The 57671-nt window shown below is 27.5% G+C and carries 56 protein-coding genes, 1 tRNA gene and 1 other RNA gene (2 of these 58 only partly in view); 23 read left to right on the top strand and 35 right to left on the bottom strand.

The annotated features are described in order from the left end of the window. On the top strand, window positions 1-813 hold the 3' portion of the coding sequence (locus HNP68_RS04070) for a protein-glutamate O-methyltransferase (RefSeq protein WP_183220727.1). It extends 39 nt beyond the left edge of the window; only the last 813 of its 852 coding nucleotides appear in the window; its start codon lies beyond the left edge, outside the window; its stop codon occupies window positions 811-813. A gap of 83 nt (window positions 814-896) precedes the next feature. Here HNP68_RS04070 and phoU read toward each other — a convergent pair whose 3' ends face one another. From phoU to HNP68_RS04050, 4 genes are read right to left on the bottom strand one after another with little or no spacing between them, the layout of a single operon-like run. Beyond that, a complete protein-coding gene (gene phoU / locus HNP68_RS04065) occupies window positions 897-1568 on the bottom strand; it encodes a phosphate signaling complex protein PhoU (protein ID WP_183220724.1) in 672 nt (223 codons plus the stop codon). 10 nt (window positions 1569-1578) lie between these two features. After that, on the bottom strand, window positions 1579-2601 hold the full coding sequence (locus HNP68_RS04060) for a hypothetical protein (protein ID WP_183220722.1): 1023 nt from the start codon (window positions 2599-2601) through the stop codon (window positions 1579-1581). Continuing rightward, entirely contained in the window at window positions 2598-2999 is a 402-nt protein-coding gene (locus tag HNP68_RS04055) for a hypothetical protein (protein ID WP_183220720.1), read from the bottom strand. Before HNP68_RS04055 ends, HNP68_RS04060 begins: the two co-directional genes overlap by 4 nt. 34 nt (window positions 3000-3033) lie before the next feature. Further along, window positions 3034-5481, bottom strand: coding sequence for an AAA family ATPase (locus HNP68_RS04050; protein WP_183220718.1), 2448 nt, complete (start codon window positions 5479-5481; stop codon window positions 3034-3036). A gap of 87 nt (window positions 5482-5568) precedes the next feature. Between HNP68_RS04050 and HNP68_RS04045 the strand changes: the two genes are divergently transcribed. Continuing rightward, window positions 5569-6114, top strand: coding sequence for a ribonuclease HII (locus HNP68_RS04045; RefSeq protein ID WP_183220715.1), 546 nt, complete (start codon window positions 5569-5571; stop codon window positions 6112-6114). Between the two features lie 21 nt (window positions 6115-6135). On the opposite strand, the gene HNP68_RS04040 is transcribed toward HNP68_RS04045, so the two are convergent. Further along, a complete protein-coding gene (locus HNP68_RS04040) occupies window positions 6136-6504 on the bottom strand; it encodes a DUF3276 family protein (protein WP_183220713.1) in 369 nt (122 codons plus the stop codon). 163 nt (window positions 6505-6667) lie between these two features. Here HNP68_RS04040 and HNP68_RS04035 point away from each other — a divergent pair. Further along, window positions 6668-6739: transfer RNA gene (locus HNP68_RS04035), tRNA-Gly, on the top strand. Window positions 6740-6814: 75 nt separating this feature from the next. Here the strand turns inward: HNP68_RS04035 and ssrA are convergent. After that, window positions 6815-7176, bottom strand: a transfer-messenger RNA (tmRNA) gene (gene ssrA / locus HNP68_RS04030). A gap of 120 nt (window positions 7177-7296) precedes the next feature. On the opposite strand from ssrA, the gene HNP68_RS04025 reads away from it, so the two are divergent. After that, window positions 7297-7971 (top strand): queuosine precursor transporter, encoded by a 675-nt coding sequence (locus HNP68_RS04025; RefSeq protein WP_183220711.1) that lies wholly within the window; start codon window positions 7297-7299, stop codon window positions 7969-7971. 69 nt (window positions 7972-8040) lie between these two features. Continuing rightward, window positions 8041-8742: a queuosine precursor transporter gene (locus HNP68_RS04020; protein WP_183220709.1), complete on the top strand. Its 702-nt coding sequence runs from the start codon at window positions 8041-8043 to the stop codon at window positions 8740-8742. Here the strand turns inward: HNP68_RS04020 and HNP68_RS04015 are convergent. Beyond that, entirely contained in the window at window positions 8739-9395 is a 657-nt protein-coding gene (locus HNP68_RS04015; RefSeq protein ID WP_183220707.1) for a TrmH family RNA methyltransferase, read from the bottom strand. The genes HNP68_RS04020 and HNP68_RS04015 overlap by 4 nt on opposite strands. A gap of 81 nt (window positions 9396-9476) precedes the next feature. Between HNP68_RS04015 and ung the strand changes: the two genes are divergently transcribed. Further along, a complete protein-coding gene (ung, locus tag HNP68_RS04010; RefSeq protein WP_183220705.1) occupies window positions 9477-10148 on the top strand; it encodes a uracil-DNA glycosylase in 672 nt (223 codons plus the stop codon). A 104-nt stretch (window positions 10149-10252) separates the two neighbouring features. On the opposite strand, the gene secG is transcribed toward ung, so the two are convergent. The 8 genes from secG to trxA form a co-directional block, all read right to left on the bottom strand. After that, window positions 10253-10615, bottom strand: a complete 363-nt coding sequence (gene secG / locus HNP68_RS04005; protein ID WP_183220703.1) for a preprotein translocase subunit SecG — start codon at window positions 10613-10615, stop codon at window positions 10253-10255. A 16-nt stretch (window positions 10616-10631) separates the two neighbouring features. Further along, complete coding sequence (tpiA, locus tag HNP68_RS04000; RefSeq protein WP_183220701.1) at window positions 10632-11393, bottom strand: triose-phosphate isomerase; 762 nt, start codon at window positions 11391-11393, stop codon at window positions 10632-10634. Between the two features lies 1 nt (window position 11394). Then, entirely contained in the window at window positions 11395-12576 is a 1182-nt protein-coding gene (locus tag HNP68_RS03995; protein ID WP_183220698.1) for a phosphoglycerate kinase, read from the bottom strand. Window positions 12577-12601: 25 nt separating this feature from the next. Continuing rightward, window positions 12602-13609 (bottom strand): type I glyceraldehyde-3-phosphate dehydrogenase, encoded by a 1008-nt coding sequence (gene gap, locus HNP68_RS03990; RefSeq protein WP_183220696.1) that lies wholly within the window; start codon window positions 13607-13609, stop codon window positions 12602-12604. A gap of 74 nt (window positions 13610-13683) precedes the next feature. Continuing rightward, entirely contained in the window at window positions 13684-15654 is a 1971-nt protein-coding gene (locus HNP68_RS03985; RefSeq protein WP_183220686.1) for a tetratricopeptide repeat protein, read from the bottom strand. Then, window positions 15651-16430, bottom strand: coding sequence for a hemolysin family protein (locus HNP68_RS03980; RefSeq protein WP_183220684.1), 780 nt, complete (start codon window positions 16428-16430; stop codon window positions 15651-15653). The genes HNP68_RS03985 and HNP68_RS03980 overlap by 4 nt, the downstream gene beginning before the upstream one ends. Continuing rightward, a complete protein-coding gene (ybeY, locus tag HNP68_RS03975) occupies window positions 16431-16889 on the bottom strand; it encodes an rRNA maturation RNase YbeY (RefSeq protein WP_183220682.1) in 459 nt (152 codons plus the stop codon). A gap of 84 nt (window positions 16890-16973) precedes the next feature. Continuing rightward, window positions 16974-17327 carry a thioredoxin gene (gene trxA, locus HNP68_RS03970; protein WP_183220680.1) on the bottom strand — a complete coding sequence of 118 codons (354 nt, stop codon included), beginning with the start codon at window positions 17325-17327 and terminating at the stop codon, window positions 16974-16976. 71 nt (window positions 17328-17398) lie between these two features. Here trxA and HNP68_RS03965 point away from each other — a divergent pair, with 71 nt between their 5' ends. Then, complete coding sequence (locus HNP68_RS03965; protein WP_183220679.1) at window positions 17399-18115, top strand: 16S rRNA (uracil(1498)-N(3))-methyltransferase; 717 nt, start codon at window positions 17399-17401, stop codon at window positions 18113-18115. A gap of 64 nt (window positions 18116-18179) precedes the next feature. Here the strand turns inward: HNP68_RS03965 and HNP68_RS03960 are convergent, their stop codons facing one another. From HNP68_RS03960 to HNP68_RS03940, 5 genes are all read right to left on the bottom strand, one after another. Beyond that, window positions 18180-19133 carry a PASTA domain-containing protein gene (locus HNP68_RS03960; RefSeq protein WP_183220832.1) on the bottom strand — a complete coding sequence of 318 codons (954 nt, stop codon included), beginning with the start codon at window positions 19131-19133 and terminating at the stop codon, window positions 18180-18182. 103 nt (window positions 19134-19236) lie between these two features. Then, window positions 19237-20184, bottom strand: a complete 948-nt coding sequence (gene fmt, locus HNP68_RS03955) for a methionyl-tRNA formyltransferase (RefSeq protein ID WP_183220677.1) — start codon at window positions 20182-20184, stop codon at window positions 19237-19239. Next, window positions 20181-20678: a peptide deformylase gene (def, locus tag HNP68_RS03950; protein WP_183220675.1), complete on the bottom strand. Its 498-nt coding sequence runs from the start codon at window positions 20676-20678 to the stop codon at window positions 20181-20183. Before def ends, fmt begins: the two co-directional genes overlap by 4 nt. 36 nt (window positions 20679-20714) lie before the next feature. Beyond that, window positions 20715-21401, bottom strand: coding sequence for a hypothetical protein (locus tag HNP68_RS03945; protein ID WP_183220673.1), 687 nt, complete (start codon window positions 21399-21401; stop codon window positions 20715-20717). After that, on the bottom strand, window positions 21398-23176 hold the full coding sequence (locus HNP68_RS03940) for an aminopeptidase P family protein (protein WP_183220671.1): 1779 nt from the start codon (window positions 23174-23176) through the stop codon (window positions 21398-21400). The genes HNP68_RS03945 and HNP68_RS03940 overlap by 4 nt, the downstream gene beginning before the upstream one ends. A gap of 113 nt (window positions 23177-23289) precedes the next feature. On the opposite strand from HNP68_RS03940, the gene HNP68_RS03935 reads away from it, so the two are divergent. The 13 genes from HNP68_RS03935 (at window position 23290) to HNP68_RS03875 (ending at window position 37841) form a co-directional block, all read left to right on the top strand. Further along, on the top strand, window positions 23290-24171 hold the full coding sequence (locus HNP68_RS03935; RefSeq protein ID WP_183220669.1) for an HAD family hydrolase: 882 nt from the start codon (window positions 23290-23292) through the stop codon (window positions 24169-24171). A 9-nt stretch (window positions 24172-24180) separates the two neighbouring features. Beyond that, window positions 24181-25419, top strand: coding sequence for an aminopeptidase (locus HNP68_RS03930; RefSeq protein WP_183220667.1), 1239 nt, complete (start codon window positions 24181-24183; stop codon window positions 25417-25419). A 16-nt stretch (window positions 25420-25435) separates the two neighbouring features. Continuing rightward, a complete protein-coding gene (locus HNP68_RS03925; protein ID WP_183220665.1) occupies window positions 25436-25897 on the top strand; it encodes a divergent PAP2 family protein in 462 nt (153 codons plus the stop codon). Between the two features lie 15 nt (window positions 25898-25912). Continuing rightward, on the top strand, window positions 25913-27385 hold the full coding sequence (locus HNP68_RS03920; RefSeq protein WP_183220830.1) for a hypothetical protein: 1473 nt from the start codon (window positions 25913-25915) through the stop codon (window positions 27383-27385). Window positions 27386-27392: 7 nt separating this feature from the next. Continuing rightward, window positions 27393-29711: an RnfABCDGE type electron transport complex subunit D gene (locus HNP68_RS03915; protein ID WP_183220663.1), complete on the top strand. Its 2319-nt coding sequence runs from the start codon at window positions 27393-27395 to the stop codon at window positions 29709-29711. After that, the gene (locus tag HNP68_RS03910) at window positions 29708-30268 is read left to right on the top strand and encodes a hypothetical protein (protein ID WP_183220661.1); all 561 of its coding nucleotides are present in this window, start codon (window positions 29708-29710) and stop codon (window positions 30266-30268) included. The genes HNP68_RS03915 and HNP68_RS03910 overlap by 4 nt, the downstream gene beginning before the upstream one ends. Before the next feature lie 15 nt (window positions 30269-30283). Next, window positions 30284-31361, top strand: a protein-coding gene (gene prfB, locus HNP68_RS03905; protein ID WP_235684931.1) for a peptide chain release factor 2 whose coding sequence is annotated in 2 segments (ribosomal slippage) — window positions 30284-30340 and window positions 30342-31361 — 1077 coding nt in all. Because the reading frame shifts where the segments join, the coding sequence is not laid out codon by codon here. Continuing rightward, window positions 31343-32752 (top strand): hypothetical protein, encoded by a 1410-nt coding sequence (locus HNP68_RS03900; protein WP_183220657.1) that lies wholly within the window; start codon window positions 31343-31345, stop codon window positions 32750-32752. The genes prfB and HNP68_RS03900 overlap by 19 nt, the downstream gene beginning before the upstream one ends. 32 nt (window positions 32753-32784) lie before the next feature. After that, on the top strand, window positions 32785-33630 hold the full coding sequence (gene ftsY / locus HNP68_RS03895) for a signal recognition particle-docking protein FtsY (protein WP_183220655.1): 846 nt from the start codon (window positions 32785-32787) through the stop codon (window positions 33628-33630). Beyond that, window positions 33627-34655: a hypothetical protein gene (locus HNP68_RS03890; RefSeq protein WP_183220653.1), complete on the top strand. Its 1029-nt coding sequence runs from the start codon at window positions 33627-33629 to the stop codon at window positions 34653-34655. The genes ftsY and HNP68_RS03890 overlap by 4 nt, the downstream gene beginning before the upstream one ends. Continuing rightward, the gene (locus tag HNP68_RS03885; protein WP_183220651.1) at window positions 34656-35909 is read left to right on the top strand and encodes an ABC transporter permease; all 1254 of its coding nucleotides are present in this window, start codon (window positions 34656-34658) and stop codon (window positions 35907-35909) included. It begins immediately after the preceding gene. Between the two features lies 1 nt (window position 35910). Continuing rightward, a complete protein-coding gene (locus tag HNP68_RS03880) occupies window positions 35911-36591 on the top strand; it encodes an ABC transporter ATP-binding protein (RefSeq protein ID WP_183220649.1) in 681 nt (226 codons plus the stop codon). Next, window positions 36588-37841 carry an ABC transporter permease gene (locus HNP68_RS03875; RefSeq protein ID WP_419095428.1) on the top strand — a complete coding sequence of 418 codons (1254 nt, stop codon included), beginning with the start codon at window positions 36588-36590 and terminating at the stop codon, window positions 37839-37841. The genes HNP68_RS03880 and HNP68_RS03875 overlap by 4 nt, the downstream gene beginning before the upstream one ends. Window positions 37842-37851: 10 nt before the next feature. Here HNP68_RS03875 and HNP68_RS03870 read toward each other — a convergent pair whose 3' ends face one another. Next, window positions 37852-39150: a hypothetical protein gene (locus tag HNP68_RS03870; RefSeq protein ID WP_183220828.1), complete on the bottom strand. Its 1299-nt coding sequence runs from the start codon at window positions 39148-39150 to the stop codon at window positions 37852-37854. Next, window positions 39140-39460: a hypothetical protein gene (locus HNP68_RS03865; protein ID WP_040351356.1), complete on the bottom strand. Its 321-nt coding sequence runs from the start codon at window positions 39458-39460 to the stop codon at window positions 39140-39142. The genes HNP68_RS03870 and HNP68_RS03865 overlap by 11 nt, the downstream gene beginning before the upstream one ends. Before the next feature lie 178 nt (window positions 39461-39638). Between HNP68_RS03865 and HNP68_RS03860 the strand changes: the two genes are divergently transcribed. From HNP68_RS03860 to HNP68_RS03850, 3 genes are read left to right on the top strand one after another with little or no spacing between them, the layout of a single operon-like run. Beyond that, window positions 39639-40907 carry a cysteine desulfurase gene (locus HNP68_RS03860; protein WP_183220647.1) on the top strand — a complete coding sequence of 423 codons (1269 nt, stop codon included), beginning with the start codon at window positions 39639-39641 and terminating at the stop codon, window positions 40905-40907. Window positions 40908-40965: 58 nt separating this feature from the next. Beyond that, a complete protein-coding gene (locus HNP68_RS03855; RefSeq protein WP_183220645.1) occupies window positions 40966-41394 on the top strand; it encodes an iron-sulfur cluster assembly scaffold protein in 429 nt (142 codons plus the stop codon). Next, on the top strand, window positions 41391-42926 hold the full coding sequence (locus HNP68_RS03850) for a YifB family Mg chelatase-like AAA ATPase (protein ID WP_183220643.1): 1536 nt from the start codon (window positions 41391-41393) through the stop codon (window positions 42924-42926). The genes HNP68_RS03855 and HNP68_RS03850 overlap by 4 nt, the downstream gene beginning before the upstream one ends. A 29-nt stretch (window positions 42927-42955) precedes the next feature. Here HNP68_RS03850 and HNP68_RS03845 read toward each other — a convergent pair whose 3' ends face one another. The 13 genes from HNP68_RS03845 to rsgA form a co-directional block, all read right to left on the bottom strand. Next, window positions 42956-43906: an L-lactate dehydrogenase gene (locus HNP68_RS03845; RefSeq protein ID WP_183220641.1), complete on the bottom strand. Its 951-nt coding sequence runs from the start codon at window positions 43904-43906 to the stop codon at window positions 42956-42958. Window positions 43907-44026: 120 nt separating this feature from the next. After that, window positions 44027-45826 carry a translation elongation factor 4 gene (lepA, locus tag HNP68_RS03840; protein WP_183220827.1) on the bottom strand — a complete coding sequence of 600 codons (1800 nt, stop codon included), beginning with the start codon at window positions 45824-45826 and terminating at the stop codon, window positions 44027-44029. Window positions 45827-45866: 40 nt separating this feature from the next. Continuing rightward, the gene (locus HNP68_RS03835) at window positions 45867-46838 is read right to left on the bottom strand and encodes a hypothetical protein (RefSeq protein ID WP_183220639.1); all 972 of its coding nucleotides are present in this window, start codon (window positions 46836-46838) and stop codon (window positions 45867-45869) included. Between the two features lie 70 nt (window positions 46839-46908). Beyond that, window positions 46909-47343: a V-type ATP synthase subunit K gene (locus tag HNP68_RS03830; protein WP_183220637.1), complete on the bottom strand. Its 435-nt coding sequence runs from the start codon at window positions 47341-47343 to the stop codon at window positions 46909-46911. 17 nt (window positions 47344-47360) lie between these two features. Then, window positions 47361-49187: a V-type ATP synthase subunit I gene (locus tag HNP68_RS03825; protein ID WP_183220635.1), complete on the bottom strand. Its 1827-nt coding sequence runs from the start codon at window positions 49185-49187 to the stop codon at window positions 47361-47363. 10 nt (window positions 49188-49197) lie between these two features. After that, on the bottom strand, window positions 49198-49794 hold the full coding sequence (locus HNP68_RS03820; protein WP_183220633.1) for a V-type ATP synthase subunit D: 597 nt from the start codon (window positions 49792-49794) through the stop codon (window positions 49198-49200). Window positions 49795-49796: 2 nt separating this feature from the next. Then, a complete protein-coding gene (locus HNP68_RS03815; protein ID WP_183220631.1) occupies window positions 49797-51101 on the bottom strand; it encodes a V-type ATP synthase subunit B in 1305 nt (434 codons plus the stop codon). A 21-nt stretch (window positions 51102-51122) separates the two neighbouring features. Next, a complete protein-coding gene (locus tag HNP68_RS03810; RefSeq protein ID WP_183220629.1) occupies window positions 51123-52850 on the bottom strand; it encodes a V-type ATP synthase subunit A in 1728 nt (575 codons plus the stop codon). Between the two features lie 12 nt (window positions 52851-52862). After that, a complete protein-coding gene (locus HNP68_RS03805) occupies window positions 52863-53408 on the bottom strand; it encodes a hypothetical protein (RefSeq protein ID WP_183220627.1) in 546 nt (181 codons plus the stop codon). A gap of 9 nt (window positions 53409-53417) precedes the next feature. Then, a complete protein-coding gene (locus HNP68_RS03800; RefSeq protein ID WP_183220625.1) occupies window positions 53418-54017 on the bottom strand; it encodes a V-type ATP synthase subunit E in 600 nt (199 codons plus the stop codon). A gap of 187 nt (window positions 54018-54204) precedes the next feature. Next, a complete protein-coding gene (locus tag HNP68_RS03795; protein ID WP_183220622.1) occupies window positions 54205-54591 on the bottom strand; it encodes a hypothetical protein in 387 nt (128 codons plus the stop codon). Between the two features lie 5 nt (window positions 54592-54596). Then, window positions 54597-56933, bottom strand: coding sequence for an endonuclease MutS2 (locus tag HNP68_RS03790; protein WP_183220620.1), 2337 nt, complete (start codon window positions 56931-56933; stop codon window positions 54597-54599). Further along, a protein-coding gene (gene rsgA / locus HNP68_RS03785) for a ribosome small subunit-dependent GTPase A (protein WP_183220618.1) crosses the window boundary here: on the bottom strand, window positions 56923-57671 show its 3' portion. It continues 175 nt past the right edge of the window; the window shows 749 of its 924 coding nt (coding positions 176-924); its start codon lies off the right edge, out of view; it ends in the stop codon at window positions 56923-56925. Before rsgA ends, HNP68_RS03790 begins: the two co-directional genes overlap by 11 nt.

Here is a 57671-nt window from a genome sequence, read left to right as displayed (position 1 = left end):
ATAACTAAGGATGAACTTTTAAGACTAATAAAAATAGTTTACAACAATTTTGGAATTAATCTCAACGAAAAAAAAAAGATGCTTATTGAAAGTAGATTATCATCCCTTCTAAAAGTTAAAGGATTTAAAAATTTTACTGAATACATTAACTTTTTAGAAACAAGCAATGGAAACATTCAATTAATTGAACTAGTAGACAAAATATCAACAAATCATACTTATTTTTTTAGAGAATCTAAACATTTTGATTTTTTAAATAACAAAATATTACCTAAACTTGCTAACAAAATATTGAAATCAGAAAACTCAGAAATTAGAATATGGTCAGCCGGCTGCTCAAGTGGAGAAGAGCCATATACAATTGCAATGATACTAAAAGAATATATGGAAAATAATAAAGTAGATTTTAAAGTCAAAATCCTAGCAACAGACATTTCAATTAGTGTACTACAAGAAGCTCATGAGGGAATTTATCCTGAAGATCGTATAATAAATTTGCCAAAATATTTAAAAACTAAATATTTAAATCAAATTAAAGATGATAAATTTCAAGTTAAAGAAACTTTAAAAAAAATGGTTTACTTTAAAAAATTAAATTTAATGGATGAGAAATTTCCATTTAGCAAAAAATTTGACCTAATATTTTGTAGGAATGTCATGATCTATTTTGATGAAAAAACTAGAAACAACCTTACCAATAAATTTAACTCTTATCTTAAAAATGATTCTTATCTTTTAATAGGACATTCAGAAACAATCCGAGGAAACAAAAATCTTGAATACATAATGCCTGCTACTTATAAAAAGAATTAATGATCGCGATCATTAATTCTTTTTATAATAAATTTTTCATTATATAAAATTTATTTAGATTAAAAAGTCTAAAATACCACCTTTTAGGTTAAATTTACTTTTTCACCTATTCTAATAAAATAGAGCAATTCACCAATTGTTGCTACATGATCTCCCACTCTTTCCAAGAAGCTATTCAAAAATAATATATTCAAAAGATAATCCAAATTTTCAGGATTTTTTTTCATTGCCTCAATAACAATACTTTTTTGCTTTGAAAATAATTTATCTATTATATTGTCATACTTAACTATCTTTAATATTTTAGTAAAATCTCCATCAAAATATGCGTCAAAAATATCAGACAACATCTCTTTGGCTGTATCAGCCATTTCTCTTAAAGGTTTAAAATACAAATTAATAAAATCAAAATCACCCGAATCTGATTCAAGAAGGAGAACAACTTTTACAATCTTAGTAGCATGATCCGCAATCCTTTCAAGAGAACTTATTATTTTAATAATTGCTAAAATTTCTCTAAGTTCTGTAGCAACAGGATGCTCAGTCGCAATTATTCTTCCACATAAATCCTCAATATCATATTGATAATCATCTATTATTTTTTCATCCTCATTGATTATTTTTTTAGCCAAACTTTTGTCCTTAGATTCTAAGGCTATTAAAGAGTCATCTATAATTTTAAGCACACATTCTTTCATATCCCAAAGATAATCTTTTATTATTTCAAGTTGTTTAGTAAGCCTTCTTCGTATCATATTATATCTCCTAAAAAAACCGCTTTAAAAATAAATACCTTATCTTGGCTTTTTCATAATAATCGCTAAAAGGGTAATTATCAATAATCAATTTATAATAATACAAAGCCTTTAAAAAATTTTTATATTTACTCTCAGATTCATAAAGCTTTCCCAAAAAAAAACTATATTTATCCGAAAAGCTTAAATTAATATACTTAGGAAAGTAAAGAGAACTAAAATTTAAAGCAAACTCATACTCCCCCCTTATTACTAAAAATTCAAAGATATTAAGATAAATATTCTCAGAAAAATCAATATTCTTTTCAACTAAATACCTGGCACCCTCCAAGACCTCTTCTTTAATATTTAATTCTATACCAAGCTTAATTAGATCAAAAACAATGCTTTGAAAGCATCTGCCCTTCAATTTCAAATAATTTTCATAAGATTTCAAATAATCTCTATTTTTATAATAAATTTCCGCCTTCAGTAAAATATATTTATCATCATTAAAATTATACTTATTAAGCAAATCTATTGCTCCATTGTAATCATTTATGTAAGATAAATTTAAAGCCCGGGAAATCACCTCTAAAGAGGTTACATTAATATTATCTCTTCTGTTATTATCACTTTTAATGTCCTTACCTTCATCAGAATCAACACCATCTGGAATTTTAACTTCAAACTTTTTTGTAATTTTTAAGATAATTATCTTATTAAATTCACTAGAATCTTTAACATTTTGGTAGTTGAAAATCAACTTAATTTTGCCTTCTTTTTTAAAAGTTTGAAAAGCGAAAACAGCTCCTTTCTCATAATATTCTCCAATTAACTTAACAAAAGATTCATTTTCATTGCTTTTGATATAAATCCAAGACTCATCTTTAAAAGAAAGATTAAACTTTGAATTAGTATTTACATTAATATCTACTTCCTTACTACTAAAATCAAGCTCATATGAATCATTTTGACTTATAAAAGCTGGCTCAGGAAAAACTTCAAAAACAGCAAATAGCAAACTTATATAAATCAAATATTTTTTAATCATTTGGAAATTTCTAAAATTTTATCTATTAATTTTTCATTCTCCTTCTCAATATCAACGTTAAATAAATTTTCCTTTTTAATCCAAAGATCCTTGAAAAAATTCTCATCAAGGAATTTATTTTTAATCAACCTGTCAACAACTAAATTTTTATTTAAATCTTCATTTAAAAAATAGGGTCTCGGAATAAAAAAATCATCCATATTTAAACATTCATTTAAATCAAAATAAAAATCTTCCATATTAACTAATTTAACCTTAGCATCTAAATTGTCTTCAACAGACTTATGAGATTTCTCTAACATTTTCGTTGAATAAAAATAAGTGATACCTGAAACAATAAAAATTAAAAATATTAAAATTAAAAAATATTTTCTAAAACTTAACTTTCCACCTTGCATGTTAATTTCCTTAAATCTAGTTCAATTATATTAATTATATATTAAACACCTTACTTTCACCATTATCAAGCGTAATGCCTATCAAATTTTCACTACCCTCAGAAACATATACATTGTGGGTTATTACTAAAAGTTGAATTTTTTTCCCCAATTCTTTTAAAAGTAAAGAAAGTTTTTTGCTATTTTCAAAATCAAGAGCTGCATCTATTTCATCAAGCATGCAAAAACAAGCAGGAGAATAATAATACAGTGCAAATAAAAAAGCCATGCTAACCAAAGTATTTTCACCCCCAGAAAGCATATTATTATTTTTGACAAATTTGTTTGAAAAATTTATTCTAATCTCAACATTATCGGTATTTTCATTATAAAAAAGAATAGCGGTTCCTTTGAAAATTTTTTTAAAAAAGTAAGAAAAATTTTTATTAATCTCATCAAATGATTCTCTAAATTTTTTATAAATCTCATTTTTTATTTTTTTTTGAAGTTTTTGTAACGAATATTTTGAAAGCTTTAAATCTTCAACTTGTAAACTTACTTTTTCAAAACGATCCTTAGTTTCATCAAATTCTTTATCAATATTGAAAAATACATAATCACCCAGATTGATTGCACCGATTTCTTTGTATAAAAGCTCTCTGGTTGCAAGATCCTCTTCCAATTCAAATTTACCAGACATTGAATTAGAAATATTAAAACTCTCTATTTCACTCTTAATGCCTACATTAGAGTTCAAAAGAAATTCATACTCTGTTTGTTTTTTTATATATTCATAATAATTAGTTTTTTTAAAATCATTTAAAAAAACTAAAGAGCTCAAATCTTTCTCCTTAAAAGGTTCATTGCTGGACTTTGAAGCGCCAATAAGATTGCTTAATTTAAGTTGAATTTCACTCCTTTCTAAATTTAAATTTTCAAGCTTTAAATACAAATCTTTAAGCTCTTCATTAAGACTATTCTTCGATTCAAATAAAAATTCTAAATTACCATCTATAAGTTTAATTTCGTCCAAATTTTTAAACTTAGAAAGCTCTATATACTCAAGCTCTCCTAATACATCATTCAATTGAAAGGTCTTTTCTTCGATTAATTTCTCGATATTTGTTATATCTTTGGCAAAATTTGTTTTTAAAGCATTTTTTTCAAGCAAAAACTTTTTTAAATTAACATTTTGATCAAAAATAGGTCCAATTTTATCCTTCAATAAAGCCAAAAGATTCTCATCTTTGCTTATATATTTAATTAAATTTACCCTAATCTCTTTAATATATTTAATACTTAACGACTCTTCAAAAAGCTTAAGAGAGTTTAATATATTCTCTTTTAATAAAACAAGCTCTTCTGATCTAGCACTCTTTAATACAGATAAAATTAAATCAACAAGTTCAAAAAAACTTTTAGTATATCTATTAATTTCGTCACTTAAAGAAAAAAATTCATTTTTCTTTTCTTTAAGCAAACTATTTAATTGAAATAAATCATTATTTATAGAATTTTTCTTCTCTTCAGACTTAGACTTACTCCTGACAAACTTGTCTTTCAAACTTACCTTTGCTGTCTTTTCCTGCTCTAATTTTTGAATCTTAACCTCTAATCCAAGAATTTTAGACTTAATAAGATCAAGATCCTTTTCTAAGGATTGAATATTATCAACAATATTTTTTTCTCTAAATGAATAAAATTCTAACTTTTCCTTAAAACTAGAAGATAGAAATTTACTCAAACCATCCAAATTTAATTTGCTTTTTAAGACATTGAGATCAAAATTAATATTGAAAAGCTTTTTTAATGTTATTGTTTTTTCCAAATCTTTTAATTTTTCACTTAAATCTTGATGTTTCTTTCTCAAAAAGTAAACATTCTTTATGTTATCGTACTTTTGTCTTAAATTTTCTTGTAGAGACAACAAAGATGATAAATTTTGATTAGATTGTTTAAAATTTTTCAGAGCCTCTTCTTCTTCAATTTTTAAAATATCTATTCCACTTGCTTGTTCAATTAAGAATTTGAGATTTACATTTCTTTCCAAAGAAATATCTTCAACCCTGCCTTGAGTTATAAACATATAAGGCGATTTTTTAAACTGAAGCCTATTCAAAAGTTTATTATAATCTTGTAGACCTAAAATTTTATTATTAAAATAATACTCGCTTGAACCATCCTTATAAAGACGCCTGCGAATATAAAAATTTTCTCCAAATTCCTCTAAAGTTGATTTTTCACCATTAACATTACTAAAAAAAAGAGTTATTTCTGCAAAATTTGATTTTCCTAATTTTGAAACAGAAATTAAATCAGAAATATTTTTAACCCTTAAAAATTTTAAATTATCTTCTCCCATACAAAAACGGACAGCATCAATAAGATTGCTCTTCCCACACCCATTAGGACCTACAATAAAACTTAAATTTTCACCTATTTCAAACTCTTGTCTATTTACAAAAGATTTAAACCCCAAGAGTGCTATTTTTTTAAAAACCAAACTAACTCCCAATTAAAAATCAATTAATGATAAATCTACAATTTCATATTATAATAAATAAAAATATTTTTATAAAAAAGATAAATTATGATTTGCGGAATAGATGAAGTTGGAAGAGGTTGTATTTTTGGACCTATCCTAAGTGCAGCTGTAGTTTTCAAAAAAAAACCTAGTTTTGTAAAAGAATTAGATGATTCTAAAAAGCTAAAAAAAGAAAAAAGAGAATACCTATCTTCATTAATACTTGAAAATTCATATTATGCATTCGCTGAGATTTCAAATATAACAATAGAAAAAATAAACATTCACAACGCATCTCTTCTTGCCATGCAAACTGCATACGAAAACCTAAAATTAAATTGCGAATTAGTGTTTGTAGATGGTAAATTTGTCCCAAAAATAACAGCAAAAACTGTTAAAGCAATAATCAAAGGGGATTCAATAATAGACGAAATAAAAGCTGCTTCAATTATTGCTAAAGTCAAAAGAGATAAACTTATGGATGAATACGACAAAATTTATCCATTATATTTACTAAAAAAAAATAAAGGATACCCCACAAAAGAACATAAAAATGCAATAAAGAAATATGGGGTTTTAAGTCTTCATAGAAAAAATTTTAAACTAATTTAACAAAATAAAGAATTAGAAAAATTAATAATCCTTCTTTTTAAATCGTCCACCTGATAAATGGGATTTATTTTGAAATCTAGAATTATCTAATTTAGATCTCTCTGCATATTCCTCATACCCTTTACTATGCCTTGCAGAAGAACCCATAGATCCTGTAGACAACTTTTGTTTAATAACCGATATTGCTTTAAGCAAATTGGATTCAAATTCACCTATATTTTCTTCATATACAAAGATAGAATGTCTTTCAAAATCCCCACTTGGACTTCTTTTGCTCTCTACAATATTTAAAAAATAATCCCCTTTTCTATTTTCCTTAACATTAAAAAAATAAGTTCTCTCAGACTCTGTAAACAGCTTCTCAGAGTATACTTCCCCTCTCTCTCCCATCAATTTCCTCCACACAAGTTTTTGTACTTGAATACATTTAAGTTAAATTAATTGTACTTATTTAAAAAAAAAATTACTAGCCAAAATTACTAGCCAAAAATAACATTACAATAAATATTGTTGACATAAATTGATTTTTTTTATATAAGTAAAGTATTGCCTTGCGTCCTTCGTATAATGGCTATTACCTTAGCCTTCCAAGCTAATGATGTCGGTTCGATTCCGATAGGACGCTTTAAATAATTACACAATTTTTAAACTTAACAATGCTTTTTAAAAATTATGTTTTTAAACAAAAAACGAATGAAATAAATGGAGATGGCGGGAATTGAACCCGCGTCCTAAAAACAATACTATAAGCTTCTACAAGCTTATCTAGCATTTTATTAAGCAATATGGTTTGGAAATACTAGCAAACCGCCAAATTGCTTACAAGTATAAAAGTCCCTAAAAACCAACTTGAAAACATTTTTAAGCAAGCTTCGATGTCTAAAAGGGTATAAGTGAATCTCAAAGCCAAATTCAACAGAACCCTCTGCTAACTTAAGCAGCCATTACAAGGTTTGAGCTTGTAAAGTTATTATTTTTTGCATTTATTTTAGAAGTTTTAAGAGATTCCCTCTGCTTGCAACTTATAATATTAGCATTTTCAGTCAAATCCAAAACATCCCCTAATTAGATTTATCTTACCATAGTTTCGAGCAAACAACAATAATACCTTATTTGCAAAAACTTAACTAAAATTTTATAATAGTAAATCCAATATTATCAATATTAATAAAAGAGAATTTTATGTTTAATGAAATTTTATGGTTTGCCATGCTAATTACCACCTATTCATTTTTGATTATTATCTTCCTTTTTTTTAAAAAAGATGGATTATTTGCATGGGTTGCAGTAGCAATCATTATATCAAACATTCAAGTTTTAAAACAAATTACAATATTCGGAATTAATGCTACATTAGGTAATATAATTTATGCATCATCATATATTGCAACAGATATTCTATCAGAATTTTACGGGAAAAAAATTTCAAAAAAAGCCGTTTATATTGGGTTTATTAGCTTCATTGTCTTTACAGTATTAACAAATACCCAAATTCACTTTATGTCAAATAGAACTCAAGAAAATTTTAAAAGTTTAGAAAACATTTTCTCTTCAATACCAGCCTTACTATTAGCCTCTCTTGTTGCGTACTTAGCATCCCAATTAAACGATGTATACCTATATCAATTTATTAAAAAAAAATTTCCTAGGTTTTTATTTTTCAGAACCAATGGATCAACATTAATAAGTAGCTTACTAGATACAATAATTTTTGTAAGCATAGCAACCTATTTTAAAGTATTTCCAAAGCAAGCTTTCCTAGATATAATAATTTCCACATATCTAATTAAAGGTCTAGCTAGCATTTTAGGAACACCTTTTATATATTTTGCGAAATATATAAAACTTCAAAAATAAAAAGTTAATTTGCATAAATAAAAAACTTTAACTTTATCTTAGATAATTAATCTGGTACAATTAAATGCTATGAATAAAGATTTGTTTGATTTAAGCTTGTGGACAGGAATGCTTATCTTTACATATACAACATTGGGGATTCTTTACCGATTTTTCGGGAAATCCGGTCTTTTTTGTTTCAATGCAATCATTTCAACAATATCAAATGTTATAATACTAAGAAATTTAAAAGTATTTGAAATGTCTTTAAATTTATCGGGTATTACTTTTTTATCGGCATTATTTTCTTTAAACTTAATGGTAGAAAAATACAACAAAAAAGAAGCAACAAATTCCGTAATACTGAGTCTTTTGTTAAACATAACTTTTACAATTATGATTAATTTTATGATAGTGTTTAATCATAATATATTAGACACCTCAGACATTCATTTTAAAATATTGTTCAACAACTTTACATACATTTTAACAATATTAATTGGAACGTATGTGTTTTTTTTATCCCAGTATATAAACATCTTGATATATAATTATTTTAAACAAATAAAAATAAAATCTTTATGGATCATTCATCCTTTATCAAGGCTAATTTCTGGATACATTGCTAATTTAATGGTTTCAATATTTACAAATACAATATTTAAATACTACCCCGAAACAAAACATATTGAACTTACAAAAGGTTCTCTAATTTTTACATTAACAATAATTATAATTGATACCATTTTTTATCTATTTTTAAATTCTTGGAAAAGAGTAAAAGAAATCTAAGAATTAATAAGATTTTCAATAAATTGATAATTTTTAATAACTTGTCTATAGTATTTTAATCTCAAATTCGATTTCTCAATTTCATTTAACAAGTAATCAATACCACTTTTTCTTAAGCGGCTCAATAAAGAATACATAACTATCCCAACAGCTACAGAAATATTATAGCTTTGAGTAAATCCATACATAGGTATTTTTACATATAAATCGGCAGCCTCTAAGACTTCTGCACTAAGCCCTGTCAACTCTGTCCCAAAAAATATCGCCATTTTATTGTTAATCGGGAAATTTTCAAGATTCATTGATTGTTCATTCAAAGATGTGGCCACTATACTATATCCATCAGATCTTAAACTATCAATTGCAAGCTTAGTATCTTTATACTTATTTAAATTTATCCATTGCGAAGATCCTAAAGTAATCTCTGGATTTAAAGTGTAATTATTTTTTTTATCAATAACATGAATATCGCTAAGCCCTAAAATTTCACCTGTTCTAATAGTAGCACTTGCATTTTGAGAATGAAAAATATCTTCAAGCACAAATGTTAAATAATTAGTGCGACGATTTAATACTTCCTCAATTTTAACTTTTTTTTCATCCCTAATAAACTCAGATAAAACACTTATTCTTTTTAATACATCATCATTCATAATAAAAATTAAACTTTAAAAATAATTAAATATTCCTTCAATAAATTTTAAATTACAAACTATTTTTTATATAATACAAAAATGGAAGTAAAAATTGAAGAATCTTGGAAAGAAGTTTTAAAAAATGAATTTAGCAAAGAATACTTTAAAAAACTTGTGGAGTTTATAAAACATGAATATAAAACAAAAAAAGGGAAAATATTTCCTCCCCCAAAACTTATATTCAATGCTTTCGATTCCTTACCATTTAAAGACATAAAAGTGGTAATAATTGGACAAGATCCATATCATGGTAAAAACCAAGCAAATGGACTTGCTTTTTCTGTAGACTCAAAAATCAAAATACCACCGTCTTTGCAAAATATATTCAAAGAAATCGAAAAAAGTTTAAACATAAAAACTATCCCAAACGGAGATTTAAAAAGATGGGCAACTCAAGGTGTATTTTTAATAAATACAATCTTAACAGTTGAAGAGGGCAAACCTTCTTCCCACAAAGCCATTGGATGGGAAATTTTCACAGACGAAGTAATAAAAATAATCTCTAAAAATTTGAAAAACATTGTATTCATGCTTTGGGGCAATTTCGCAAAAAGTAAAAAAAAGCTAATTGATCCGTCAAATCATCTAATTCTTGAAACAAGTCACCCATCTCCATATTCAGCAAACAATGGATTTTTAGGATCAAACCATTTTAGTACTGCTTTACAGTATTTAGACAAACACAATAAAAGTAAAATAAACTTCCAATAAAATTGATAAATTTAATAATAGTTATAATTTAAAATTATTCTACCTAAAAGAAAAATTCTTTACGCAAATACTTGAATAGGTAGAACAACAACAAGCAATTTAAACTACTTTTTTTTCAAATTTTTTTCTTCAATTTTATTACTATTAGTATCTGATTCATCATTTTCATTATTCCAGAAAGTTGAACTATCCTTATTTTCCGCCTTTATGTCATTTAGAAAGCTATTATCCGCTCTCCTAGTATTCATAAAAGATAACAAAATTACAAAAATAAAAAATAATGCTATAAAAAACCCGGTGATTTTTACAGCAACACTTGAAGACTTTGCCCCAAAAATAGAAGAACTACCTCCTCCAAAAACACCGCCTATTCCATCACCCTGCTCATCTTGAATTAAAACTAAAAGGATAATAAAAATTGAAACAATTAAAAAAAACATAAAAATACAAAATCTAACTAAATCCAAAACAAATCTCCTTTAACTAACAAACATTATTAATTATAGATAAAAAAGATTCGGCCTTCAAAGATGCCCCACCTATTAGCGCGCCATCAATATTGGGTTCATTCATAAGCTCTTTCACATTACTTAAATTAACAGAGCCTCCATACTGAATTATAATATTATCTGAAGCTGACTTTGAATAAAGCTTCATAATCTCATGCCTAATTGCTTTATGAACCTCTTCTGCTTCTTCTTTGGTTGCAGTTTTACCCGTTCCGATTGCCCAAACAGGTTCATAAGCTAGAATTATTCTTTTAACATCCGATTCAGGAACATTATTCAATCCCTTTTTAACCTGATTTAATACAACATCTAAGGTTTTTCCAGAATCTCTCTCATCAAGAGTTTCTCCAACACAAAGAATTAAATATTTAAAAGAATGCTTAAGCCCCATAAGAACCTTTTTATTTATTATTTCATCTGTTTCTGCCAAATACAATCTGCATTCAGAGTGACCAAGTATAACATATTCTACCCCAAATTCTAAAAGCATTAAAGGTGAAATTTCGCTTGTCCTTGCTCCACTTTCCATATAAGACATGTTTTGAGCACCAAGAAGAATATTACTATCCTTAATACACTCTGAAACCTTAGACAAAGCCGTAAATGGGGGTGTTATCATTATTACACAATCATCCTTTAAAGATTTAACTTCGGTTGCAATTTTTTTTGCAACAATAGAAGCTTCTGTACTTGTATAATGCATTTTCCAATTTCCCGCTAAAAACATTTTTCTCACTTTACTTCTCCAAAACCTTAATACCTGGCAAAATCTTACCTTCAAGATATTCAAGTGATGCACCCCCACCTGTTGAAACATGAGTAATCTTATCAGATAAATTAAATTTATTAACAGCTGCAACAGAATCCCCACCGCCAACAACAGTTACACCCGAGCAGGATGCTACCATTTCAGCAACCTTAGCAGTTCCTTTTGAAAATAAATCAAATTCAAATACACCAAGAGGACCATTCCAAATTATAGTCTTGGCGATTTTTACAACATTTTCAATTTCTTTTAAAGTATGGCCTCCAACATCCATACCAATCTTGTTTTCAGGAATATTAAAGGAATCAATATACTCAGGAGTAGAATTTTTATCAAAATCACTAGCTACAATGTGATCAAGTGGTAAAATTACCTTAACATCCAATTCTTTTGCTTTCTTTAAAAAAGAAGAAGCTACAGCAATATATTCTCTCTCTAAAAGAGATTTGCCTATAGAATATCCTTTAGAATGCAAAAAAGTATAAGCCATTCCACCACCAATCACAACTACATCTGATTTTGACAACAGTGATTCCAGTACCGCAATCTTTGAAGAAACCTTAGACCCACCAATAATTGAAACAAACGGCCTTTCAGGATTTTTTAATACTCCCCCAAGAAATTTATCTTCTTTTTCCATTAAAAATCCGCCAACAGATGGCAAATAATCAGAAACTCCTACCGTTGAAGCATGAGCCCTATGAGCCGCACCAAAAGCATCATTTACAAAAACATCTCCATTTTCAGAAAGTTTTTTTGCAAAATTTTTATCGTTTTCCTCTTCTTCTGCATAAAACCTTACATTTTCAAGCAATACAACCTCGCCATCTTTCATTTGCAAAGTATTATTTACAATTTCTTTTCCAATGCAATCAGAAAACATCTTGACATCTTGGTCCAAAAGCTCTGACAATCTATTAGCAACAGGCTTAAGGGAATATTTAAGATTTTTCTTGCCTTCAGGTCTACCCAAATGACTTATAAGTACAATTTTAGCACCTCTTTCTTTTAGATACTCTATTGTGGATAATGCAGACTTAATTCTAGTATCATCACTAATGTTCCCCTCTTTCAGGGGAACATTAAAATCACATCTTACTAAAGCTCGCTTACCCGCAAAGCTATTAAAGTCTTTTACTGTTTTTATTGACATTTTATTACCTTGAAAACATTTTTACTTATTTTACCAATTTTTGAGCAAGATCAACTACTCTTGTAGAATATCCAAACTCATTATCATACCATGACAACACCTTAGCAAATCCATTCCCAAGAACCATTGTTTCTAAACCATCAACAATAGAAGAATGAGAATTCCCCTTTATGTCTGAGGATACAATTGGATCTTCCGTATACCCCAAAATACCTTTAAGCTCAGATGTTTCTGATGCCTTTTTAAGAACAGAATTAATCTCTTCTTTTGTAACATCTTTTTTCTTGAGTTGAACTGTAAGATCAACAATTGAACCTGTTGGTACAGGCACTCTCATTGAAGTCCCATTTAACTTTCCCTTAAGTTCAGGCAAAACAAGCCCAACTGCTTTTGCAGCACCAGTTGAAGTTGGAATAATAGAAAGTGCAGCAGCCCTTGCTCGTCTAAGATCAGAATGAGGAAGATCCAAAATTCTTTGATCATTAGTATAAGCATGAACAGTTGTCATAAGTCCTTGTTCAATTCCAAATGATTCATGAAGCACTTTTGCAAGAGGAGCTAAGCAATTAGTTGTGCATGAAGCATTTGACACAGCTTTTAAATCAGAATTAATATCGTGATCATTTACACCAAGAACTATTGTTTTAATCTCGTCCTTAGCAGGAACTGTTAAAATAACTTTCTTAGCCCCAGCATGACTTACATGATCAAGATACCCTCCTTTATCACTAGTTGCTGATGAAAAAACACCTGTTGATTCAATTACAACATCAATTCCAAGCTTTCCCCAAGGAAGATTTTTTGGATCTCTCTCAGCAATAATTTTGATTTCTCTTCCATCCACAACAATAGCGCCATCTCTTGATTCAATTTTTTTATTATATACTCCAAAGGTCGAATCATATTTTAAAAGATGTGCAAGGGTTTTAGGATCTGTTAAATCATTTATTGCCATAACATCAATTCCTCTTTCAAAAGCAATCTTAAAAACATTCCTGCCAATACGACCAAAACCATTAATAGCCAATTTCATACAAAATCCTCCGATTTTTTTTGATTTTATTCTTACTAGAATTATTAAATCATAAACTAATAACAAGTGTCAAACTATCTTTTTACAAGCACAGTAGCTCCTTCTTGAATACAATCCTTTAAAAAAGTAGAAGATTTTATAGTACCTCTAGCAATATAATCGCTTATATCCTCAATTAAAATCTCTCCCAAAATATCTGATCTTTTGTAAACAATAAAACTAGAACCTTTAGCATCGCTGTTTAAAGCACCCTCTTTAAGAATCAAAAAAACATCACCCTTTACAACACCGTTTACTTGTCCAAGATTAATAAGAACATCATCATTTTTAATTTGAAGTATTTTTCCTTTTTTAGGCAAATACTCATGAAAATCCTTAGAAAGAGAATTTAAAGCATTGCTTAAATAATTAACACCTCCCACATTATAGGAAAAAGAACCAACCTTAATTCCCGTTTTTCCTGAAAAAATATTAACTACCAAAGAAACTGTGTTTTTCAAAACATCTGCCTTAAAATCAAAAATTAAAAATAAATCTAAATTATTATTTCTTGAATAAGAAAATCCTTCAGAAAAATTATTAATTAGATAGTCTTTATTTTTATTATAATCAAAATTATAATTAACTATTTCTATATTTAAATTACGCTCAAGCACCCTTTCAGCACATCTTAATATCAAATCGTTTGCTCCGAAAAACTTATTCTCGCTTTGAGTAAAAATAGCTATTTTATAAACCACCCTGTCATCGTAAAGTTTATTAAAATCAGCAATACTTTTATATCCGTATTTATAAAATAAAGACTTTCTAACATCAAAAGATACAACATCATAAAAATCCAAAATTCTAGAATCAGCAGAATTTCTTTGTTTTACTAAATAAAAAAGCTGCTCATAAGCCATAATATCTAAATTTAAAAGTTTGTATATTTTTGAAAGCAAAAATCTAGCACTATCATTATCAGGCCAAATATCAACAGCATTTTTTGCATTAAACAATGCTTTGTTTAAATTTAAAGATTTGAAAGCCTTAAAGCCCTCATTTTCATAGTGTTTGGAAATTTTAACATTGGAATTATTTTTTGAAAAATTTCTAAAATTAGATACAAAAAAACTCTCTTCAAGAGCAATATTATAAAATTCTAAATCTTTTTTTAAATTTTTAGCTCGCTCTAAATTTAAAATAGCCTTTTCAACATTCCCAAATTTTAAGTAAGAATACCCCAACAAATAATAAAGCTCATCAGAATCTTTATTGACCAAAATAGCCTTCTGTAATGTTTCTATTGCATCCTCATATTTAAATTCATGCAAATAAACAAGTGCAAGCAATCTATAGGCATCAACAACCCCAAAATCTTTGTAAGAACTTTCAATTAACGCCAAATAATTTAAAGAATATTTCTCAGCAAGACCCAAATTATTAATACTAATATAAAATTCAGCTACTCTTTTATGAAAATCTGGAAAAGATAAAAAATTTACCCTGACTTTATTTATCAAATGTCTAATTTTGTCATGCATTCCTAATCTTTGATAAATATCAATAAGATGTTCAAACGCACTATAATTATTTTGGTTATAATCAAGAATAGATAAATAATAATTGGCAGCAGCTATGAATAATCCATTTTTTTCAAAAATTGAAGCAAGTCCAACCAAAGCATCAATATTATTCCTCTGTTTAACTAATACCTCAGAATAGATTTTTTTTGCTTGATCAATTTTATTATTTTTTAATAATATATTTGCATAAAGAATTTTATACTCAGTGTCTTCATTAGACATTTTATAAGCTTTCTCTATGAAAAATTGCGCTTGAGTATATATCTTAAGAGAATAATAAATTGATGCAATAAATTTATAGGCTTCATAATAATTTGGATTAATTTTTATAGCTTCAACAAGTTCATCAATAGCATCATAATATCTTTTAGATAGATAATACTCACGAGCCTTTTGATAATGCCCCAATGCTGTAGTATCACTGCCCAATAAAACACTAAAATTAAAAAGGAATAACGCTAAAAATCGATTAAAATTCATAAACCTTCCTTCTCGGAAATCTTTATCACCTTAATATTTCTTTGATGCATATTTTTAATCGAAAAAATCAAATTGCCATATTCAACCTTTTCATTTTTCAAAGGAATCCTCCCAAAAAGATCATAAACAAAACCACCAAGAGTATCAAAGTCTCCATTTGGCAAATTTAAATTAAGCTTCTCATTTAAGTCCTCTATTAAAATTCTAGCATCACAAAGATAAGACCCATCATCAAGACAAACTATTTCATCAAGCTCATTGTCAAATTCATCCTGAATGTCACCTACTATCTCTTCAAGAATATCTTCAAGGGTTACAAGCCCTGAGACCCCACCATACTCATCAACTACAATTGCAATATGAACATGATTTTCTTGAAATTCTTTCAAAAGAGAGTCTGTTTTTTTGCTTTCGGGAACAAACATCACCTTTCGCATAATATCTTTTAAATCTATTTCATAGAAATCTTTTTTACACATATGCAATAGTATGTCTCTTGTGTGAATTATTCCAACAATATTGTCAATAGTACCGTGATACACAGGAAATCTTGAATGAGTGCTGGATGTTACAACCTTTAAAAGATCGTCCTTGCTCTTAGCATAATCAACAAATATAACCCCTATCCTAGGAATCATAATCTCTTTTACAATAGTCTCTTTAAGAGAATTGAAATTTTTTATCAAAGAAGTTTCAATATTCGACTTATCTTCAAGATCATTTTTTGGGCTTCCTTTTTCCTTCTTTTTGTTTTTAAAATTAAAAAATCCCAACATCTAAAATACCCTTTTATTTTTTCTTAAGATATTTTCTTGAAGAATCAACATACCTTCCTTTTTAAAATCATTAGTTTCATGTTTATATCCCATTAAATGTAAAATTCCATGAATAGTGACACGTTGAAGTTCTTCATAAATTTCAACATTAAACTCTTGAGCACTGAACTTTAAATATTCAAAAGATATTATAAGATCTCCTTGTATTTTATAATTTATACCATTAACCAAATCTTCTTTAAGTTCATTATAATTAAAAGAAAGAACATCGGTTGGCTCATTCTTATTTCTAAATTTATTGTTCAATTTTTGTATATAAACATTATCACAAAGAACAACTGAAAGTTCAAAATCGCTAACAGAAAGAGTATTTAAAACAGATAAAATAAAATCATAAAAAACACTAAGATGTTCAAATTTAATATTTTCTACCAATAAATTCAAATCGGATTTGGACAAATTAACTATACCTTAAAATAATCCATATATAACTTACAAATATGCATTAATTACTAAAGCAATTAAATTATTTTATTTTGCAAACTAAAAACCAAAAAAATCCTTAATTATACTCTCAAAAGCATCTTCTTGCAAAAAGCCAACAGAAACCTTTGGCTTGCCATTAACAGGAATAAAAAGAATAGTTGGAAGGCTTTGCACTCCAAGCGCAGAAGCAATATTTTGCTCTTTGTCTGTATCTACTTTGTAAAAATCAATACTATTGTCGTATTTTTTAGAAAGTTTTTCAAAAATGGGAGAAAGCATTTTACATGGGCCACACCAATCAGCATAAAAATCAATTATTGCAGGCCTTCCGCCTTTAAAATTCCACTCTTTATTATTCTTATAATCAAAAACTTTATCAACAAAATCTTGTTTGGTTAAAGAAATAGCCATATATTTATGTGCCCCCTATCGACTTAAAATTATATCACAAATACAATATTAATAATAAGGGATTATAACAAATGAATCTAATGTTAATAACTTTTAATGAATTTAAAACAGGAATTCCACTAAATGACACTAGAGCAGAACATCTTGTTAAAATCTTAAAATTAAAAGAGAGTGAAAAATTTAAATTTGGCATTCTTGGGGAAAAAAATATTTACCATTGCGTTTACAAAAAAGATACAAAACTATTTTTCAAGAAAATCTTTAAAATAGAAGAATCTAATACGCTCAAAAAATTAAATGTACTAATTGGAATGATAAGACCAATTGTTGCTAGAAGAATTATCAAAGAACTTGCTAGCATTGGAATATACGAAATAATTTTTTTTAACACTGAGCTTACTGAAAAATCATATTTAAATTCTAAAATCTTTAAAAGCAATGATTATGAAAAACATTTGATAGCGGGAGCAATGCAAGGGGGAATAACATATTTGCCAAAAATAAAAATTATGAAAAATTTAAAAGACAGCCTCCAATATATTAAACAAGAAAATTTTGAAATAAAAGTATTACTTGAAAAAAATAGCAAAAAAAAATTAATTGATATAGAGCAAATAAACAATGCAACCATTATTGTAGGACCTGAAAGGGGGTTTACAGAAAAAGAAAAAAATTTAATAACACAATATAATTTTTCCTCTTACAGCATATCCTCAAATATTTTAAGAACAGAAACAGCCATAATTGCTGCATCTATTATTACTGCATCAAAACTAATTAATATATGAAATATGTTATTTTATGTTAATTTTTTTTATTGTATTATTTTAAGTTAATCTTGTTCAAACACAATCAATTTATAACTGTTTGATTTATAAGCTTATCATAAATATAAAGTTCAATCATAGAACCTTTATAAACCTCATAAGGCAATTTAATAAGCCCCCCTTTTGACTTAAAGGAATAAATCAAAGAATTCTCGCCGTCCAAACCCTTTAACCTAACGGATATATCAACATAAGATGGATGTTGCTTTAATTTATAAGTCAAAATTCCAAAAACAATATTATTATCAACCTTAGGCTTTGCAATAGTAATTGAAATTTTATCTGATTCATTTATTTTAGTTCCAGCCGGAATAGACTGAAAAACAATATTTCCAAAATCATCAGTATTTGCCAAATCAATATCAAAGCTAATACCATCACCCAAAAGAGAAGCAATAGCATCTTTATAATAAATTCCAATATAATTTTTAACATGCTTGTCCAAACGATCTTTACCCTTACTAACTAAAAATTGAAGATCTGTTAAACTTGACACTTGACTGCCTGGCAATGGATTTTGACGAATTATTATACCTTTTGGCAATTCGCTCTCAACCTCAAGAGGTTCAACAATATGGTAAAGTAATTTAGAATTACCAAAAGAACTAGCCTTTATATTAATGATAACATCATCAATATTTTTACCAATAAAACTATCAACTTTATTTATTATAGCCCCTTTACTAATGAAAATTATAACCTTATTGCCATGCCTTAAAACAGTTCCTGGTTTTAGACTCTGTTCTATCACTTTTCCCTTGTCAAGAGCACTTGAAGAAAATTTAAATTCAATGTGTGGAATTAACTCTTTCCTCTGCAGCTCAATAATGGCGTCTTCAATGGGAAGAGAATAAAGATTTGGAACAACTGTAATCTCCTTATTTTCTAAAACCATAAAGAAAATTGCAAAAGAAATAATTAAAGATCCAAAAATAACTAAAAATAATGCCTTAATTGTAGCTTTAGGCAAAATTGGCATTTCGTTATTAAAATCTTTGTTACTCTGAATCAGATCTGATTTATTTTTAAATAATTCCTCTTTATTAAAAAATTTATTTTTCAAATTGTCATTATTATTTAAACTAATATATCCCCCCTATTGAAGAAAACACTTGCCCTATTAACTGCCTACTACCATTATAAAAAGACTTAAAATCCAAAACCTTTCTTCCAGGTCTTTGAATTTCCAAAAGCAAAAGAATTCCTTCTCCGGTATTAACAAATAATCCTCTTTCGGGATTAAAATCAACAATTTCTCCTACCTTTTTCTCTTTATACAAATCTATTTTTAAAAAATCAGCACGATGAAAAATAACATCACTATAATCAAGCTTAGCTCTCACAAGTGGCCAAGGATTGCATGCATTAATCCTATTTTTAATCTCAAATGCACTTAGATTAAAATCTATAAATCCCGTTTCTTTTTTAAAAAAAGAACAAAAAGTAGCTTCGCTAGATTTTTGAGGAATTCCCAAAAATCCCTTGCTAATTTTTTTTAAAGCTTCTAACACAAGGCTTGGGCTAAGATTTGATACAAGCTTTGAAATATCATAACTTGTATCATAAGATTTTATTTCAAAATTTTTTTGCACTAAAATGTTACCACTATCCATTTCCAAAGCCATACTCTGGATAGTAATGCCGCTAACAGAGTCACCATTTAAGATTGCAGATTGAATCGGGGAAACCCCTCTATATTTGGGCAAAAGAGAAGGGTGAATATTGATACACCCCTTTGGGAAGATATCCAAAAATTCTCTTTTAAAAATCTTGCCATAAGAAAAAACTAACATTAAATCTGGATTTAAAGCTCTAATTAAATTTAATATATTATCATCAAGAACCAAGGGATCAAAAACTTTAATATCCCTAACAATAGCCTCCATCTTTATTATATTTTGACTTAACTTTTGCCCCCTGCCTTTAGGTTTATCGGGCAAGGTTAAAACTCCGACCACTTCATAATGCTTTAAAATCTCTTTAAAAACTTCTAAAGCAATGGAAGAAGAGCTTACAAAAAATATTCTCATTTTGTCTTAAGACCCCTCTCTCTCATATAAGACTTTAACAATTTATTTCTTATCTTTTCTTCGTAGTAATCAATAAAAAGAACTCCATTCAAATGGTCCATTTCATGCTGAATAATTCTTGCCAAAAAATCAGAATTTTCTATAGTAAAAGATTTGCCATTCTCATTATAAAAATTTACCACAATAGTCTTAGGCCTCATTAAATCGTAATAAACTCCCGGAATACTTAAACATCCTTCTCTGTAAGAACTAAGCTCATAAGAAGTCTCTGTAATTAAAGGATTAATAAAAACCAAAGGCCTTGCCATTTTATTCTCTCTAACTACAAAAAGTGACAAATCAAGGCCTACCTGGGGAGCAGCAAGTCCAACTCCACCGCTAATATCCATCAATTCTATCATCTTTTTTGCATAATCTCTAATTTTATTATCAATATTATTAATTTGCTTTGTCTTAACACGAAGCAAATCATTAGGATAAAATACCATTTCCATAAAAATTCATCCCCTTTCCCAAATACAAAAAGACATTTATTTTATTTTTCCAAAAAATTTCCACTCCTCATTTCCCAATAATGAAAAATAAATATTACCGATCCTGGACTTAGGAACAGCATAAAGCTTGTTTTCATCAATATCTTTAAAAACTAAAAATTCTTTAAGATCTGTATCAAAAAGAACAAGCTTTTTATCTTTACCATTAAACTTTAATCGCCAATCACCTTTTAATGTTTTATAAAAAAAGGTCCTCCCATCAATAGTATTAATTTCATAATTTTTTTGCTTTTCTAGAACACTTGTTGATTTTATAGCCCCCATAACATAGCTCAAAAAATTCTTATCAAATTGAATACTGCTAAAAACAGTTCCCGCATAAGCTGACTTTATTTGTTCACTTTTAGAATCTACAAAAAAAATAGTTGGACTTTTTTGTAGATTAATTTTATTAAAAATTTTATTATCCTTATCAATAACTAAAAAAACATTTTTTTTAGTTATTGTGTGAATAATTTCATCATTTTTAAAAGAATTTAAAAAATCTTTTATTAGATTTTCTTTAATATCTCTGCCAACTAAAATTAAAACATTTTTACCAAATTTTTGAGCTTTTTTAATTGCAATATCATAAGAACTTTCAAAAATAATATCTCCCGGCAAAGAAAACAAGTCTAAAAATCCTTGATTTAAAATCATTAAAAATGCTATTATAAATCTCATATTCTACTTGTCAGTTTTGCTAAAAATTCCAAATCCCCTTCATCATTAAAATGCTCTTTTAAGGTTAAAAATATACATTCATGATAATTGTTAATATAATTTAACTCATCTTCTGAGAGCATTTCTTTTACTATTAATTCTTTTTCAAAAGGAACAAGAGTTAAATTTTCAAACTCTAAAAAAGATCCAAAGTCATTTATAAAAGCCTGCTTTACAAAAACTAAATTTTCAATCCTTATTCCATGACTAAATGTTCGATAAAGTCCGGGTTCAATTGAAGCCACCTCAGATCCTTTAAACGAATAACTAGAATTGGGACTAATCGAAACTGGAAGTTCATGAACATTAAGAAAAAATCCAACACCATGTCCTGTGCCATGAATAAAATTTAATTCATTTTTTAAAAGCGGCAATCTACAAATTCCATCAAGAAACGCTCCGGAAGATCCATATGGAAACTTTAAAGACGCAAGACTAATGAAAGCCTTAAGAACCAAGGTATAGTCATGTTTTTCTTCGCTAGAAGCATTCCCTATCAGAAAAACTCTTGTAACATCTGTCGTGCCAAGTCCAAAATAAGAACCCCCAGAATCAATCAAAAGAAGACCATTGGAATTTATTTTTTTGCCTTTTTTAGGCTTATAATGCGGAAGAGCTCCATTTTCTTTAAAACCAACTATTGAATCAAAACTAGAGCTGAAAAATTTTTCATTTAATTTTCTAAAATGCAAAAGCATATCAGCAATGTCTATTTCATCTAATTCAGCCAATTCAACATTACTTAAACTTTTAAATTTACGTAAAAATTTAATCAAGCCAATAGCATCAATAACATGCGCTTCTTTCATCTTAAGAAGTTCATAATCGGTTTTTACTGCCTTAAGGCTACCTATAATGCTTTCTCCCAAAATAATATTAGCCTCACCAAGAACTTTTAAGACACTAACATTAGTATAAAATGAAACAAAAAATTTGCCTTTATCCTTTATTCGATCCAAAAAACAGTAAAAATTACTGTAGGGCTCTATTTCAAAATTTTCCATTTCAAGCGTTTCTTTAACACTTAAATCAAGTTTTTTTGGATCAATAAAAAGAACGTTTTTCCAATCCTTATTCCTAGATATTAAAAGAAACGAATAAAACAATGCTGATTTTTTAACATCTGATCCTCTTAAATTCAATACCCAAGCAATCTCATCAAGAGCAGTAATAACATAAAAATTTGCCAAATTCTTTTCTAAAGTTAAATAAATAGATTCAATTTTTTTAGACCTTTTATTATTCTTCTCAGCATCAATCAATTCAACTATATGATTAAACTCAAGTTGGGGTCTAGATTCCCAAATTAAATCAATTAGATCCTGATTTAAAACCTTGATATATGTATTTTTACATTTTTCAGACAGTTCTTTATAAAACTTTATGCTGCTCTCATCAGAGTAAATCCCAAGCTTTAATCCTTGAAAATTCAAATTTATATACTTAAAAATATCAGGGGATCCTCTTACTCCAAGCTTTATTAATTCAACTTCAGTTCCCTTGAGTTCTTGATTGGCCTGTAAAAAATACCTACCATCTGTAAACAGAACAGCTTTAGATAATGATACAATTACTATACCAAAGCTACCAGAAAAGCCTGTTATAAACTCACGAGTATTATACCTTTCATGAGAATATTCACTAAAATGAGGATCATACCCTGCTACTAAATAAGCATCAACTTCATTTTTCCTCATATAATCTCTAAGCAAAGCTAATCTTTTATTAATATCCAAAAAAATCCCCTTTATACAGTCTACTAATACTAGTATACCAAATAATTATCAATTTAAAAAAAAAAAAAATTTTGATATAATTTAGCTTGAAATTAACTCCTAAAGGATAAAATATGAAAAATATCAAAGCGGTTGCCTCTGATCTTGACGGCACTCTTTTATTATCAAAAAGCTATGTTGGAGCCTTTACAGAACTTGTAATTAAAAAATTAACAAAAGAAAAAAAGAAGTTTATAATAGCAACAGGAAGAAGTAAGAATGAAATTATTCAAATTACAAAATTAATAGACCAACTGCAAGTTTCATTTTTCATTACATTAAACGGAGCAAAAGTTTACAACCAAGAATGGAAATTAATAAAAAGTCATAATTTATCTCCTGAAGTGGTAAAAAAGATTTTAAATTTAAGAGAAGAGAAGTTTAGCCATATACCTCATTTTTTACATAAAGCAGATCAACACGACGACCAATTAAATATTGACATCAAGACTAAAATTGCAATCAATCAATGCCAAGAACTTAAAAAAGAATCCAATATCCTAGGACATGAAATAGTCAGCCCAATCGGCAAAATTAAAGAGATTAAAGACTTTAGTGAGCTTAAAAATTTTGAAAATGTTGCAAAAATAATATTAGCTGGCAAAGAAGAGAGCCTAATAGAATATGAAATGATGATTTTAGAGAAATGCAAAGGAGAAATAAATGCATATCTTTCTACTCCAAATTCATTAGAAATTGTAGATCATAAAGTCTCAAAAGGAAATGCATTAAAAGAAGTTCTTAAAACTATCAACATTGATTTGAGCGACACCATAGCTTTTGGAGATGGGTTTAATGATGCCGACATGCTAAAAAATGTAAAAAAGGGATTGCTAATGGGAAATGCAAATTATAGATTAAAAGAAATGCTACCTTACTTAGAAATAATAGGAACAAATGATGAAGAAGCTGTTGCAAATTACATTAATGAGAATGTTTTAGAAGAACCTATTTAGGAGGAATAAATGGAGAAAGATTTAATAAAATACGCAGAACTTATAATTTTAAAAGGAATTAATTTGCAAAAAAATCAGTGTGTTTTAATTCAAGGATCAATCGAAAATTACAATTTTTTGAAAATATTAGCAAAAAAAGCTTATGAACACGGAGCTAAGTATGTCAAGCTAAATATTAAAGACATTGATATTTTGAAATCAAGATTAAAATTTTCACAAGAAGAAAGCTTAGAATTTCTTCCAAATGCCGAAAAGGCCTTTTTAGAAGAAATGGTTCAAGATAAATGGGCAAGAATAAGCGTCGATGATACAGAAAATTTTGAAGACTTACAGAGAAACATTGGTCAAAAAATGTCAATTTACCAAAAAGCCTTAAGTCTGGCAAGTAAAACTTTATCGCAAGCAATAATGAGCAACGAAATGGCTTGGTGTGTTGTTTGCTCACCAGGTCCAAAATGGGCTTCCAAAGTTTTAAATAAAAAAGAAGAAAATAAAACTTTAGAAGAATTTTTCAAAATACAAAAGAAAATATTGCTACTTGACAATGAAAATCCAATAAAAGAATGGGAATCTCATGGTGAAAAGCTTCACAAAAGATGCAAAATATTAAATGAACTTAATCTGGAAAAGGTAATTTTTAAAAACGAAAAAACAAACTTGGAAGTATATCTGCTTGAAACTTCTCTATGGACAGGCGGAAGCGAAAAAATTAAAGGAACAGAAATAGAATTTAATGCCAACATGCCAACAGAAGAAGTTTTTACAACTCCAAACTATAAAAAAACAACAGGAATTGTGTATGCCACTCGCCCTGCCATGGTACTTGGAACACTAATATATGGAATATGGTTAAAATTCGAAAATGGAAAAGTTGTTGACTTTGGCTGTGATGATGAGAAACAAAAAGAAATATTAAAATCCCACATCGAAACCGATATACAAGCAAAATATATAGGAGAAGTGGCACTAGTTGATAGCAGTTCTCCTATTTATCAAAGCAATCTTATTTTTTACAGCACATTATACGATGAAAATGCAAGTTGCCACATAGCACTAGGGGCTGCATATCCATCTTGTTTAAGCAACGAAGAAGATTTAAAAACCGACACTGATAAACTAAATTACGGATGCAATGTTTCATTAATACACACAGACTTAATGATCGGAAGCGACGACTTAAATGTCATTGGAGTAGACAAAAGTGGAAAAGAATACACAATATTAAAAGATGGCAAATTCGCAATATAAAAAGGAGGCTTAATAAATGATAATGGCATTGCTTACTAATGACCTTTTTTTATCTTGTCTTGTATCAGGAATTTCTGCTCAAGTAATTAAATATGGCATCCAAACCGTAAAAACAAGAAAGTTAAAACTAGCTCCAGCTCACCTTTTAAAAAAAATTTTTCTAGAAACAGGAGGCATGCCAAGCAGTCATTCATCAACAGTTACTGCTCTTTCAACTTCAATTGCATTAACTGAAGGAGTAGGTACAAATTTTATAATAGCTCTTGCCTTTGCCCTTATTACAATAAGAGATTCTTTTGGAGTAAGATATATGTCTGGGGTTCAAGCGGAATATTTGAACGCATTATCAGAAAAATTAAAAAAAGAAATAAAAATTGACACAACAAAAATAAAAGTAGTAAAAGGGCACAAAAAAAAAGAGGTTTTAACGGGCATAATAATAGGGATAATCTCTGCATATATTGTATGCTATTTATAGCATAGGAAAAAATAAATAGTGCGTTTTTTAAATTTTTTATGTTTAATTATAACAATACCACTTATCAATTCCTGCAATATCGCTCAATTTGGAGATTACAAACCTTTATATTTTACAAACGAAACTGATCTAAAAAATGCTAATGCATATATAAATTCACTGGGATACAAAACAATCTCAGAATACACAACAAAAATTGACATTTTAGATTTCCCCGAAAATAAAAAAATTACAATACATGAGGCAACCAAACTCAACAATCTTGACCTAAGAAAAAATATATTTTTAAAAAAACTCCCCAATCTTTTTAATATAGAACATAAAAAACTTCTTTATGTTGAAAACAGATTCAAAACTATAGATTTTAAAAAATTAAAAAAAGATCTCGATATTAATGTTGACATGCATTCTCTTGACTACAAAACAAAGATTAATTTTATTTCAAGCGCAATATTTTTAATCATAATAATCTTATTAATTTTTTTAGACCCAGCAAATTCTATATTTACTTTAATTTTTCTACTAATTTCATCTCTTACTTTTATAATAAGTAAAGAAATATTGTATTTTTATCCATTTACAGTTCTCTCTTATTTGTTATTTTCAATAATCAATAATTTTAACAAAAATTACAATAAAATATATTTAAAAGAAATAAATTTTTTAACACTAATAACAAAAATAAAACACTTATTATTTTTATTTATATTCACAACTCTGTATTTCATTATAATAATGACCTTTTTTACTACAAATATTGATCCAACTTTTATTGTATTTACTGCAATACCAGCCCTTTGCATTTTTTTAATTTTCAGCTGGATCAAAACAGAAAGCAATTTCAAAGATACATTCTTATTCCCAATCGAAATTAAAGAGAAAAAAAAAGAAGAAAAAAAAGCTTTAAAATCAAAAATAGCAATACATCTAATGCTATTTACACTCTCGTTAATGCCATTCGCTTATTCAAGCTATATGCTAAATTCTTATAAAAACACCAGCTACCTTTACGGTAAAAAAATAAATTATTTTGATTATTTAAATCCTAATAATATTTATATAATGCTGGGATATAATAAAGAAATACCCAACATTGTAGGATACCTATCCCATATTCTTTATCAAAACGAACTAAAATACAATATTAACGCTAAATATGGGAAAATTCCTAAAAATATAATAGAAAATCACTTTGAAATCAAAACCGACAAGATAGAAATTAATCCTAAAATTGTTTACGAAATAGATAAATCATTTATTGATGAAACACTCAAAAAAGATCTTGCAAGCCTATTTTTAAGAAATAAAACCCCGATCTTAATATATAAAGAAAACAAAAATAATATAAACACAGATAAAAAAAATTACAAAATGCTCTTCTTATTCTCATTGCCTTTCTTTGTATTGCTATTCCTATTTAAAGCAATAAGATTTACAATTCTTTTAAACATAAATGAAAAAACCTATAAAAAATACATTCAAGGATAAATAACTAATGTCAGACTTAAAAAAAGTAAAAACAATTTTTAAAAAATATAATAAATATGAACTAAGCATTGATGAGATTCAAATACCTGAATATGCATTAATACCCCTTGAAGTAGAAAATTCAAAATCCATAATATACATAATTGAAAAACAAAAAATAGAAGAAAATCAAATTTTATCAAAAAATTCAAACATAGAACTGTACACATACTCTCCAATATCTGGAATAGTAGAAAAAATATACACAGCCAACTTTCCAGATGGAAAAAAATTAAAATCCGCATTAATCAAATTTCAAGGAAAAATAAAAACCGAAAAAACCTCAATTGAAGATGAAATTTCAAGAGAAAAAACCCTGGAAAAATTAATTCAACTGGGAATCCCTTGGTTTAACGAAAATTCTTTATTTCAATTCATAAACAAATGTAAAAAAATAGACAAAATGATTTTATTAACAAATGGAAAAGATGCGTTTACAAATATTTCAGAAACATTGATAGCAGAAAAATTAGAAGAAATTCTTTCAGGATTCCAAATAATCGACAAAATATTTAAATTCAAAGAAATAACAATAATATCAAATAAAGACGAACTGAAAAAAGAATTGGAAAAATTAAAAATTTTTAAAAACAGAAAAATACAAATTAAATCTTTAAAAAATGCATATCCTTATACAAATCACGAAATGATAATGCACTTTTTATACAATAGTAAAAATACAAAAGATGATATAAATCCCCACAATAATATTTTATTAGTAAATATTGAAGATCTATATAACACAAATCTTGCTATAAAAAATGACAATCCTTATAAAGAAAAATTTGTAGCCATAAATGGAAATAAAAAAATAAAAAGCAGAATACTGAAAGTAAAAATTGGGACCTCTTTCAGTCAAATAATAAACGAAAAAATTGATACAAAAAAATATGAAATTTTCTTAAACAACCCAGCCAATCAAATAAAAATCAAAACATTGAACATACCAATAACAAGAGATATTTATAGTATCACCATATTAAAGAAAAAGTCGATATATGACAAAATTAGAGAATTATTTATACCCAGTTTTTCACCATTGCAAATGGAAAATATTATTTTTTCATACTTAAAGAATAAAAAAATAGATGCTAACAATAAATTAAAAATATTTAAATATACAGATAAAGAAGTAGAAGAAGAAATACATAAAGTTAAAAAAGAAATTAAAAGCAAAATTCTAAATGAAAGTTTAATAAATGGGATAATATATACTGAAAACAACTTAAAAGACATATACTTTACTATCATATTATCATTATTGCCCAGTTTAATATTTTCTTTCCTAAACAACACAAAATTCATGACAGACACTTTGCTGTTAATATTTATTAGCATAGCAATCTATATACCAATAATGCTAAAAATTAACTACAAATGTTTATCTTTTTTTGTTTACAATGCCTTAATAATAAGCATTATATTGCCTTTAAATTTAGAAATTACTCTAAAAATAACCGCCTTATTATTTTCTTTTTTAGTATTTTTTTACTTTTTAAGGCTATCAGCATTTTTAGCAAATCCCATACTAATTTCTTTTATGTTTTTTGTATTAAATTTTCCAATAAGTTTTAAGCAAACTTATCAAGAAGGGCTTAAAAACTCAATATCAATAATTCCAACCTGGAACGAAATAATTAAAACAAATCCAAGCATAAAAAATTTAAAAAGTTTGAATACCTTAACAAGATATGAAAATAAAAAAATAGATGCAATTGAAAATTTTGTAAATAAAAAAATTTTTTCCGTTTTCAACATAATTGTTACAAGATTTCATATTGAAAGTCTCTTGGGAGTTAACAATGAAAAAAAAATATCTCCTATCTTACTTTATTTTGGACTCTTATTAATAGTTGGTAAATATATAATTAATAAATTAATACCATTGTCATTTTATATAAGCTTAATGACAATCTCATACATAGCACATAATATAGGAATACTAAGCCACATCAGTTCAGATATGTTGACATTACTTATTTCTCCAATACCGATGCTCTTAATATTTACAATAGCAACAGAAGTACAAATAACACCTCACTTCAAATTTGAGCAAATACTTTACGGATCACTATTGGCATCTATATACTTTTTAACATTAAGCTATATTCCTTTTGAAACTTTATCAGTCATAATATCTATTTTTATCTTACAAGTAAGCTCAAATTTAATAAAAAAATACAGTTTAACCTTAAAAATTAAAACAATAATGCATTTTTTAAAAACAAATAAAAAACAAGCACTTAAAATTCCTTTCGAGAATGAAAAGGATATAATAAAATTATGACTAATAATTTGATTACATACTTAATTATTAACAACTTAACTTTAATACACTTCGTTGGATTTGAGGATATAAAAATAAAAAATAATGCAATCTTAATAAAAAAATACATCATAATAACAATTGCTTCTTTATTAATATATTCAATATCATTTTATATTTATAAACTGATTGAAAGGAACAATTTATTGTTCTTAATGCCAATTTTTTATGTAATTTTAATTTACGTGCTGATATTATCATTCAAAGTATTAAATGATATTCTTATTATTTACAATAAAAAATCAAATTATTCAAACGATTTCATGCTTTCGAATACCAGCTTAATTGCAATAACATTTTTTGCACTTGACAAGAACAACGGATTTTTTGAAGGATTAGAAATGATTATTCTGTCTGCACTTGGCATACTAATAGCTTTAATCTCAATAACATCGATTAAAAAAAACTTTGATAAAAACCCTAAAATCAAAATATTAGAAAACGAACCAATATATTTTTTTATAATGTTTATTTTATCTTTAATTCCAAATATAATTATATTAATACACAATCAATAATAGTGAGAAATAAAAATGAAAGAAAAAATAAATACATTGTTTAAACAAGCCGATGGCATTTGGAGGAAGCTTTGACAAAAAGGAAATTCAAGCTAAAATTGAAAAATATGAAAAAGAAATAAGTCAGAAAAATTTTTGGGATAATCCTAAAAGAGCCCAAGAAGTTATTAAAGCTCAAAGTATCCTAAGAAACAAAATTGATCCGTGGGAAGAGTTAATCAACAAAATTAAAGATTTAAGCGATCTGTACGAAATTATTGAAAACGAAAAAGATATTAATAGCTTAGAAATAGAATTTAATGTACTTGAAAAACAGTACAAAGATTTGCTCACAATTTCTTACTTTAAAGAAGAGCTTGATGCAAACGGCGCGTTTTTAACTATTCATTCTGGTGCTGGAGGCACTGAAGCATGCGACTGGGTTGCAATGCTTTACAGAATGTATTCAAGATATGCTGAAAGGAAAAAATATAAAACAGAACTTATCGATTTGCTTGAAGCAGAAGGTGGAATAAAGTCTGTTACAATAGAAATCAAAGGTGAATATGCTTACGGACTTTTAAAAAGTGAAGTCGGAATACATCGTCTTATAAGAATTTCTCCGTTTGATGCTGCTAAAAAAAGACATACTTCTTTTGCATCAGTATTTGTCGACCCTGTTATTGATGAAAAAATAGAAATAATAATCAAACCAGAAGATATAAGAATAGATACATATAGAGCATCGGGAGCTGGAGGACAACATGTCAACAAAACATCATCTGCTGTAAGAATAACTCACATTGAAACAGGAATAGTAACTCAATCTCAAAGCGACCGAAGTCAACACAAAAACAAAGAAATGGCAATGAAAGTTTTAAAATCAAGACTTTACGAATACTATAAGACTAAAGAAGACGAAAAAAACAAATCCAATCAAGACACAAAAAAAGAAATTTCTTGGGGAAACCAAATAAGATCTTATATATTTCAACCTTACAATTTGGTAAAAGATCACAGAACAAAATTTGAAAATTCAAACACCACTTCGGTTATGGACGGCAATATAGACAATTTCATAGAAGAGTATTTAAAATGGAAAAGCTTAAATTAACACTAGTAATACCCTTACTAATATTTACAATACACAAAATAAATTCTCAAAGCAATATAATTTACAACTTTTCATATATCATTAATACAAAAACAGAAAATATTGACCTTAAAAAAGGAATTGAAAAACAATTGGACAAAGTCTACGGCAAAATAACAGAACATATTGTAAACAATAATGACAAGAATATCATTGAAGATATTTATATAAATCAAGATATAATAAAAACAGAACTTGAAATTAGTAAATTAAAAAAAGAAATGGATAAAAAAAAACTTCAAAATATAATAACTGCAAAAGAAAAGCATCAAACAAAAACCAAAATTGATGAGCTTAAAAAAGACATTCAAAATATTAACAACAAACAAAAAAAAATTGCAGAACATTTCAATAATTTAAACAAACTAAAAGCAAAATACAAAAAAATTGAAGACCAAACAAACATCTCAAATTTAAATAAAGAATTTTTCATAAGAGAAGAATTATTTTTTATTAACTATATTGACCTGAAAAAAATAGAAAATTATTATTTACTAGAAATTAGCAATGTCACCCCTGAAAAAATTGAAACTGAAAAAGCGGTATTTAAAACATCATCTTCTATTAATGAAATTGCAGATAAAATAACAAAACACAGTTTAAAAGAAATATTGGGTAGAGAATTTTTAAAAATCAATATTAACATCAAAAACAACCCAGATGCAAAAATATATATAAATGAAAAATTTGTTTCAAAAGGAATCTATTACGATAATATTTTTGACATTTCTAAAATCTCAAACAAAGAAATTGAAATACAAATTACAAGTACAAATTTTGAAAATTACTCTATTAAAAAAAAGGTTAAAAATGCAGATTCAATAATATTAAATATTGACTTAAAAAGAACAATCTCTAAGAAAGTAGCAATTACAAGCAATGTAAAATCTAAAGTTTTTAAAAAAGGTATATTTATAGGAGAAACCCCAATTGAAATTGAAAAACCAGAAAATCAAGACATCATTTTGCTTAAATCTAACGGATATAAAGATAGATTTAAACTAATAAATAAAGAAGAAGATCAAGTAGATATAGAAATGATAAAAACCAGCAAAAATGGACTTAGCAATGTAAGAGATAAGTTTTATGTCAATCTGGCTATTTTCACATTAAGCACAATAGGAACCATTTTTGCTGGAACATTACTCAACAATTCAGACGCACTTTATAAAATAACTGGAAATCACTTTATCAATAAAAAATTAGCGGCTGAAGATGTTTATATTGCAAAAGCAGAACAAATGACTGCAACATTTCTATTTGGAGCAGGCATCACCTTAACTATTGGTAGCTTTATTTCATTAATAACTCATTTAGTAGAATATATTAAAGAAGCAAATCTGGGAGAATAGATTTACAATTAATAAACTAGGAGAACAAACTTTTGGGCATTTTAGAAAAAATAAAAAATTTATTTAAAAGTAATCAACAAGAAAATGTTATTGAAAATTTAGAAGACATTCTATTAGAATCAGACATCAATAATGAAATTGTAATAGAAATAATAAGCAAATTAACAAAAGAAAAAAATAAAACCGAAAAAACTATTATTGAAAAACTAAAAGAACTTTTAAGCAATTATATTAACACAAAAAAATTCACTCTAGAAAATAACAAATTAAACATTTTGTTAATAGTTGGCATAAATGGAATTGGGAAAACATCAAGCATAGCAAAACTTGCAAATAAATTAAAAAATGAAGGCAAAAATATATTAATATCAGCTGCTGATACATTCAGAGCAGCTGCAATTGAACAAATGAAAATTTATGGAAAACAAATCGGAATCAGAATAATATCCCAAAACCAAGGAAGCGATCCATCAGCTGTCATATTCGATAGCATATCAAGCGCTAAACTTAAAAATTACGATGCACTAATTATTGACACAGCTGGAAGATTGCAAAATAAAGAAAATTTAATAAAAGAACTTCAAAAAATAAACAATGTAATATTAAAGCAAATAAAAAACACCAACATCAATTATCAAAAAATACTTGTAATCGATTCTACTATTGGGAAAAATACAAACAGTCAAGCAGAAATTTTTAATAACGCAATAGAAATAGACGGAATAATAATCACTAAACTTGATTCATCCTCCAGAGCAGGTGCACTAATCAATATTTCAAAAATTCTTGAAAAGCCTATATACTTTACTACATTTGGAGAAAAACTAGAAGACATTAAAGAATTTGATATCAATGAATATCTTAATAAATTACTATGAAAAAAAAACAATTACTACTTCTTTTATTTATACCACAAATTATTTATGCAAAAAGCTATTTTGCATCTGATGCATTTTTCAATAAATACCAAAAATTAAGCGAAAAACCAAAAACGGGGTTTTACATTGAGTATTATTCTACTCCTGATACCGAAAAACTCTACTTATATAAAGAAACTGATTTAATCAAATACAAGACAATTCAAATCATAGAAAACATAAGAAAAATTACATATTACGATACAAAAGATATAAAAAGAAAAGAAGAGGTTTACGACAATTCATATAACAAAATACAAGAAATTGAATATGATAACAAAGGAAAAATTCTTGAAACAGCAAATTACTTTTATGAAAACGACAACTTAATATACAAAAACTTAAAAACAATAAACCAAAAACCAAAATTAATATATTATTCTAAAGACGAAAATGGTAAATTACTAAAAATAACAGGATCAAATTTTCAAATTTGGAACTATGGGATTAATGGCGACATAAAATCTACATATTTTGACATCAAAAAATCAACAACAAAAGTAATAAAATATGGTGACAAAAAAAGAAATTCAAACAGTATAATAATTGTTAATAATAAAATAAAATCCAAAGAAAAAACCCAATATCTAGATGAACAAAAAACAGTAAATATCTTTGAAGAAGAAAATACAAAAATCATATCTACCTATCAAGAAAACAATATAATTAAAGAAGAAACATATAAGAATAATGAACTTATAAAAACAAATGATTTTCAATACAATTCATCTGATATGATAATTTTTCAAAATACTAAAGAAAAGGATAAAGACCAATACACCAATACTAAAATTGAATACGAATACAACCAAGACAACCAATTAAAAAGCAAAAAAATTTATGAAAACGATATAATTTATCTAAAAACCGAATACCACAATGATAATGAATATGAAGAAGAAATTTACTACAATAAAAAACCCGCTCTTAGAGTAAAACACAAAAATGGAAAAGTCATCGAAGAAAAACCAATAGGGACAAATTAAATGAATATAAGAAATTTTTTGCTTAAAAAATTAATACTAGAAGAAAAAAATAGCCTAGCCCTAACAATTGTAATAATATTAAGTATTGCCTTAGGTGAAATAATAATTATCCTAACAATATCAATCATGAATGGTTTTCAAAATGACTTTTTTCTTAGCATTACAAATGTAGAAAGTGGAAATTTAAAAATAGAAAACGAACTTACCCAAGAAGAAATCGAAAAAATTAAAAATATTGAAGGAATAAAACATATAAATAAAATATACGAAACGCAAGGCATTGGGATTCAAAATTATTACTATCCCACTATTTTAAATATCCTTGCAGTTGATATTACAGACCTCAAGAAAGATCAAAATTTTATTTCATTTACAGGACTTGAAAAAGCCGAATTGGATCTCAAAAACAATGAGATCATTATTGGAAATATACTCTCCTACAATTTCAACTTATTAGAAAATGACACCCTAGAATTAATAATAACCGATGAAATAAAAAACATTATTTCATTAAAAAATGATATAAAAAAATTTAAAATAAAATCAATTTTCAAAAGTAATTATGCAAAAATAAATGAAACTTTAATTTTTATGAATATAGACTATTTTATTAAAAATAAACTTTTACATAATTCTAGCATTAATTACCAAATAAAAACAAAAAATTTAAATCCAAGTAACAAATTAATTACAAAGATCAAAAACATTAATCCAAAAATTAAAGTAAAAACTTGGAATGAATACAATAAAGAATTCTATAAAGCATTGAAAATAGAACGAAATACAATGTTAATTATCTTAACAAGTATTTTCATTGTTATTGCCGTTAATGCATATTATCTACAAAAAAGAATAATAATAAATAAAAATAAAGCTATTTTAATACTATTAGCTATGGGACTTAGAATAAAAAAAATAAAACAAATTTTTTTTATTCACTCGGTAATAATCTGCACTATAGGGGGGCTTCTTGGCTTGATATTAGGAATTTCAATTTCCTTAAATATAAATGAAATTTTAAAAATAATTGACAATCTGGTAAACACTTTAATAAATTTTTTAAATCAAATATTGGCCTTAGAAATAGATGGTATTAAAATACAAATAGTAAAAAATATAATTACCCCTAAATTATTTTTAAGCGATTTAGCATTTACTTTCTGCTTTGCATGCTTTTCCACAACATATTCAAGCATGAAAGCAACAAAAAAAATTGGAAATCAAAAAAACATTGAAACTATAAATGGATCGTAAAATGGGAAATATATTAATTATAAAAAATCTTTGCAAAGCATACAAAAAAAATAAAACAACAATTCAAGTAATAGAAAACTTAAACTTAACTGTAACAAAAGGTGAATTTATTTCAATTCAAGGAAAAAGTGGTTGCGGGAAATCAACTCTTTTTAATATGATTTCAGGAATTGATAAAATAGATTCTGGAGAGATAATATCGTGTGGAATATCTTTGAAAAATGCAAATGAAAAAATATTAAGTTTATATAAAAACAGACAAATAGGCTTAGTATTTCAAAACTATAATTTAATAAATGAATTCAGTGTAATTGAAAATATAATTTTACCCAAAATTATCTCAGGTCAAGAAACAAAAGAAACAATAAATAAAAAAGCTTTAGATTTAATGAAAATACTAAAAATAGAAAACAGAGCAAACCATTACCCTTCAGAACTCTCAGGAGGCGAATCACAAAGGGTTGCTATTGCTAGAGCGTTAATCAATGAACCTAACATAATCTTGTGTGATGAGCCTACAGGGAATTTAGACTTAAGCACAGCTAAAACTGTAGAAAATTTACTTATAAATACAGCAAAGAATTTTAAAAAAACATTAATACTAGTTAGTCATAACCCCAAATTTGCAAACAAGGCGGATTCAAAATATGAATTCAAAGATAGGACATTAAAAAAACTATGATGCTTCTAAAACTAACAAAATTTACAAAAATTGCTTATACAATTTTTAAAAATTCAACAAATAAAATAGCTTTAATAGGTTCTGGAATATCATTAAGCTTAGTTATGATCCCATTAATTATTGTCTACTATATGTCTAGCAATATTATGACTTCTACTATTAATAAATATATTGAAAGCGAAGGATTTTCTATACAAATAGAATACAACGATACAAATAAAACTAATTACCTAAAAGACAGGTTAAACTCATTTAAAAAAAAATATAATTATAAAGATTTAAATTATTTTTTTGAAAAAAGAACTTATGGAATTATTGGAAATAATAAAAAACAAGGTGTATTAATAAGAGCAATAGAAAACGAATTCATATTGGAAAACAAATCAATAAAATTAATAAAAGGAACTAAAAATTTAAAAAAGGATTCTATACTCATTTCAAATCAAATAAAAAATAAACTTAATTTAAATCTCAATGAAAAAATTGAGATTTTGATTCCAAATACAAAAAACACTAAAATAATGCCCAGAATAAAAAAGTTTAATATCTCAGGAATAATTGAAACCGGGCTAAAAGATATTGATAATAATTTGGTGTTAATTTCTTTTGAAAATGAAAATTTAATGTCAAAAAAGTTTTCAAAAAGCATAATTGGACTTAAAACAAAACCCAATTCCATAAAAACCAATGAAATTTTGAAACAGAATTTAGAAATTGAATTTCAAGAATTTCAAACAAAAACATTCTATGAACTTTACTTAAATAAATATAATAATCTGGATATAAGTAAAAAACTTTTAATATTCATTATGGCTTTGATTATAATATTTGCCAGCATCAATATGTCTTCGTCTCTTTCAATGCTTATTTTTGAAAATAAAAAGAAAATTGCAATACTAAAATCAATTGGAATGAATAATTTAAGCATAAAAATAATATTTCTTTTGATATCGCTCACATTAAGTGCCACCTTTTGTGGAATTGGAATAATAATTGGAAATTATTTAATACTTAAAATATCTTATTTAATAAACTTTGTTGACAATATTTTAAACCTATTTTTAAAAATATTTGGAGAAGAAAATTCTGAAATATTAAACTCAGAATACTACGTATCAGAATTTCAAATAAATTTAAACATGAACTTTAACTTAATACTTCTTAGCTTATATATGTTAATAACCATTCTAACCACACTGATTCCGCTTAGTATTATTTCAAATTTAAAAGAAAAAGAAATTTTAAGATAGTTTAAAGCTCTTATTTAATCAGAACATTATGAATTTTAATAAATGAAAAATCCTTTTCAATAGTAGGATAAATCTCATTTGGAAAAATCGTACTAATTGTGAAACTCTGTTTAGATTTAGATTTTAAAAAAGAATTCGCAGAAGAGATTAATTTACGTCTCAAAGATCTAATAATTTTATCTTCCTTATCAATATAACTAATTTCAATCTCCAAATTTTTAATAACATCTTTTGAAGAATTGAAAACTTCTATCACAGTATTCGCCTTACAAATCCCAAAAGATTCTTTAAAATAACTTCCAATATATTTAAATTTTAATATAAAAGAATCTGAGTCAAGATTTACACCAATTTTATCATCAACATTCTCAAAAAAATCAATCTCAATAATATCTAATACTATTTTTTTAGGATTAACATCAATAGCTCTTGGTATGCTTGATATAACATCAATTGGAATATAAACATTTTTACCCCATTTTGGAGCAAAATCACTTTCTTTGTCAAAAACCTGGCTAAACACAGATTTGCCAAGATCATCATAAACTGTAACTCTATAAGAAATCTTTTTAACAGGATGCATTGTTGAAACAACCCCCGCTTTAAGCTGATACAAATGAGCATCTTCAAATACTAAAACTTTAGCATCCTCTATTTCTATGTAATATAAGTCTTTGGGATATGAAATAAGATTGACAGCTTCAACTACTAAATCGGCAGCCATAGTAATAGGAGGAAGACCTTGTAATGTAAAAGAAGGGGTGAACTTTTCTTTTAAAGCCATTTTACCATTCTCATTTAAACCAATAAAACTCTGAAAAGATCTGTAAGTAATCAAAGAAATAAAAAATATCAAAATAGAACTCAAAGCTAATATTAATATTCTGTTCTTGGATTTCTTAAATTCATAATAGTTGATTAAATCTAAATCGTTTCTTATTCCAAATTCTTTTGCTTGTAAACTCACATGAATCATTTTTTTTTTAGATTCTTTAGTATTTACCTTATCAGCAATCTCTTTAAAAAGAAAAAAAAATAAACTAAACATTGATTTATCGTGAAGAGAATAAAAATAGATAGATTCAAGCTCTCTAAAAGCAACATCTACCCTACCCATATCAAAAAATCTTTTGACTCGAGCATAAGATCTTTTAAAATGAAGTCCCATGTTTTCAATATCATTATCAGAAATACCTGATATTTCAATAATATTTTTAATACTCTTTTTGCTTAAAATTTTATTTCTATACTTCCTAAGTTTTGATAAATAAACCTTAATTCTATCTTCAGATGTTTTACTATTCATTATCTTCTAATTCATCAACTTTTTTTAAAAGCCAATAAGCAATATTTCTGGCAGTAGTCTTTGTAATAGAAATTCCTATAAAAGAGTTAATTAATACTATTTTTCCCTCTTCTCCACGTTTTAATTCTTTTGAAGCCTCTTCTAAAACACCTTCTTTGGTTTTTGTGTAAGCAATCTCTTCAGAAATCTCTGTAGACTCGAAAACAAGATCACAAAAAATCTCTCCCGTGCTAGTTACATTCCCATAAATATTGTTAACAGGAACCAATTTATAATCTTCAACTTTTTCAAACCTATAAATTACTTCTTTCATATAAACGAGTATATCATAATCAAAAAACATAGCCAATAAACAAAATTCATACAAAAATAAATTACAATTTTAAAAAAATGATTATTAATTAATAATCATTTTAAATTTTTTTGTGAAATAAAAAATAATGATATAATTATTAAAGCTAAAAATTAAAACAAAGGAACTTGTAAGGATTATGGACTTTAAACAAATACAAAGCAACGCTGAAAAGGTTAAGCTTTTAAGAAAAGATTTTCCTATTTTAAATAAAAAGTTTAACAACAAACATATAATTTATTTTGACAACGCAGCAACCTCTCAAAAACCTAAAAAAGTAATTTACTCTAGCATAGAATATTATGAAAATTATAACGCAAATGTACATAGAAGCGGTCACAAATTTGCAATTCAATCTAGCATAACAATAGAAAAAACAAGAGAACTTGTAAAAAATTTTATTAATGCAGAATCTGCAAAAAATATAATATTTAACTCTGGAACTACAGATGGAATTAACACCATCGCAAACTCATTTTTTTACTCAAAATACTTTAAAAAAAAAGATGAGATTATTCTTACAACTCTTGAACATAATAGTAATTTGCTGCCATGGGCAAATCTTGCAAAATTATCTAATCTAACAATTAAGTTTGCTAAATTCAATGAAATGGGAATTATTACCCCCGAAGAAATTGAAAAACTTATTACAGAAAAAACAAAACTCATCAGTATTTCAGGAATAAACAATACTTTGGGAACCATTAATGATTTAGAATCTATTGGGAAAATCGCAAAAAAATACAATATAAGTCTTTTTATAGATGCTGCACAAATGGCGCCTCATATAAAAATAGATGTTAAAAAAATTGGCTGTGACTTTTTGGTATTTTCTGGACATAAAATGCTTGCCCCAACAGGAATAGGAATTTTATATATTTCAAATAATATGGCTGAAAAGCTTAATAGCTCAAAATTAGGAGGAAATACTGTAGAAGAAATTTTTATAGAAAATAAAAAAATTAAATTTAAATCATTCGATGCTCCTAATAAATTTGAATCGGGAACCCCAAATATTGCAGGAATTATAGGACTTAAAGAAGCAATAAAATATATCAATAATATTTCTATGGATTTTATTTTAGAACATGATCAGCAATTAATCGAATATGGCGTAAAAAAATTACAAGAACTTGATGAAGTCGAGTTTTTATTAAATACAAATCTTAAAAGAAATTCAATAATATCATTTACAGTAAAAAATATTCATTCACACGATATTGAAACCTATTTAGATACAATGGGAATAGCAACTAGAGCCGGAAAAACTTGCTCCTATGTAGCATTTTTTCCAGAAAATTTAAATAAAAAGCATCTTTTAAGAGCTAGCTTTTATTTTTACAATACACAAGAAGAAATTGATATTTTCATATTGGGGTTAAAAAAAGTAATAAAAGAGCTTTCATAAAATTTTCATAATATCTTTTATTATTGATTTAATAAATCAAAGAAAATAAAATTAAATTATGATCGCTGAAGAAACTAAAAAAAAACTAATAAAGCTTAGTAAAGTAAATACTTACATAATAAATGAAGCAGAAACAATCCAAAAATTCAAACATCAATCTAAATGTGGGGATCAAATTTTATTCCAAACAATAGAAGCAAATAACGAAAAATTTAATTTTAAACATCATGCATCTGGATGTATGATTTTACTTGCAAGCGCCAACGCTTTAAACAAATTGTGCAATAATAAACCAAAACCAGAAATCCTAAACTTAGTGCAAAAAGTGATAAACGGTGATTTTACAAATTTAGACGAAATTGATGTAAGTTTAAACATTTTTAACACATTTACAAATACAAATAGAAAAGATTGTTTTTTATTGCCATACAAATCATTAAAAGATAGTTTGGAAAACTACAAACCTTCAAGGAGAATTATTAGATGAAAATCTATTCACACTCATCAATCGGATATGAAGGAGAACTAATTGAGATTGAAATAGATATTAAAAAAGGAATTTCTGGAATTGATATTGTAGGGCTTGCTGGAAGCGAAATTAAAGAATCAAGAGAAAGAGTAAAATCAGCTATCAAGAATTCAAATTTTCATTTTCTCAAAGATAGAATATTAATAAATCTTGCACCAGCTGGAATTAAGAAACTTGGAACAGCTTTTGACCTTTCGATTGCTATTAGCATTATTAAAATCCAAGAAAGCAAAAATAATGAAAATTTAGAAATCTTAGTATTGGGAGAATTACAATTAGATGGCAAAATAAGATCAATAAAAGCAGTTTTACCAGCTATTGCTCTTGCCAAAGAAAAAGAAATAAAATTTGCAATAGTTCCCTTTGAAAATTTAGAAGAAGCTCGCCTAATAAACGGTTTGAATATTTGGGGTGTTAAAGATTTAAAAGAAAGTATAAAAATAATAGAACAATTAAACGACAATATACTTCCTCCAATAACAAATATTAAACCACAGCCAAAAATAAAACAAGATTGTATCTTAGATTATGATTTTAAAAATATAAAAGGACAACAAAGAGCAAAAAGAGCAATTGAAATAGCAATTGCCGGGGGACATAACATAATGTTATTTGGTCCACCTGGAAGCGGTAAAACAATTAGTATTAAGTGCGCTCAATCTATTCTACCTCCACTTACAAACAAAGAGCTGATAGAAACAAATAGAATATGGTCAATATCGGGAAAATTAATCGACAGAAAAATAATAAAACAAAGACCTTTTAGGAATCCTCACCACACTGCTAGTAAAGAAGGAATAATTGGGGGAGGTCCAAATCCTTTACCTGGAGAAGTGTCTCTTGCCCATAATGGAATATTATTTCTAGATGAAGCTTTGGAATTTAAAAAATCAATCTTACAATCTTTACGTGAACCCATTGAAGACAAATCAATTTCAATCTCAAGAGCAAGTTCCAAGTTATTCAAATACCCAGCCAATTTTCAACTAATGCTTGCAATGAATCTTTGCCCTTGTGGAAATCTTGGCAAAAAAAATACTGATTGTTTCTGTTCACAACAAGAAATTTCAAATTATTGGAAAAAACTTGGAGCTGCAATGCTTGATAGAATTGACATTAGAGTCCCAACAAGAGCAATTAATAATGAAAAATTACTCAGCGAAACAAGCGAAAGTTCAAGCGAAATAAAAAAAAGAATAATAAAAGCAAGAAACATTCAAAATACAAGATACGAAAATTTTACAAACATAAATAAAAACTCTGATCTTAATTCCAATCACATTGAAAAATTTTGTGAATTAAATGCAATCTTAAAAAATGACTTAATTTACATTCTAAACAAACTCAACATATCTTCAAGAGCAACACATTCAATACTAAAAATTGCAAGAACAATCTCTGATTTAAAGGAAGAAAAAAATATTTCAAGAGAAGCCTTACTTGAAGCAATTGAACATAGAAAAAACGGAGAAAATATGCTTGAAAAATAAAAACCCCTAAAATATTCGGGGTCTTAAAACTAAAATTCTATTTTATTAATATAATTTTTAAGCTGATTAGCAGAATTATTAAACTTCTCAAGCTCTTTAGGGCTTATCTTAAAGTTTAAAACTTCTTTAACTCCTTCTTTACAAACTATAGCTGGTGCTCCAATGTAAATATCTTTAATTAATCCCCCATACTGACCATTAATATAAGAAGATATTGGCAGAATAATATTCTGATCACCAATTATTGCATTTACAATATTCTTAATACCAAGTCCAATAGCATAATAGGTTGCTCCCTTGAATTTAATCACCTCATAAGCAGCATTCACAACCTTTTTATGAATTTCATCAAGCTCCTGATCAGTTATTTTGCCTTCAGAAAGGTATTCTGATAAAGGTTTCATTGCTATTTTTGTTTCATCCCAAGTAGCAAAAGAACTATCACCATGCTCACCCATAATATATGAATGTATATTTTGAGTGTTCACATTAAAACGATCACTTAAAAAATACCTAAGTCTTGAAGTATCAAGAATAGTACCAGTACCAATAACCTTATGAATAGGAAATTTCGAATATTTCATTGTAACATAAGTCATAATGTCTACAGGATTACTTGCAATGACAAAAATACCATCAAACCCACTAGCCACAACATTAGTTACAATATCTTTAAAAATTTTAGAATTTTTATCAACCAAATCAAGCCTTGTTTCACCAGGTTTTTGATTAAGTCCTGCTGTAATTACAACAATATCTGCGTTAACACAATCTTTGTAAGACCCAAACAATACATTAATATTCTTCTTTAAAAACATTTGGCCATGATTAAGGTCCATAACCTCACCTTTTGCTTTATTTTCATTAACATCAATAATTACAAGTTCATGTACAAGAGAATTGTCTATTGTCAACGCATAAGCAAAGCTTGAACCCACCCCACCAGCTCCAATAAGAACAACTTTATTAGATTTAAGCATAACGCTACTCCATATTAATTTAAACTACATGCAACTAATTTTAAATAACCAATGATAAAAATATTTTATCGCATTTCTAAGAGCTTTGCCAATAAAAGTTTTTAAAAATTTAAAACACATTTAATTATCATTAGATTTCAGAACTGCAAGAAAAGCACTTTGTGGTATCTCAACATTTCCTACCATTTTCATTCTCTTTTTACCTTCTTTCTGCTTTTCCAAAAGTTTTCGCTTACGAGTAATATCACCACCATAACACTTGGCAGTAACATCTTTTCTAACAGGAGATATTGTCTCTCGAGCAATAACATTAGAACCAATAGCACCTTGAATAGCTATTTTAAATTGTTGTCTTGCTATTTCGTCTTTCAATTTTTTACAAATTCCAATAGCTTTGGCTCTTGCACTATCTTTAAAAACCAATTGAGAGAGTGCATCAACCCTATCTCCATTGACTAATATATCTAATCTTACTAAATCTGTATATTCATAATCTAAAAGTTCATAATCAAAAGAAGCATATCCACGACTTACAGATTTAATCTTATCATAAAAATCAAAAAGGATTTCAGAAAGAGGCATTTTATAAATAAGCTCAACACGCTTAGTATCAAGATAAATTAAGTTTGTCTGCACTCCTCTTTTCAATAAACACACACTCATAATATTTCCTAAAAATTCTGTAGGAACAATAATATTAGCCCTAATATAAGGTTCAAGAACACTTTCAATAGCCTCATTTCCAGGAAATTGTTCGGGACTTTCAATAAAATAAGATTCTCCCTTTTTAGGAATTATTTTGTACCTAACAGAAGGAGAAGTCAATATCACATTTAAATCAAATTCACGCTCAATGCGTTCTTGAATAACCTCTAAATGTAAAAGCCCAAGAAATCCACACTTAAAACCATGCCCAAGAGCCGCCGATGAATCTTTTTCAAATGTTAACGACGCATCATTAAGCTTTAATCTATCCATTGCCTTTAAAAGATCGTCATATTGATTAGCATCAACAGGATATACAGAAGAAAACACTACAGGCTTAACTTCTTTAAATCCCTCAAGGGGAGATAATGCAGGCCAATCGCAAAGAGTTACCGTATCTCCAATCTTCACATCTGATATATTTTTTATTCCTGCAATAAAATATCCAACATCTCCTACCTCTAGTCTATCTTTTCTTTCAAGTGATATTTTAAAAACTCCAATCTCCTCAATTAAATACTCACTATCAGTATGCATTAACCTAATCTTATCGCCAGTTTTTATTTGTCCTTCGAAAATCCTAAAGTGAACAATAACCCCTCTATAAGAATCATAATGTGAATCAAAAATTAATGCCCTTAATGGATCTTTAATATTTCCTCTAGGAGATGGAACATACTTACAAATAGCTTCAAGCAAGTCATCAATTCCTATTCCATTCTTAGCAGAAATCAAAATAGCAATTTCTTCATTTAATCCTAAATCATTTTTTATTTGCTTTTTTACAAAGTCAATATTAGCATTTGGAAGATCTATCTTATTAATAACAGGAATAATTTCTAAATCATGCTCAAAAGCCATATAAAAATTAGAAACTGTCTGAGCTTGTATTCCCTGACTTGCATCAATTAATAAAAGAGCACCTTCACAAGATGAAATTGCTCTTGATACTTCATAAGAAAAATCAACATGACCTGGGGTATCTACAAAATTTAATTCATAAAGATTGCCGTCATTACTTTTATAAGTAATTGTTACTGCCTGACTTTTTATTGTAATTCCTCTTTCTCGCTCAATATCCATACTGTCAAGCATTTGACTTTTAAAATCACGATCGGATATTATTTTAGCCTTTTGAATAAATCTATCGGCTAATGTTGATTTACCATGATCAATGTGTGCAATAATGCAAAAATTTTTCTTACGAATGCTAATACTTACTCCCCCCCTGAACCATAAATCAAGATTTAAAACTTTACCTTTTTTTAAATACAGAATTTTTAATTTGACTTCTTGATTTCATAATATAAGGAGAAAACCTTGGTGCAAGATCCACTACCAATTTCCAAGTATCTATTGCCCTAAATCTATAATTGCCATTAGAATATGCATAAGTAGCAACAGCAACATTATAAACTATTTCCCAAAAATCTGTAGATTCAAAAGCATTTTTTATTGCCTTATACTCATTAATTTTTTGAACAAAAGACCTTAAATTTTTAAACTGATACACAGGTTCATAATAACAAACATAATCATACATTCTTGTTAAAATCCCTACTGCAGCTATAAGCCCATGAGTAATTGAAAGTTCGTAAGCCTTTAAGCGTAAATAAGCTTTTGACAATAATTCATGAGTATCAATAACATTGTAATTCTTAAATCTGTAAAGATTAAAAGTAAAATCAATACCAAAAGCCCCTCTTACTTGTTTTAAATAAGAAGTCAAATAAAATGAAATATTAAATTTATTGTTTAATGTACTATTTTCGTTTTGAGCATAATCATGATAACTATAATAATCTTTTTTGGTTGAAAACTTATTTAATATTTCGTTCAAATAATCAATCATATCAACATAATTATTCTCAAGTTCAGCCATTTTGGCTAAAGAAAAAAGTATTTTTTTTTCAAAAGATCCATCTAGTAAATAATCTCTATCTTCAAAAGACTTATAAAGGTTTAATTTCTCAAGAACAGCATTGCCAGACATACCATAAGCTAGTGACAAATAATAACTAGCTTCAGGATATACACCTTTTCTAAGTAAGGCTTCCTGCAAATAATTAATAGCATGCGTAAGGTTAGACTTGCTAAACTCAGATTTAGAATAAAGAAATTGCCTACCTTTTTCAAGCAAAATCCAATACGGAAAATTTTTATTACTTACAGAATTCAAAGAAATAGAAAAAGACAAAACAAAAAACAATAAAACCCAATTTCTCATAATAATAAATATATTAAATTAACTCATAAATTACGAGAAAATTTAATATTAAAAGAAATAATAATCCAAATTAAACAAACTTGAATATCATTAAAAATACCATTACAAAAAGGGCAACAGATTCTATTAATCCTAAAACTAATAGGTATGTAGCAAATCCTTTCCCAGTTTCAGAAAAAGCATCACAAGCACCTGCTGCTGCTTTACCTTGAGCAAACCCAGAAACAGCAATTGCAAATCCACCACCAAGACCAGCTCCAAGTAGCAACCATGGATTTGTTTGCGTCATCACCTCATATAACGTGTTCATTAAAATATATCCATATATTATTTGGGTCAATGGTGCTGAAACAAAAACAATCAATAAAAATGGTGCAGGCTTCCCTTGCATATAGCATCTCTTCCATGCTCCAATAGCAGCACTACCTGCTGCTCCCATGCCCAACGCAGAACCTATTGCTGAGATTGTCAAAGCTGAATTAACTCCTATTAAACCTATATCCATAAGTACTCCTTTTTATTTTATTTTTTTATTTTTTTAAAAGGTTTATAAGCATATCCACTCCACTCTTGTCCTAAATGGTTTGAAAATTCAAGCATATTAAGCCTTACCCCATGAACAATTACTGAAAGCAAAGATAACATTATATTTAAAATATGACCAAAAAGTATAACAATAATTCCAACAACTATAAGACCAATATTAGAAGATTTTAACAAAGGCATTGACATAGCATTAAAACTTGCCGAGATTGAAAGTCCCGCAAGCCCAACTGCAAAAAGTCTAATATAAGATATTATATCTGCAAATCCTGACACGGTGGTTAAAAATTGCTCTATAATACCTCCAAAACTTTTCAATATACATTTAAAAAAATTTGAACCATCTTGCTTGCCAAAAACAAATACAAGCGCAATGCCAAAATATATTGTATTATAAACGGCATTATACATAGGAAATCGAAATTGACCAAGTATTAAATTCAAAACAAGATAATATAAGCCAACTATACTTATAAGCCAACCAATCTGTGCAATTGAATGAATATGGGGCTTTTCTTTTACTTGACTGAAAAAATTCCAAGCATGAGCCAATGAAATTTGCAAAACTCCTATTGAAAAACAGATAAAGATAATATTTTGCATACTATTTTTATCTGTCAAATAACTAACTTTAAACGAATTCAAAACAGGAAACATTTCAAGAATTAAAGGACTACCAAACCAAATCCCAGTCATAGAACCATAAAGTATCGATGATACACTAAGATAAAATATTAACCCATGAACTGGAGTTAAGGGCTTCCCTTTAAGAATAAAACTCAAGCTAAGCAAAATTCCTACCAAAAAAAATATCACTCCATAAGCCGCATCACCTATTATCATACCAAAAAACACAAAGAAAAATAACATAAAAATAAAACTTATATCCCTTTCTTTATACCCAGGAATTGTCTCTAAAATATTAAAAATAGGTGCGGCTAAATTGGCAATTCCTTTCCTTTTTATATAAGTTGGAATAATATCATTTTCTTCAGGATCTGCAAATTGTACTGCAAAACCTGCTTTTAAAATCGAACTTTTAAGAGATTCTTGACTTTCAGCTGGAACAAATCCCGTAATATAAGAAAAATCTTCAAAATCGGTTTGCATATCAGCTAAAACCTGCTCAAACTCTACAATTTGATCGTAATTTTTTATCTCATCTCTTAAAATATCAATATATTTATTAAAAAGAGAAATTTGGGTCAATTTTTGATCTAGAATCTCATCAACAACTTTCAACTTATTATTAATATAATCAAGATCAAAATTAAACTTAAATTCATCCGCAATTTCAATTTTTTGCTCAAACTCACCTACACTAACAAAATAAGAGGTGTTCTTTACATTTTTAACTAAAAACACACTAACATTAGGGTCTCTTAATAAATTTTTATATTCACTTTTTTGGATTTTAAAAAAGTTAATATAAATGTTGGATTCTTTCAATTTGTTAATACTTTCTAAAGAAAAATTTCCCCAAACGGAAATCAAATTCTTTTCATGTAGTAAAGATCGTTTAATATCTTGAAATTCTTTGATCTCATTGCCTAAATTGACTATGCTTTTTGCAATATCTAAAAAATTTCCATTAGAAGATTTCAAAGCCTTAACACCCCCATCTTCTTTGAGTAACGAAAAAGCTTGTATTAAAATTCGACGATTATCAATGCTTTTTTTTAAAGAATCTGAATTTTTATTACAAGAATTAATATGAACTGCTCCAAAATCTCTTAAAATCTCCAATGATTCCTTTTTATATTTTGATAATGTTAAAAGTAAAACTTTTTTCATTTTTACAATCATAAGCTTGTTCCTATTTTTTCTTCATCAAACTAGACTTAGCAATTTTACCTCTTACAACAGCTGCAGTTTGCTGATCTCCAAGATACACATTAATTTTTTTTATATTAGCCTTAGCTGTTGGTATCATAACTTTCTCAAATAAATTAACCCTCTGAGATGTTATTCTAAACTCTTTTAAAAGCAAATCAATCTGTTCTTTTAAAATTTTAAGCTCCACATCAATTTGAATCACAATTTTTAGAATTTCAATTCCCTTATCTACCCAATAAGGAGTATAAAGCAAGTCGTGCTTTATATTTTCATATTCAATATAATCAAATATAGGAATTGCAACTCCCGCAATATTTACAGACTTTTTGACCACTGTTTTTACTTGAATCCAACTTTCAAAAGGAAATTTTTCGCTAAAAAGAGAAATCCAATTAGAAATACTATCCTTAAGTTTTTGTTGTTCAAGATTTTTAATTCTGTAAGAATCTTCAATTTTAACAATTTCCATATAAAGCTGTTGCTTTTTAAGCTGCAAAGTAGGCAAATATCTCTTAAACATTTTAAGTTCATCTTTTTGCTTTTTAAGATCATTTTTGGTCAATTTAATTTTAGGCATAATCAATAGGACTCTTTCTTAGGCCAATATTTTTCAATAAGGTCTGTTTTTATTCCTGTTTCTTTTGGATTAAAACAACTAGCAAGAATATGCCAACCCAAATCTAAAGCCTCTTCTAAGGGAATATTAACAGATAAATCCATCATCTTACTTTCAAACATGTTGCTATACTTAAGTAATTTTTCATCCCACTTGGTCATATTAAATCCCATAGCCTTCTTTTCTACAGACTCTTTTGAAGATGCATAAAGTTTAATCATCGAATCCATTATAGTTCTATGATCGTCCCTAGTCTTACTATTTACCATTTGCTTAAGTCTTGAAAGCGACCCAAAAGGTTCTATTCTACCACCCTTTAAATAGTACTGACCTTCTGTTATATACCCAGTATTATCAGGAACAGGATGAGTAACATCATCACCCGGCATAGTTGTAACCGTAAGTATTGTAATTGACCCCGCACCTTCAAAATCAATAGCTTTCTCATAACGATATGCAAGCTGCGAATATAAATCTCCAGGATATCCTCTATTAGAAGGTACTTGTTCCATCGTGATAGATATTTCTTTCATTGCATCAGCAAAATTTGTCATGTCTGTAAGAAGCACTAAAACTTTTTTACCCTTTAGAGCAAACTTTTCAGCAACAGAAAGCGAAATATCAGGAACAGTTAAAGATTCAACAACAGAATCGTTAGCCGTATGAACAAAAAAAATCGCTCTACTTAAGGCGCCTCCTTTTTCTAAAGAATCTTTGAAAGTTAAATAATCATCATGCTTTAGTCCCATTCCACCGAGAATTATCAAATCAACCTCCGCTTGAAGTGCAATTCTCAAAAGAAGCTCATTATAAGGCTCTCCAGAAACAGAAAAGATTGGCAATTTTTGAGATTCAACAAGAGTGTTAAAAACATCTATCATTGGAAGTCCTGTCCTTATCATATTTCTAGGAACAATGCGTTTTGTAGGATTTGCAGATGGTCCTCCAATTTCAATCAAACTATCATCAAGAGAAGGCCCCCCATCTCTAGGATTTCCGGAACCATCAAAAATTCTACCCAACAAATTGTCAGAAAATGAAACTTGCATTGAATGCCCTAAAAACTTTATCTCATCTGACGTGGAAACACCTCTTGTACCTCCATAAACTTGAAGAGAAACTTTTTCTCGATCAAGTTTAATTACTTCGGCTAGAGAACTCGTATCTTTTGCTTTCACAATAGCAAGCTCACCGTACTTAATACCTTGAGCTGTAACAGTTATTACATTACCTGCTATAGACTCTATTTTACTATAGACTCTTTTCATATATATATTTCTCCAAACCCCCTAAATTGCCTTTTTAAAATTTACTAACTCACTCAAAGTAAGCTCCAATTTATTAAACTTATAATCTTTAAAAGAAGAAAGATTCATGTCTAAAAGATTTTGTCTTAATTCGTTTATAAAATCTCTTGCTTGAAGCTTATCAGAAAAATTAAAATCAGTCCTAAGAATGTTATAAATTATATCAAACATATAATTTTGACGCTCTGAATTAACAGCAGCATCAACAGAATCAAACGAATTTTGTTGCAAATAGCATGAATCAAGCAGCTCAGATTTCAAATAAATTAAAAAATCACTGTTACTTATGCCCTCTTCCCCAACAACTTTCATCATTTGATTAATTTCATTGCCTTTTACTAAAAAAGATCTTGCATATTCTGTCTTTTTAGAGTCAATAACACCTTTATATTTGCTCCAAGATTCAAGAGGGCTAATAGCTGGAAATTTTCTAGCATCAGACCTTTCTCTTGTAAGTCCATGAAATGCTCCGACAACCTTTAAAGTCGCTTGAGTAACTGGTTCTTCAAAATTACCGCCAGCAGGGCTTACAGAGCCGCCAACCGTTACAGATCCAACGTCACCATTATTAAGGACTACAATGCCTGCCCTTTCATAAAAAGAAGCAATAACAGACTCAAGATAAGCTGGGAAAGCCTCCTCACCAGGAATTTCTTCAAGACGACCAGACATTTCTCTCATAGCTTGGGCCCATCTTGAAGTTGAATCTGCCAAAAGAAGAATATCAAGACCCATCTGTCTATAATACTCACCAATAGTAATAGCAGTATAAACAGAGGCTTCTCTCGCTGCAACTGGCATTGAAGATGTATTACAAATAATACAAGTCCTATCCATTAAAGATTTACCCGTTTTGGGATCTGTCAATTCGGGGAACTCCTTAAGAGTTTCTACAACTTCTCCTGCTCGCTCACCGCAGGCTGCAATAATCACTACATCAACATCAGCATTTCGACTTGTAACCTGCTGAAGAACCGTTTTACCAGCTCCGAAAGGGCCTGGAATACAAAAAGTTCCTCCTTTAGCTACTGGGAAAAATGTATCTATAATTCTAGTTTGAGTCAACATAGGTTCACTAGGAATAAGTCTTTCCTTATAATTAGTAATAGGAATTTTAACAGGCCAATGAAAAGACATTGTAATGTCGTGTTTCATACCAGAATCATCTTCGATTACAGCAATTTGATCATCAATAGAATAGTCACCATCATTTACAATTTCCACAATTTTATAAGAATCTCTTTTATAAAATGGAACCATTATTTGATGGTGAACAGTTCCTTCGACTACAAAACCTAAAAAATCTCCTGCAATAACAATGTCCCCAACTTTGGAAGTTTTTTTAAAATTCCATTTTTTATCTTTATTTAAAGGTCTTAAGTATATTCCCCTTTCTAAAAAAAATCCACATTGAATAGCCAGTTCAGGCAAAGGATTTTGAAGTCCATCATACACTTGAGTTAAAAGACCTGGTCCTAATTCAACCGTTAAGAGCTTATCAGTAAATTCAACTTCATCTCCAACAGATATCCCTTTTGTCAATTCAAAAACTTGTGCATCAACTTCATTACCCCTAATACGAATTACTTCTGCTTTTAAATTTCTACCAGCGGTTTTTACAAATAAAACTTCATTCATAGAAACTGAACTTTCTACTTCAATAGTAACTAAGTTTCCATTCACTCCAACGACTTTTCCTTTTGTCTTCATAAAATTCCTTTTCTAAACTTTTTGATTGGTTTTATCAATTAAATTTTGACAAATATTGTCAAAATTTTGAATACCTAGTTTTTCTTTAAATAAATTATGCCTCAAAAATAACCTTAACTTGAAAAAGTAAATTATTACTTTTTCAAAATCAAATTCATGTCCAACTTCAAGATCAGTCAAAAATTGCCACTTAAGAAGGTCAAGGTCTAATTCTATTTCAAAAGAATTCTCTTTCAAACAAATATTTCTCAAAATACTCAGATAATAACTAGAGAAATAAGAAGATTCTATATAAATATCCTTAGATAAGCCAAACTTTTCTGCCCTTAAAGCTGCAAGTGTATATCTTATTGTATCTTCAAAATCAGAAAAAAGATCAACGGCTCTTGATTTACCCTTATCTACCCTAAATTCTAGCAACCCTTTTAAAAATTTGAAGTCTTTTTTGCTTAAAGAAATTTCGACATTACTTAAAAAGTCTGAAACATTATAATCTTTTAAAGATTTTAAATCAATATAAGGTAAAGAAGATAAAACATAATAATATGAATACAACACAAAAGTCTCCTAGACCACTTTCACAACTTCCTTAAATCTTGGATTAAGATAATCAAAAAGAATGCCTGCAATAGTTTCCACTGAAAAATCATAATACAAGCCAATATTCTTTTTTTGAATCTTAAAACCTTTATTTATGCCTTTGAAAGGCTTAATTTCCATTCCTTCTTTAAGCTTATTTTTAAGTTTTAGCCTTAATACCTGTTCTAAGCTAGAAAAATCAGATTCGTTTAATTGAATAACTAATTTTTCTTCTTTAAACCAAGAATCCGTTATTTTAATTATAAGCTCTGCTAAGAAATTATTATCACTAAAAACTTCCGTCACATTCTCTTGTAGAGTATTTTCAAAAAGAGATTTAAGATTCTTCTCAACGCCAATAATTAAGTCTCTAATTGCTTGCCTAGAAGCTTCAATAGCATGACTTTTATAGTCATTAGCCTCTTTTTCTGATTTCGCCTTTAATACTCTAGCAGCTTCTTCTGCTTTAGCAACTATTTCTTCTGCCTCTCTTTTAGCCTTCAAAATAATATCATTAGATACTCTCTCGGCTTCTTCAAGACCATCTTTTTTAATTTTATTTATCAGATCCTTTACTTCAAATTGCATTAAAACTCCTTGTCATACAACATAAAATACTAAATTAACACTTATTAATAAACAAAACTTTTAAAAAGTATACAATAAATCCTTAATACCAAAAATTCAATAATATTAATGAAGCACATCAAATTAGCACACTAATTCTTTTTAAAAAAAATATATTTATTCTCAGTTATTAGAAATAATACAACCATTAAAAAAATGGGCCAATAATTTTATAAACATTACCATCAAGCACTATATCGAGATTTTTACTTGGAAATTTATTTTTAAGCCCCTCCCTAAAGATTTCAATACCTCTTCTATTTATCTTATCCCAAAATTCACCATCAACAAAATTTAAAGTTAATATTTCAATAATTATCAAATAACCTCTTCCAAACTTAGATCCATAGCCTGATGTAAAAGTTGTTGTAACACTAAAAAGACCGTCCAATAGGCCGTTTGCAGCCTTCCCCCTAAAAGGCCTATTGGGATGAATATCATACGAATTACCAAATTCATCTTCAAGCACAAAATCAACATCAAGACAAATGTGAAACAATACATTTTCAAATTCATTAAATTTTGCTATATTCACTTAAATTAAATCTCAACTATAGTTTTTCCAGCCCCCCCATCACTAGGATGAGCAAAATAATATTTTTTAACAAACTTTAACTCTTTTAACAATTTGTGAACTTCCCTCATAAGATGCCCCTCCCCTTTTCCATGAATGATCTCGAATTTATTAATGTCATTTAATATAATATTATCTATTTTCTTATTCAAAAAGTCTAGAGCATCAACAACCCTCATACCCCTAATATCAACGGTAAAACTTAACAAGATTTCCTTATTATAATCAATTGAAAAGCTAAAATTTTTACCACCTTCTTTTTTATGCTCTATAACTTTCTCCAAAGATATCTCTGAGCTAGAAACGCTAACATTAAATGTACCTACATTAACAATAATCTTCTTTTTAGACATCCCAACTATTCTTCCTTTCGCATTAGAATTAACTATTCTAACCCTGTCTCCTATTTTAAAATCTCTTACTATATTTCTCTTATTGTTAAGAGAATTCACTTTATTTAACTTGAGATCTACATTTTTTTCCAAATCTGATATAAAAGCTTTATTTTTTGAAACATCAATATTACCCTCTTTTATTTCCCTAACTAAATTTTCCAAAACTTTTCTTGAATTTTTTAAAAATTCATTCTGCTCATTTAAAAGCTTTATTTCAATATTTTTTTCTTTTAATAAAAGATTTTGATAAATATTTTTTATTTCTTTTTCTTGCAACTCTATTTGGATTAATTTTTTATCCATGCTTTCTTTAGTTAAAAGTAAATCTTTCTCTTTCTCTATTAATCTTTCTAAAATTTTATTAACTTCTGTTTTTTGGGATAAATAAATTTCATTAGCACGAATTACTATACTACTGTCAATCAAAACTTTACTAGCAACATTAAACGCATAACTTTCACCAGGAATGGAAAAAATCAAATTATAATTGGGTTGCATTGTCTCTAAATTCATACACATAGAAGCATTAACAACGCCTTCATGAGTATATGCGAAATATTTAAGAGCATTATAATGAGTTGATATTAAAACATAAGAATTAATATCAATTAAATATTCAAGAATTGAAATAGCAAGCGCCTGCCCTTGATCAATATCTGTTCCTGAGCAAAATTCATCAAATATTACAAGACTATTTTTTGTAGTATGTTTTAAGATATAGGAAATATTACTCATATGACTTGAAAAAGTTGAAAGAGAATTATAAATTGACTGCTCATCGCCAATGTCAATAAAAATGTTATCAAAAATTTTAAAAGTGCTAGACTCACCAACAACAATAGGAATCCCAAATTGGAACATTGCGCTAAGTAGCCCAACTGTCTTTAAAGTTACCGTTTTTCCACCAGCATTAGGTCCAGTAATAATTACAACACGATTTTCAAAAGACGTAAAAGTTATTGCCTTTGGAGCCTTTAACAAAGGATGGTATGCATCAAAAATATTTAATACATTTGAAATCTTGGGGAATATTCCTTTGGTTTTGATTCCATAAATCGCTCGTACTTTTAGAGAATCATAATATAAAAAATTATTATAAAGATTATCTAAAAGGACAATATTAGTACGAACTTTATCAGAAAGATTCTGCAAAATTTTTAAAATTATTCTTTCTTTTTCTAAATTTAAATAATTTAACTTATTATTATCATTTACAACATCATTTGGTTCAATATAAAACGTTTCACCCGATGACGAAACAGAAATAATATTCCCCTTAATTTTACCTTTAAAATTAGACTTAAGAGCAAGGGTATATTTATTCGATTTATAATAAACAAAATTAGAAGCCAAATATTCTATATTTAAATTAATTATTTTTTTTATTTGCTTTTCAATTCGTCTATTTAAATTTTTAATTTCAAATTCAACCGAATCATATTCTTTTACAACACCATTTTTCAATTCAAGAGCATCAAAATCTACATATTTTTTCAATTCACTAAGCAAATTTTTTAACTCGGGACTTAAAAATAATAAATCAAATAAAATTTGAGTATTAAGATGTTTGATATCACTATTTTTATGCAAAAATAAATTTATTTTCAAAACTTCATCTAAAAACTTTACAATATCTCTTAAATCTTCAATAGAAGCTCTTGAATTTTCTTTTGATAATAATGAAATGGAATATTCCAAGCTATTTATAAAAGAATTTGGATATCCTTTACAACTCTCAAAAAGCATTCTAATTAGACTTACAAAGGAAAACATTTTCTCTAAACTTTCTCTTGTTTTTAATATCTTTTGTTTATTTAGTAAATTAACAGTATCTGGATTAGAAACATATTCAGATACTAAAGATAAAATTTCATAAAAATCAATATTTTTTAAATATTTATCTTGCATAATTTTTATAATTTTTAAGCTCTGATAAAATCTTTAAATAGCTTTCGTACCTAAGTTTAGAAATACCATTACCTAAAGAACTCATAACAAAACAACCAGGTTCGCTAACATGTAAACAGGATTTATATTTACAAAAACTAGCAAAATTTTCAAACTCTTTAAAATAATACTTAAGATTTTCAAAAGGCAATGTTTCAACTCCAAACTCTTTTATTCCGGGAGTATCAACTATTATTCCGTTCTCAGAATGAAATGATATTGAATAAACAGTAGTATGTTTTCCTCTAGAATATCTATGTGAAATTTCATTTACTGATTGCGATGCTTTTGAATCAATCAAATTTATTAAAGAAGATTTACCAACACCAGACTGGCCAATAAAAGAAGTTCTTGAATTTCTTAAAATCTCTTTTACTTCCTTAATGCCCTCACAAGTTTTAACGGAAGTTTTTAAAACTTTGTACCCTAGATTTTTATAAATTTTAGAAAATTCTTCAGCCCTTTGACTTATTCCTTTATCAATTTTATTAATAACAATAACGGGAACAATGTTTTGCTCTTCTGCAACAATAATAACTCTGTCAATAAAAAAATTTTTCATCTCAGGAAAGTTGGCAGAATTTATAATCAAAACATTATCAATATTAGAAACAATCGTTTGTCTAAGATCTGCTTTTTTGTTATAACGCCAAAGAAGATTTTTTCTGTTTACCCGCCTATCAATATATACCTTGCGAG

The organism is Borreliella yangtzensis (assembly GCF_014201775.1).
In the GTDB taxonomy this organism is placed as follows: Bacteria; Spirochaetota; Spirochaetia; order Borreliales; family Borreliaceae; genus Borreliella; species Borreliella yangtzensis.
This window is presented reverse-complemented; position numbering and strand designations above follow the sequence as displayed.

Coding starts and splice junctions, on each gene's coding strand:
- HNP68_RS04045 (WP_183220715.1), top strand. CDS start 5,569: ATGATTTGCGGAATAGATGAAGTTGGAAGAGGTTGTATTTTTGGACCT.
- HNP68_RS03900 (WP_183220657.1), top strand. CDS start 31,343: ATGGAAAAGCTTAAATTAACACTAGTAATACCCTTACTAATATTTACA.
- HNP68_RS03860 (WP_183220647.1), top strand. CDS start 39,639: ATGGACTTTAAACAAATACAAAGCAACGCTGAAAAGGTTAAGCTTTTA.
- HNP68_RS03865 (WP_040351356.1), bottom strand. CDS start 39,460: ATGAAAGAAGTAATTTATAGGTTTGAAAAAGTTGAAGATTATAAATTG.
- HNP68_RS03875 (WP_419095428.1), top strand. CDS start 36,588: ATGATGCTTCTAAAACTAACAAAATTTACAAAAATTGCTTATACAATT.
- HNP68_RS04015 (WP_183220707.1), bottom strand. CDS start 9,395: ATGAATGATGATGTATTAAAAAGAATAAGTGTTTTATCTGAGTTTATT.
- phoU (WP_183220724.1), bottom strand. CDS start 1,568: ATGATACGAAGAAGGCTTACTAAACAACTTGAAATAATAAAAGATTAT.
- HNP68_RS03965 (WP_183220679.1), top strand. CDS start 17,399: ATGAATCTAATGTTAATAACTTTTAATGAATTTAAAACAGGAATTCCA.
- HNP68_RS03825 (WP_183220635.1), bottom strand. CDS start 49,187: ATGATTGTAAAAATGAAAAAAGTTTTACTTTTAACATTATCAAAATAT.
- HNP68_RS03880 (WP_183220649.1), top strand. CDS start 35,911: ATGGGAAATATATTAATTATAAAAAATCTTTGCAAAGCATACAAAAAA.
- HNP68_RS04060 (WP_183220722.1), bottom strand. CDS start 2,601: ATGATTAAAAAATATTTGATTTATATAAGTTTGCTATTTGCTGTTTTT.
- HNP68_RS04055 (WP_183220720.1), bottom strand. CDS start 2,999: ATGCAAGGTGGAAAGTTAAGTTTTAGAAAATATTTTTTAATTTTAATA.
- HNP68_RS03890 (WP_183220653.1), top strand. CDS start 33,627: ATGAAAAAAAAACAATTACTACTTCTTTTATTTATACCACAAATTATT.
- HNP68_RS03820 (WP_183220633.1), bottom strand. CDS start 49,794: ATGCCTAAAATTAAATTGACCAAAAATGATCTTAAAAAGCAAAAAGAT.
- HNP68_RS03810 (WP_183220629.1), bottom strand. CDS start 52,850: ATGAAGACAAAAGGAAAAGTCGTTGGAGTGAATGGAAACTTAGTTACT.
- HNP68_RS04020 (WP_183220709.1), top strand. CDS start 8,041: ATGAATAAAGATTTGTTTGATTTAAGCTTGTGGACAGGAATGCTTATC.
- trxA (WP_183220680.1), bottom strand. CDS start 17,327: ATGGCTATTTCTTTAACCAAACAAGATTTTGTTGATAAAGTTTTTGAT.
- HNP68_RS03815 (WP_183220631.1), bottom strand. CDS start 51,101: ATGAAAAGAGTCTATAGTAAAATAGAGTCTATAGCAGGTAATGTAATA.
- HNP68_RS03945 (WP_183220673.1), bottom strand. CDS start 21,401: ATGAGATTTATAATAGCATTTTTAATGATTTTAAATCAAGGATTTTTA.
- HNP68_RS03910 (WP_183220661.1), top strand. CDS start 29,708: ATGACTAATAATTTGATTACATACTTAATTATTAACAACTTAACTTTA.
- HNP68_RS03790 (WP_183220620.1), bottom strand. CDS start 56,933: ATGCAAGATAAATATTTAAAAAATATTGATTTTTATGAAATTTTATCT.
- HNP68_RS03995 (WP_183220698.1), bottom strand. CDS start 12,576: ATGTCAATAAAAACAGTAAAAGACTTTAATAGCTTTGCGGGTAAGCGA.
- HNP68_RS04025 (WP_183220711.1), top strand. CDS start 7,297: ATGTTTAATGAAATTTTATGGTTTGCCATGCTAATTACCACCTATTCA.
- HNP68_RS03830 (WP_183220637.1), bottom strand. CDS start 47,343: ATGGATATAGGTTTAATAGGAGTTAATTCAGCTTTGACAATCTCAGCA.
- HNP68_RS03845 (WP_183220641.1), bottom strand. CDS start 43,906: ATGCTTAAATCTAATAAAGTTGTTCTTATTGGAGCTGGTGGGGTGGGT.
- HNP68_RS04040 (WP_183220713.1), bottom strand. CDS start 6,504: ATGGGAGAGAGAGGGGAAGTATACTCTGAGAAGCTGTTTACAGAGTCT.
- HNP68_RS03850 (WP_183220643.1), top strand. CDS start 41,391: ATGAAAATCTATTCACACTCATCAATCGGATATGAAGGAGAACTAATT.
- HNP68_RS03855 (WP_183220645.1), top strand. CDS start 40,966: ATGATCGCTGAAGAAACTAAAAAAAAACTAATAAAGCTTAGTAAAGTA.
- HNP68_RS03835 (WP_183220639.1), bottom strand. CDS start 46,838: ATGAGAAATTGGGTTTTATTGTTTTTTGTTTTGTCTTTTTCTATTTCT.
- HNP68_RS03960 (WP_183220832.1), bottom strand. CDS start 19,133: ATGCCAATTTTGCCTAAAGCTACAATTAAGGCATTATTTTTAGTTATT.
- HNP68_RS03930 (WP_183220667.1), top strand. CDS start 24,181: ATGGAGAAAGATTTAATAAAATACGCAGAACTTATAATTTTAAAAGGA.
- ung (WP_183220705.1), top strand. CDS start 9,477: ATGGAAGTAAAAATTGAAGAATCTTGGAAAGAAGTTTTAAAAAATGAA.
- HNP68_RS03925 (WP_183220665.1), top strand. CDS start 25,436: ATGATAATGGCATTGCTTACTAATGACCTTTTTTTATCTTGTCTTGTA.
- def (WP_183220675.1), bottom strand. CDS start 20,678: ATGGAAATGGTATTTTATCCTAATGATTTGCTTCGTGTTAAGACAAAG.
- HNP68_RS03980 (WP_183220684.1), bottom strand. CDS start 16,430: ATGTTGGGATTTTTTAATTTTAAAAACAAAAAGAAGGAAAAAGGAAGC.
- HNP68_RS03885 (WP_183220651.1), top strand. CDS start 34,656: ATGAATATAAGAAATTTTTTGCTTAAAAAATTAATACTAGAAGAAAAA.
- HNP68_RS03800 (WP_183220625.1), bottom strand. CDS start 54,017: ATGCAATTTGAAGTAAAGGATCTGATAAATAAAATTAAAAAAGATGGT.
- gap (WP_183220696.1), bottom strand. CDS start 13,609: ATGAAATTGGCTATTAATGGTTTTGGTCGTATTGGCAGGAATGTTTTT.
- HNP68_RS03935 (WP_183220669.1), top strand. CDS start 23,290: ATGAAAAATATCAAAGCGGTTGCCTCTGATCTTGACGGCACTCTTTTA.
- HNP68_RS03915 (WP_183220663.1), top strand. CDS start 27,393: ATGTCAGACTTAAAAAAAGTAAAAACAATTTTTAAAAAATATAATAAA.
- HNP68_RS03985 (WP_183220686.1), bottom strand. CDS start 15,654: ATGAATTTTAATCGATTTTTAGCGTTATTCCTTTTTAATTTTAGTGTT.
- fmt (WP_183220677.1), bottom strand. CDS start 20,184: ATGAGAATATTTTTTGTAAGCTCTTCTTCCATTGCTTTAGAAGTTTTT.